Genomic DNA, 56189 nt, shown 5'->3' with positions numbered 1-56189 from the left:
TCGGCCGCATGAAGAAGGCTCTTGGCGCCGTCGGAATCCTGTTCGGGCTCTATCTGATCGTTCGTGCCGTCGCCGAGCCGTTCGTGATCGACATGACCGATCCGGCCAGCTACCGGCAGGACTGGGGCGGGCCGAGCCTGGCCGGGGTACTCCTGGTCCACTGTGGTCCCGGCCTCGTCTCCGCGGTGCTGATCGGGCTGGCCGCGCGTTCGTGGTGGCGACGCCGGTCACCAGTCGGGCGGAGCCGGGACGGCGAATGAGCGCCGATCTCCATCGCGCCGCCTCTCCTCGGCACTTCCGGCGAGTTTGTTTGGTGACCGGGCAACCTCTTGCGCGCCTCGCCGCTCCAGGGGCAGAGTTCAGTCATGTCGACTCAACTGGAGCCGGAGATATGGCTTAGGGACTACGCGATCCTGGCCTTACGCGTCAACAAATCGTTGACTAAGTCGACCGGTGGGACCGTGCTCATCTATCGGGGCGCCGCCGAGTGGAGCGCCCAGGTCGAGGACGAGGCGCCGAGGCCACCCGCCGAGCTGATCGAGGACTGCGCACACCTGCTGCGCGAGATGCCCTTCGTCGGGACCCGGGCGGCCCACCTGTCCGGTCAGCTCCGCGCGATGCGGGCGATGGTCGGCGGCGCGGACGGCGCGCGTCCGCCGTTGGAGGAGTACGCCAGGCAGTGTCTCGGCGTGGCGGCCACCTGGCAGCCGGAGACGGTTTTCGCGGTGGCGCACGACCAGCTCGACGGCGCCCTGCCCGCCGGAGGGTCACTGGCAGCCCGCCTGCACCGCTGGCAGCAGACGTACACCCTGCCGCCGGACCGCTCGGACCGGCTGCCGGAGCTGGTGCACCGCGCCATCGCCGAAACCCGTGCCCGCACCGAGGCGATCGTGCCGCTGCCCGCGGACACCGCCGTCGAGTGCGTCCTGGACCCCGGCCCGCACCGGGGTCACTACCAGGGCGGGCGGCGAGCGACGCTCTACATCTGCGACAGCGTCCCGGTCAACCTCGCCGACCTGCTGTACGTCGTCGCGCACGAGGGGTTCCCGGGGCACATCGCCGAGTCCATGCTGAAGGAGATCCACCTGGTCGAGGGAGCGGGCCTCCCGGAGCATCAGGTCCGATTCATGATCTCGCCGTCCTTCGTGCTGAGCGAAGGGCTCGGGCTGCACGCGCAGGAGATCGTCTTTCCCGGCGACGAGGCGCAGCGGTGGCTGACCGACAACATCCTGAGCCCACTCGGAATCTGCCCGGACGGCAGCGACTTCGCCGCGATCCACGACGCCCGGAACGTGCTCTGGGGCGCCTGGGGCAACGCCGCGTTCCTCGCGGCCGAGGGACGGCCGGACGCGGAGATCGTCGACTACCTGACGCGTTGGGCCCTGGTCACCGACGCGGAGGCGAGGTGGGCCGTGGACTTCGTCCGCACCCCCGGGATGAACGTCTACGTCCTCGGCTACTACCACGGCTGGCGACTGCTGCGGCCCTGGCTCGACCACCCCGAGAGAGCCGCCCGGGTACGCCGCCTGCTCACCGAGCCGGTACTCCTGACCGAGCTGGACGACGACCCGGACCGGCAGTGACGCGCCTCGGGGACGCCGCCCCGACCGGTTCGCGTGGCCGGGACGGTCCGCCCGTTACCGGGTGGTGGTGATCCCGCCGCCGCAGGGCGCCCCGGGCTCGATCGCGGCGGTCTGCCGGTAGGCGGAGATGAACGCGGCGATCGCGTCGTCGTCGGCGTCGTCGACGGTGAGCTGGTAGCCCCAGGCCTGGAGCGAGATCGGTGTCGACTGGCCCGGGTACGGGCTCAGCATCATGTGCGACAGCCCGCGTACCCGGTCGATGAGCTTGCCCACATCGGACGCCGGCAGGCCCGGCCGGTACGTGATCCACACCGCGCCGTGTTCCAGGCTGTGTACGGCGTTGCCGTCCTCGATCGGCGCGGTGTAGACGTCGCCGTTGCAGTTCTGCCACCGTTGGAAGTGCGGTCCGCCGGCCGGTGGGGTCATCGGGTAGCTCACCGGCTCCTGGACGTGGTCCGGTGAGAGCGCCCCGGGGTTCGTCTCCCGATAGTTGATCACCCTGGAGAGGTCCCCGCCGCTTCCGCCGTCTCGCTGCTGGTACCAGAGGAACGCGCCCACCCCGCAGACGAGCAGCAGGAGCAGGGCCACCCCGCCGGCCACGATTCCGATGATCAGCCCGGTACGCGACCCCGACTTCGGGGCCGGCACCGGCTGGCCGTCCTGGTACGGGTACCCCGGCTGTCCGTAGCCGGGCGGCGGAAGCGGCGGTTGGCCGGGCGGCTGGCCGTACCCGGGCTGAGGCTGCCCGTATCCCTGTTGCGGTATGGGCGGGGTGCCGTAGCCCGACTCGGTTCCGGCTGACGGATATCCGGGTTGTGGCGGGTACGGTGCGACGCCGGGGGCGGGCTGCGGCGACACTGACGGGTAGCCGGGTGGCGTCGGGAACTGTCCGGGCACCGGTGGTGGTCCGGCAGGCGGGCCGTATCCCGGCGGCAGCGGGCCCGGCGGGGAGGCCGGCGATTGCTCGGCTGGCGGTTCAGGGTCGCTCATCGTGATTCGCCTCCGACCGGTGCGCGGGCCACGATCCTACCCAGGGCGTACGCGTCGCGTCGTCGAGCCGGATCCGACGCCGGCCGCGCCGCGCTCTCCATCCGCTATGGACGCCCCTGCGCACTGCGGTCGGACCGGGCACCCCACCCGGTGGCGTCGATTGGCCTTCCGGACCGATCTACCCAGCACGCTCGGCTGCGGCGAGCCCCGACCTCTTCGTGTCATACGCAATAGAGGCGAGGATCGACAATACCGAGACGACGATTCCGGTCTATCTATACAACTACGGCAATGCTCCCGCGACCGACGTGACCGTGGCCTTCGACGCCAGCGGGCTGCGCGACGTAACGATCAAGGCGTGGGAGTACGCCGAGGAGTGCAAGCTCGCGGGTGCGGTCGTGACGTGCGAGTAGCCCGACCTCGCACCCGGGCAGACCGAGATGGTCTATCCGTTCACGCCGGCCAGCAAGCCACGATCGGAGCCAGGTCCGGCGGGCACGGTGAAGGCGATCATTCGGGGCGTGGCGCCCGACGGCACCACCTACAGCGGTGGCGGCGATCTCGACGTCACGATCCCGCCATCTCTTCCGAAAGGACCAAAGTGGGACGCGAGAAGGTGTCGGCAGCGGCCCGAGGGGACACGCTGAGCCATCCAGCCCGGCAGCCTGTCCAGCCGGTCCAGGTCCGTGCGGCCACGTTCCGTTCGCGGTGGCGCGGCCTCGACCCGGAGCAGGTGTACGCCTACCTGCGCCGCCTCGCCGACGAACTGGAGGACCTGCGGCGGGCCGAGAGCGCCGCCCGAGCCGAGGCGGAGCTTATCCGGCAGGGGCTGCGACACTGCCAGTCACGGCACGCCCGATGCTGGTTCGTCGACCCGGTTCGGCGTACGCCGAACCGGGGGCCGTGGTGAGCGCAACCGGGCTCGATCTGTTTCGCGCCTGGCGATGTTGTCCAAGATCTATCACGTTGATACAGTCATCGCCTGATGGCTCAGCGTAGCCACGTCAATCGGGGGTTCCATGCATACTCGGCGTGCCCGCCTTTGGCCCACCACCCGCGGTTGGCGGCTTTCGGCGCTGCCGACCATTTCCGCCGTCCTGATCGCCGGCATGGTCCTGGCCCCCGCCGGCCCGGCCGCCGCGTCGCCGACGCAGGATCGGTTCGAGCGGTCGAACCAACCGGTGCCGCGCCTCGCGACCGGCCGTAACGCAAAGCCGAACGCGCTGGCGGACCCCAAGTCGGACGGTAAGCCCTGTGCGACCGGAGCCGCACGGCCGTACGTGCTGACCACCACCCCGTTCCTGACCGGCCGGCAGTCCGATCCGGACACCGGGCAGCAGTCGTTGACCACCTGGTTCCACTGGTGGGCACTTGGCGGCGCCCGGAACGACGTCGACACGGTGTCGCAGGCGTCCGGCAACCCGTCAGCGGTGGCGAAGGCGATTCCCTCCGGCCGCCTGGTGCACGGTGGCACGTACGCGTGGCAGGCCCGCACCTCCGACGGCTCCCGGTACGGTGCCTGGTCCGGCGTCTGCGAGTTCACCGTCGACGTCACCCCGCCACCGATGCCCGGCAACGTGACGTCGACCGACTACCCGGACGACGGCGCCCGGCACGGCGCGGTCGGCTGGCCGGGGGTGTTCGAGATCGCGGCACCCGAGGTGGATCCGCACGAGGTCGAGGCGTACGCCTGGACCTTCGACTCGGGGACGCTGCCGACGACCGCCGACACGATCCCGGCCCGGTCGACCGACCACGGGGCCACGTTGACGGTCGGCCCGCCCCGCGACGGGATCAACATGCTCCGGGTGTGGTCGAAGGACCGCGCCGGCCGGTTCTCGACCCAGGCGCGGATCTACACGTTCTCGGTGCGGGCGCCGTGGGGGCCGGCCGCGCACTGGACCTTCGAGGAGACCGGCGGTGACGCCGTCGACGTGAGCGGACACGGCAACACGGCCGCCCTCGACGCCTCCGCCACCCGGGTGCCGGGACGCTCCGGCGTCGGCACGGCACTGGCGCTGGACGGCAGCGCGGCCGGCACGGTGAGCGGGCCGGTGACGCTGACCCGCCCGGGTGAGAGCACGGCGGCGCCGGTCCGGACGGATGCGGACTTCACGGTGGCCGCCTGGGCCAGGATCACCTCGCCGGCCGGCCCCGCAGACCAGGTCGTACTGGCCGGGAACGGCACGCGCACCTTCGCGTACTCGTTGAGCTACGCGGGCGACGTCGAGCGGTGGCGGTTTTCGATGACCGGCGCCGACACGGACGACCCGGCCGTGTCCTCGGTGACCTCCGACGCTGCCGCCGTGCCGGGGAAGTGGACGCATCTGGCCGGGGTCTACCAGGCGGCGACCCGGGCGCTGACCCTCTATGTCGACGGGGTCGCGCAGAGCACGACCACCGTGTTGACGGGTGGCTTCGGCGCCACCACCGACACCACGATCGGCAAGCGCCGGTGGAACGGTGCCGACCAGGGGTTCTTCACCGGCGCGGTGGACGACGTACGGCTCTACGACTACCCCGAGACCCCGGCGAAGCTCGCCGGGCTGGCCGTACCGCTGCCACCCGCAATCACCTTCCCCGGTGGAGCCGTGGCCGATGCCGGCGGCCAGTTGACCGTCGTCTTCGACGCCCGTGGCGACACCAACGTGACGAGATTCCGGTACAGCGTCGGTGATGCCGGGCTGGGTACCGAGGTGGCGGCGACGGAGCCGGGTGGCACGGCGACGGTGACGTTCGACGTCGGCAGCCTGTACGGCGACCGGTCGGTGTTCGCGGTTGCGGTCGACAGCGGCAACCGCGTCAGCGGCCTGGCGCGCGGGGAGTTCACCGTGATCGGGCAGCCGTACCTCACCGGCACCGTGATCGACGTCGAGACGTTCATGCCGGTCCCGGGCGCGACGGTGCGACTGGAACCGGGCGGCTTCGAGTCGACCACCGGTCCCGACGGGGTCTACTCCTTCACCGGCATCCCTGCCGGCACCTACACCGTGTCGACCAGCCACGAGGGGCGCTGCGCCGGCGTAACGATCGATGTCCCCCCGTCAGGGACGTATTTCGACCTCTACCTGTTGCCGTGCCCCGGGGTTGGAAGGGGCTGAATCGGAACCGTAGCTGAGCGGGTAGCGGCTCAGGGCCCACGACGCGGGACCCTCCGCCGGACCGTCGCGGTAAAGCCAAAGGAGTAGCGCCGGCCGGCCCGGCCTGATGCCACGCCGTCCGAAGGGGAGTGTCAACCAACGGGATCGGGACTAAAATGTTCAACGATTCGGGGCGAGCGGTCCTCACACGTCAGGGTGGCCGTTTCGTTCCGACGGTCACGCCTTCCCCGATGCGCGAGAGGTCATCGAGAGGCAGATGCTTACGCCCGATCCGGGATTTCCGCTTCCACCCCGTCCGGTCGAAGTAGACGATCGCGCCGCCCAGTTCCCGGACCTCCTCCACCAGCAGGTCGTTCCGGCCGAGGCGGCGATGCTGGCTCCAGCGGAACAGCCCTCCGTCGCTCCGGAACGGCAGTGGATCCCTCGGCAGATGCCGGTCCCCGACGTCGAGGCGGTACGCCAAACCGGCCGCGCGGTGGCCGACGGAGCGGCGCAGGCTGCCGCGTCGGTGGCGTCCGGAGCGGCCCGGACGGCGCGTACCGCCGCCTACCGGGGCACCCGGCCGATCGTGAACTTCGCCGCCGGGATCGGTTACTTCTTCCGGGGCTGCGGGCGGTTCCTCGGCAGCCCGGCACTCTGGCCCTACGCCGTGGCCCCGCTCGTGCTGCTGCCGTTGGCCATGTTCGGCATCGCGCACACGGTCGGGTCCGGTGCCTTCGCCGTGATCGATTGGTTCACCGGCGGCTGGCCACAGTGGATCCACGACACCGTCGGTGAGATCCTGCTCTGGGGCGTACGGATCGGCGTACACTTCGCCCTCGGCTATCTCGTACTGCCGCTGAGCATTGTGCTCGGCGCCCCCTGTTACGTACTGCTCGCCCGCCGGCTGGAGCGTCGGCTCGGCCCGGTCGAGCCGACCGCCGCCACCGGTGCTGGTGCTGGTGTCACCGGCCGGACCCCCTCGTTGTGGCGGGCGTCCGGGGTTGCCATCCGGCAGGCCGTCCTGGTCACCATCGTGGTGCAGCTCGGTTGGCTGCTGCTGGTGCCACTGCTGCTCGTGCCGGGGCTGAACGTCTTCGTCGCGGTCGGCGCGGTCGCCACCTTCAACGGGTTCCTGGTCGGACTCCTGATGCTGGCGATCCCGCTGCACCACCACGGCACGGCGACGTTCCGGGGGCAGCTCCGGGCGGTCTGGCGGCACCGGGCCAGCGCGATCGGGTTCGGTGCCACCAGTGCGCTGCTGCTCGGCGTACCGGTCACGCCGCTACGCGCCCTCGTCGCGCCGATGGTCTTCACCGGAGCGGTACTGCTGCACCGGCGGATGCGCCGGGCCGACCTGGTGGCCCTGGGTGCCCCGGTCGCCCCGGCCCACGTCGAGCCACCATCCGGTACGGCCGTCGCGGTGGCCCGACCCGAACTGCCGCCCGGCCCCGCGACCGCCCAGCGATAAAACCGCCGGACCCGATCACGGCCCTTCCTCCGATCGAGCGACGCGGACGGTAGTCGGAGTCGCCGGCAGGTCCGCCCCGGGCGGGCGCGGATCCGGCGGGGGTGGTCAGTCGCCGACCCACTCGCCGGCACGCATCACCTGGACGACGTTCAGGTCGTCGTCCAGCACCACGAGATCGGCTCGCCAACCCGGCATCAGGGCACCGATCCGCTCGCCGAGCCCGATCGCCCTGGCCGGGGTGGTCGCGGCCATCCGGCAGGCGTCCACGATCGGGACACCGGCCGCCACCGCCGCGCGCAGCGCCGCGTCCATGGTCAGCACGCTGCCGGCGATCGCACCCGGCGAGGAGTCCGAGGTGGCCAACCGGACGGTGCCGCCGGCCACCACCACCGGCTGGCCGCCCAGTTCGTACTCACCGTCCGGCATTCCGGCGGCGGCCATCGCGTCGGTGATCAACGCGGCCCGGTCCGGGCCGGCCACCCCGGCGGCGAACGCCAGGGTGCCGTGGTGCAGGTGTACGCCGTCGGCGACCAGCTCGCAGACCACGTTGGGCGAGCCGAGCAGCGCGAAGACCGGCCCCGGCTCCCGGTGGTGCGCGCTGGGCATGCCGTTGAACAGGTGGGTCGCCACGGTCGCCCCGGCGAGCACCCCGGCACCGGTCTGCTCGTACGTGGCGTCGGTGTGCCCGATCGCCGCGACGACCCGCCGGGAGACGAGCAGTTCGATCGCGGCCAGCGCGCCCGGCAACTCGGGGGCGAGGGTGACCATCCGGACCGTACCGTCGCCGAGGGCGAGCAGCTCGGTCAGCTCGTCCAGGGACGGGTCGCGGAGGAACTTCGGATTCTGCGCACCGCACCGTACCCCGGACAGATAGGGCCCCTCGTAGTGGACGCCGGCGAGTACGCCCTCCTTGACCAGCGGGGCGAACGCCTCGGTGGCGTCCCGCATCAGCTCGTACGGCGAACTGACCAGGCTGGCCAGGATGCTGGTGGTGCCGTGCGAGAGGTGGAACGCGGCGGCGGCCCGGGCCTCGTCGGCGTCCCCGGTGGTGAAGGTGTGCCCGCCGCCACCGTGGCTGTGCATGTCCACGAAGCCGGGCACGACCCAGTGCCCGTCCCGGATGGACGGATATTCGGCGACCGCCGAGATCCGTTCGCCGTCCAGCTCCACGCATCCCTGCCGGATCACGCCGGTCGGGGTTACCACCTTGCCACTGACCCGGACGGTCATGTCGTCTCCTCGCTGCGCTCGTCGTCGCCAGGACATATCAGACCGGGCCGACCGACGATCTCGTCAGGCTCGGTCATGTCGTCGTGGTTGCGTCGCGCCGATGGCCGGAACGGCTCGTGACGGGCCGGCCGAGCAGGGCGGCGTGGCCCGCTCACGGCCGGTTGAGGGTGTCGAGGGCGAGCAGCGCGGCGCCGAGGGAGCCGGCCTCGTCGCCGAGGGCCGCCCGCAGCAGCCGGGGTTCGGTCTGGAAGGTCAGCCGTTGCCGCAGCGCCACGCCGAGCGGGTCGAGCAGGTCGGCGCCGGCCTCGGCCAGCCCGCCGCCGAGCACCACGACCTCGGTGTCGTAGAGCGCCTGGGCGATGGCCAGCCCGTCGGCCAGGGCGTCGATCGTCTCCCGCCACACCCGGGCCGCAGTCTCCTCACCGCCGGCCGCCCGGGCGACCACCTCGGCGGCGGTCGCCGGAATGCCGGTCAGCGTCGCGTAGCGCCGGCCGACCGCGGCGGCCGAGGCGACCGCCTCCAGGCAGCCGAGCCGGCCGCAGCCGCAGCGCGGCCCGTCGGGGCGTACCACGACGTGGCCCAGCTCGCCGGCGGCGCCGTGCGCGCCCCCGAAGGCCGACCCGTCGACCACGTGCGCGGCGGCGATCCCGGTGCCGATGGCGAGGAAGAGCACGTGCCGGGTGCCCCGCCCGGCGCCGAGTCGGGCCTCGGCGAGTCCGCCCACCCGCACGTCGTGGCCGAGCGCCGCGGGCAGGCCGAGCCGCGCAATGACCAGCTCCCGCAGGGGTACGTCCCGGAAGCCCAGGTTGGCCGACCAGACCGCCCGGCCGGTGGTCTCGTCGACCACCCCCGGCACGGCGAGCCCGACCGCGACCGGGGTGAGCCCGTCGGCCCGGGCCTTGCCGGCGAGTCCTTCGGCGACGTCGAGGATGCTCTCCACCACGGCCGCTGGGCCGCGCTCGGCCCGGGTGTGGTGCCGTTCGGTGTGCGCGACGCGTCCGTCCGGTCGGACCAGGGCGCACTTCATCCCGGTCCCGCCGACGTCGAGCGCGACGACCACGTCTCCGGGCGGGGCCTGGCCGGTGGCGGCGCTGGTCGCCGGCACGGCGGGTTCGGTCACGCGAGCACCACGGACCGGCTGAGGTGCCGGGGCGCGTCCGGGTCGAGACCGCGCCCCTTGGCCAGGGCGACCGCGAAGCGCTGCGCCAGGATCAGGTCGGCCATCGGATCCAGCGGCGGCCGGCCCGCGGCCCAACCGCCGATCACCGCGTGTACGCCGTTGGTCCGGCTGTGCACGAACGCCGCCCCGGTGGCCGCGATGTCCTCGGCCAGCCCGTCGGGGATCTCGCCGAACGCCCAGACCACCCGACCCGGTCCGGCGATCGAGATCGGGCCGTGCCGGTAGTCCATCGCCGGGTACGCCTCGGCCCAGGCGGTGGCCGTCTCACGGCACTTGAGCGCCGCCTCGTGGGCGATCCCGACCGTCCAGCCCTTGCCGAGGAAGGTGATCTGCTCCACCCGGGCGGGGTCGAACGGCAGCGGGGCGCGTACCGCCACCTCGGCGTCGGCGGCCAGTGCGGTGATCCCGGTGCCGAGGTGGGCCCGGAGCAGGGCCAGAGCGCTGGTGGCGAACCGGGTCTGCACCACCGAGCGCTCGTCGGCGAAGGGCATCGCGACGGCCTGCTCGGCGAGATTTACGGCCGGCGAGCCGGGGTCGCCGACAATCACGGTGTTCGGCCGGCGCCCGCCGAGCGCGGAGAGGACGTCCAGCACCTCGGTGGTGGTGCCGGACCGGGTGATTGCCACGACCCGGTCGTACCGGCGGTCGAGCGGGAATTCGGAGGCCTGGAAGGCGTCGGTCTCGCCGTGCCCGGCGCGCTCGCGCAGCCCGGCGTACGCCATCGCCATGAACCAGGAGGTGCCGCAGCCGACCACGGCGACCCGTTCGCCGGGTCGGGGCAGTGCGGCGGCGGAGTCGGCGGCCAGCGCGGCGGCCTGCCGCCAGCACTCGGGTTGACTGGCGATCTCCGCGTCGACGTGGCCCATCTCAGCTCCTCGCGGGCGGGAGACCGCACCGGCGGGGCGGCGCCATGTGACGGCGGACCGGCCTGCGCAATACGGCTCGGTTTGACGATCTTTCGCGCGTTATTCTGCGCGAAACATAACGGTCGTGGCAACCGTGCGCAGCTTTGCGCAGAACATCGTTTTGCGGCTGCGCGTTTCGCGCACTATTGTGCACGGAATCTCCGCATCGCACGCAGCTGGAGGCCCGGGGTGGATCGCTACGCCAGATGGAACGCGCTGCTCGAACTGCTGACCGACACCGGTCGGGTCAGTGTGGAGGACGCCGCCGCCCGGCTGGACGTCTCGCAGGCGACCATCCGGCGCGACTTCGACCAGCTCGCCCAACAGCAGATGATCACGCGTACCCGGGGCGGCGCGGTCGCCAACGGCGTCTCGTACGACCTTCCGCTGCGCTACAAGACCGCCAAGCACTCGGCCGAGAAGCAGCGGATCGGCGCTGCCGCCGCGGCCCTGGTCGCCCCGGGCATGGTGGTCGGGCTCAACGGCGGCACCACCACCACCGAGGTGGCCCGGGGGCTGGCCGTCCGGCCCGACCTGAACAGCAGCGCCGACGGCGCCCAGTTGACCGTGGTGACCAACGCGCTGAACATCGCCAACGAGCTGCTGGTCCGGTCCCGGATGAAGATCGTGGTGGCCGGCGGCGTGGTCCGGCCGCAGTCCTTCGAGCTGGTCGGCCCGCTCGGCGGCGCACTGCTCCGCGAGGTCACCCTGGACGTGGCGCTGCTCGGGGTGGACGCCATCGACGTGCAGCTCGGTGCGGCGGCACACCACGAGGGTGAGGCGTCGATGAACAACCTGATGGTGGCCCGGGCCAAGCGAGTCGTGATCATCGCCGACTCGTCCAAGCTGGGCGGGCACGCCTTCGCCCGGATCTGCCCGATCGAGCGGGTCGAGACCCTGGTCACCGACTCCGGCGCCGACCCGGTGACGGTGCAGGCGTTCCGGGACGCGGGCGTCAACGTCGTCTGCGCCTGACCCGCGACGCCCAGGACGGGGCGCGGGATTTTGCCGGTCTGCCTGGCCGGACGCCGCCACATTGCCGATCTCTGTGGGCGCTTGACACCAAGAAGCTAAGAACATTAGCTTTACGGCTATGATGAATCCCCGATTCACGGCGACCTCGACGCCTGTCGCCACCCGTACCCGGCTCGGTGCTTTCCTGTTCGCCGCCGCCGGCGCCCTGTTCGTCCTCTATCCGGCCGTTCGGCCCTGGGACGACGAATCCACCCCGGCCGGGGCGATCGCCGCGATGAGCTCCACCGCGTGGGTGGCCTCGCATCTGTTCGCCATGATCGGTTTCATCCTGCTGCCGCTCGGGCTCCTCGCGCTGCGCAGAGCGGTCGACAGCACCCCGGGCGAACGGCCGGCGGTCGCTGCGATGCTGACCGGGTGGATCGGCGCCGGGCTGATCCTGCCGTACTACGGCGCCGAAGACTTCGGCCTGAACGCCCTCGCCCGGGAGGCCGCCGAGGGCCAGCGGTTCGACCTGCTCACCGTGGTCGAGACCGTACGCTTCAGTCCGGTCGCGATCACCACCTTCGGGATCGGACTGCTCGCGCTCGGCATCGGCGCGGTGCTGGCCGCGGTGGCGGTCTGGCGGTCGGGGACGCTGACCCGCTACAGCGGGATCCCGTTCGCGCTGGGGTTCGCCCTGTTCCTGCCGCAGTTCTTCACGCCCGCCGCGGTGCGGATCACGCACGGCGTGCTCGTCGGGATCGGCTCGGCCTGGTTGGCCTGGGAGCTGTGGAGAGCGGAAGCCCGGTAAGCCGAACGGCGGGCCGGAAGGGCGGCTCCGGCCACCAACGGGCGATGTGGACGAACCGGGCATCGCCGTACGGTCGTCTCCGTCCAGTCCGAATCAGTGATGGCGAGGTGTTTCCGATGACCGGACACGACGACCGGAGACGGTTCCTGCGGCGTGCCGCAGGTGCCGGCGCAGTGGCGATCGGTGCGGCGGTGACCGCGATCGGTGCGGCGGTGACCGCGAGCGGGGTGGCGGTGGGTGCGGGCGGGGCCGCCGAGGCGTCCCCACCGAACCGCCGGAGGCCGGACAGCCCGGGGCTCCACATCGCCACCGGTCGCTGGGAGCCCACCGGGCGGCGTACCGTCACGTTCACCCTCTGGCAGGTGCTGCCGGACGACCTGTTGGGGATGCCGCTGCGCTACAACGGCGAGGTCCGGGCCCTGCACCACGCCGAGGTACGCGGCGACACGCTGACCAGCCAGGGCACCTACCGAGGGCTCGACATCGACGGCAACGAGACCGGCCGGGGGCCGGTGAGCGCCCGGGCCACCCGGTTCGACATCAGCACGTTCTGAACGTTCGGCGGAGCGGGCCGGCCGACCCGGCTCAGCGGACCAGGCCGGCGCGGTGCGCCAGGATCGCCGCCTGCACCCGGTTCGTGAGCTGGAGCTTGGCAAGGAGCCGACTGACGTGGCTCTTCACGGTGGCCTCGCTGAGATAGAGCCGCCGGCCGATGTCGCTGTTGGTCAGTCCCTCGCCGAGCGCGCCCAGTACCTCCCGTTCCTTGTCGGTCAGCACGTCGAGCCGGCGGAGGGCGTCGTGGCGGTCCGGGTCGACCGGCTCGGCGAACCGGTGCAGCAACCTGCGGGTGACCTGCGGCGACAGCATGGCGTCACCGGCGGCGGCGCTGCGGACGGCGGCGGCCATCTGGTCGGCCGTGGCGTCCTTGAGCAGGAAGCCGACCGCGCCGTGCCGGAGCGCCGTCGCCACGTACTCGTCGAGGTCGAAGGTGGTCAGCACGACCACCTTCGGCGGCATCGCGATCCGGGCCAGTGCGGCGGTCGCGTCGAGCCCGTCGGCGCGGGGCATCCGGATGTCCATCAGCACCACGTCGGGCCGCAGGTCGCGCGCCTGGCGTACCGCCTCGTCCCCGTCGCCGGCCTCGCCGACCACCTCGATGTCGTCGTACGTGTCCATGATTGTCCGGAGCATGGCCCGGACCATCCACTCGTCGTCCACCACCAGCAGCCGGATCACGTGCCGGCCGCCAGGTCTGGGCCGGCAGCCGGCAGCCGGGCCGACACCTCGAAGCCGCCGCCGGCCAGTCGACGGGTCCGAAGTGTGCCGCCGACCAGCCGGACGCGTTCGGCGATGCCGAGCAGCCCGTGCCCGCCGCCCGGCGCCACGGCCGGTGCGCTGGTGCCGCCGTCGTCCCGGACCACCAACCAGAGCCCGTCGTCGTCCGAGCCGACCGCCACGGTGGTGCGGGCGTCGTACGCATGCTTGTGCACGTTGGTCAGCGCCTCCTGCACCACCCGGTAGACCGCGTGCTGCACCAGGGCCGGGGCGGAGAGTCCGGCCTCGACGGAGAGTTCGACGGTGTACCCGAGTGCCCGGGACGCGGTCACCAGTTCGGCCAGGTCGTCCAGACCGGGCTGTGGTCGCAGCGGCACGGCGGCGTCGTCCCGCAGCACGCCGACCAGGGTACGCAGCTCGGCCAGCGCCTCGCGGCCGATGCCCTGGATGCGGCCGGCGATGGTCACCGCGTCCCGCCCCTGTGCCGACTCCAGCGCGGTGGCGTGCAGCACCATCAGCGCCACCCGATGGGTGACCACGTCGTGCATGTCCCGGGCGATCTGGGCCCGCTCCTCCGCCCGGGCCTGGTCGATCCGGAGCCGCTGCTCGCGCTCGTTGCGCCGGGCACGCTCCTCCAGGTTCGCCAGCACCTCCCGGCGGGACGACAGGTAGAGGCCGACCAGCACCGGCAGGATGCAGAGCCCGACGCTGAGCGGTACGCCCGCGTCGCCGCCGTTGGTGCGCCAGATCGGCCAGGCCACCGCGGTCACCATGACGGCGGTGAGCACGACGCGCAGCCGGGCCGGGCGGAGATGGGCACCGACGGAGTACTGCGCCAGGATCGTCGCCGGGTACGCCCCGACGACGGCCCAGCAGAGCAGCGCGGAGCCGTACAGCAGCAGTGGCCGGTCGCGCCGGACCAGTACGGCGAGCCCGGTGAGCACTCCGAGGGCCGCGTTGACGGCCAGCGGGGCGCGCTGGTTGACGATCGGCGAGCCCTCGAACAACCCGGACTGGAGCCCGTCCCAGACGCCGGCCAGCACGCAGACCGCGGCGAGCAGCAGGTCCACGGCGCGTTGCTGGCGGGGACCCATGCCGGAGAAGTGTATGCAGGTCGGACGCGTGCCGCCTCGGCCGTTGGATTCATCCGTCAGTAGTGCCCGGGCCCGGCACCGAGCGACCATCGGGCGGCGATGCGGGGTATCTCGGCCGATGACGACCGGGTCGGGCGTACCTAGCGTCGAGGCATGTCTCTCGATGTCCGACCGGAGCGGGGCCGCGTGTCCAGGCCCGCTGCCGTCACCCTGCTGCACTGGGTTTTCGTCGGTTTCGCCGTGCTGACCGTCGGGTCGCTGCTGGGCGGCTCCGACGCTGTCGTACTCCGGGTGGCGGCACTGGTCGGCTATCCGGTGGCGGCGCTGCTGTCGGTGGTCGCCGCGCTGCGCGGGCCGGAGCGCGGTCGCCGGATCACCATCGTCCTGCACCTGGTCCTGGCGCTGGCGCAGTTCGTCTTCAGTATCCCGGCCCCGGTCGCGCTGCTCGGCATCCCGCTGTCGCTGACGATCCTCGGGGTCAGCCGGCCGAGGTTTCCCCGGATGTCGCCCCGAACCAGGAAGATCTGGCTGATCCTGCACGTCGGGTTCAGCGTCGGCTGGCTCGGCGTGGCGCTCACCATGACGGTACTGGCGATCGTCGGCAGCGCCGCCGAGTCGCACGCGCTCCGGCACGGCGCGTACGAGGTGCTGCACGTGGTCGATCTGGCGGCGGCGATCCCGTCGATGTTCCTCGCCATCATCACCGGCCTGGTGCTCTCGCTCGGCACCAAGTGGGGTCTGGTCCGGCACTGGTGGGTGCTGGTCAAGTTCGCCATCTCGGTGAGCATCCCGCTGGTCGCCGGGACCGTGGAGAGCACGCTCGCCGACGAGTTGGCGCTGCGTACCGTCGACCCGGACGCCGCACCGGGTGCCACCGGGGTCGCCCTGACGGCCTGTCTGGCCGCGTTCACCGTCGCGCTCTGGGGTGCCACCATCCTGTCGGTGCTGAAGCCGTGGCCGCGTACCCGGTGGGGGCGCTCGGCCGACGCCCGGGAACGATCGGCGCGCCGGGACGCGGTCCGGCCCTCGGCGTCGGCCGGGTCCCGGTCATGACAGCGATGGACGTACGCCGCCCGGACGGGTCATCCGGCGCCGGTATATATCCCGGTCGAGCGTGATACCACCAAGTCATCATGATGACTTGGTGGTATCACGCTCCATGGCCGCACGCCCAAACTCCACCCGCCCGATGACGGGCCCCCGCGGGTAGCCGGACCGCCGGGCCGCACCCGCGGACACGCGACCCGCGGGCACGCGGGCACGCTGTAGAGCTGCCGCCCGTGCACCCGGCCCGGCCACCGCCATCGGCAGCCCTTCACCTGTACGCCAGAGGCGTTACCGAGCCGGTAACGCCTCTCACGTCCAGGTGACCGATCCGCCGGCGTGGGCGGGACGACCAGGCTCGGCCCGAGCACACCTCGGGTCGCACGATCGTTGTCAAGGCCGGCGCGAGCGCCGAAGTCGTCCGGGTTGCCTAGGCCCGGATCGATTGTCGCCACCGAAGTAGCGTGTATAGCGCGGTAGCGCGCAAAGCGATGGTACGGTGTCGGTCGTTACCGGACGTAAGCGATTCCGGACACGACCAGAGAGGCCGAGATGGCTGCCGTACTGGAGATCGAAGGTCTTCGCAAGACCTACCGGAGTAGACGCCGGGGCACCCGGCAGGCGTTGGACGGCTTCGACATGCGGGTCGAGGCGGGCCAGGTGCACGGGTTCCTCGGCCCCAACGGCTCCGGTAAGACCACCACACTGCGTACGCTGCTCGGGCTGATCCGGCCCAACGGGGGCCGGATGGCGATCCTCGGCCAGGAGGTGCCGGCGGCGCTGCCCTCGGTCGCCGGCAGCGTCGGCGCGATCGTGGAGAGCCCGCAGTTCTTCCCGCACTTCTCCGCCCGGGACACCCTCTCGCTGCTCGCCGGGGCCGGCGGCGTGCCGCAGACCCGGGTGATGGAGGTGCTGGAGCTGGTCGGGCTGCGTGAGCGGGCCAAGGACCGGGTCAAGACCTACTCGCTGGGCATGAAGCAGCGGCTCGCGGTCGCCTCCGCCCTGCTCAAGAACCCGAAGCTGCTGATCCTCGACGAGCCGGCCAACGGCCTCGACCCCGGCGGCATCCGGGAGATGCGCAGCCTGATGCGTGACCTCGCCGCCTCCGGCATGACCGTGGTGGTCTCCAGCCACATCCTCGGTGAGGTGCAGCTCATCTGCGACTCGGTCACCATCATCTCGCTGGGCCGTCGGGTCGCCGCCGGTCCGGTCGCCGAGGTGCTGGCCGAGCACTCCGGCGGCGGGCTGCGGGTCCGGCTGGAGGCGGTCACCGACCTGCCGGCCGCCGTCGACCTGCTCACCCGGGCCGGCGCCCGGGTCAGCCCGCACGACGACCACCTGCTGGTGTACGAGGTGGACAAACCAGCCACCATCACCCGTACGCTCGCCGCCGCCAACCTCTACGTCAGCGAGCTGGCGCCGGTCACCGTCGACCTGGAGAGCGTCTTCCTGGAGCTGACCGCCACCGCTCCGGTGCCGGGCCAGCACCGCCAGGTGGACCAGTCCGTCATCGTCGACAGCACCGACTCCAGGGCGAACGGGGGGTGGGGGGTGTGAACCTCTACACCACGGAACTGCGCCGGCTCGCCAAGCGGCGGTTCGTCCGCTACCTGACCCTGGCCGGACTGCTCGTGCTGGTCGCCGTCGCGGTCGGGATGTTCTTCACCAACCAGAAGATCGGGCCGGCCCAGGTCGCTCAGGCGGAACGCGCCGCAGATCAGGAATACCAGCAGAACGTCGCGATGACCGAGCAGCACCGGAAGGAGTGCGAGCGGGCGAAGGCGGCCGGCGACACCTCGACGGACCGCTTCCCGGAGGAGTGCGCGAGCATCCAGCCGCCGCCCCGGGAGGTGTTCCGGGCCGACTGGCACCTGCCGGCCACCTTCGAGTTCCGCGACGAGTTCGCCAGCACCATCACCACGCTCACCGCCGTACTCGCGCTGGTGGCGTTCGTCGGGGGTGCCTCGTTCGTGGGTGCCGAGTGGAGTACCGGCGGGATGATGAACCTGCTGCTCTGGCGACCGCAGCGGATCCGGGTACTCCTCACCAAGCTGGGCGCGCTGCTCTCCGCGCTGTTCGGCGTGACGGTGCTGACCGGCGCGCTCTGGACGGCGGCGTTCTGGGCGACCGGCAGCCTCCGGGGCAGCACCGCGGGCATGACCTCCGGGGCCTGGCAGTCGTTCGGCCTGACCGGGCTGCGCGGGCTCGTCCTGATCCTGGTGGCCGGGGTGCTCGGCTTCGGACTGGCCTCACTCGGCCGGCACACCGCGCTGGCCCTCGGCGGGGTGCTCGGGGTGATGGTGGTCGGGCAGTTCGGCCTGGGCATCGTACTGGCGATGGCCCAGGTCAGGTTCATCGAAAGCTGGCTGCTGCCGACGTACCTGCTGGCCTGGATGGACAAGAAGGTCACGCTAGAGAACTGGGACGCCTGCCAGGCCTCGTTCAGCGGCGAGTGTCACCCGCTGACCAAGGACATCACCTGGCAGAACTCGTCGGTCCTGCTCGCCGTCGGGCTGGTGGTCGTGCTCGGCGGGGCGATCTGGTCGATGCGGCGACGGGACATCACCTGACGGGACATCACCTGACCTGTCGCGGCGGCGGGTGACGGTTGTCGCCGGTGGCGCCCGGTGCGGTCTTGGCCGGGCGTCGGTAGGCTGGTGAGCCGCAGGTCGTGCCGTGTCTACCCCGGAGGAGCGCCATGAGGAACGCCTCTGCTCCGGCCGACGACGAGGCGGACGACACCGCCACCGGGCACGCCGGGACCGTCCACGTTCCGCAGCCGCGGCCCGCGCCCGGTGCGGAGTCGGAGGACGTACCCGAGATCCCCGCCCCGGCGCCGCCGGCCGATCCGGCACTGTCCGAGCGGGAGCGCGAGATCCTGGCCTTCGAGCGGCGCTGGTGGAAGCATGCCGGCGCCAAGGAGCAGGCGATCCGGGACGCGTTCGACCTCTCCGCCACCAGGTACTACCAACTCCTCAACGGACTGCTGGACAATCCGGCCGCGCTGGAGGCCGAACCGATGCTGGTCGCCCGGCTCCGCCGGCTCCGCGCGGCCCGCAGCCGCAACCGCCGCCGCTGACCCGCTCCGGACGGGCCGCGCCGGGCCGCCCGGGACCGGTCGGTCACTTCTCGTACGTCCGCAGCCCGTTGCCGAGTGCGATGAAGGTCGGCGCCCACTCGCCGATGAAGATGCCCCAGCGATCCGCCCGGTCGATCCCGGCGCTCTCCATCTGCTTCGACAGGCACCAGCTCAGGAACGACAGCCCGATGCTGGCCGCGCCCGCCATGTACATGTGCTCGGCCCGCAGGCCCATCCGGTGCAGGTGCTCCAACATCTGCGCTCCCCCCTCGTGTCAAGCCCGCCACTGACGTTACCGTCGGTAATCGTCGCTGGCGGGCAGGTTCCCCGGATGCGTTCCGCCAACCGCGTCGACGTCCGCTCGGGCACGGATCGCCCACCTCGACGACTGGGCGCAGGAACTTGGGACGACTGGGCGCGGGAACTGCTTCCCCGCCCGTCGATTCCGGCCGGGCCGGGCCCGATTCGCGGTAGACAGGGGAGGGAGAACCACCGTCGGAGCGCCGGGGAGCCGCCGATGAGACCGTCAGGCAGCCGGGAGCGGCCGGAGCCGCGCCGATGATGCGGGTGTGGTCGGCCTCGGCGGCCGCGCCGGGACGGCTGGAAAACGAGGACCACGTCTTCCGGTACGGGGAGCTGGTCGGCGTACTCGACGGTGCGACGGTGCCGGACGGCTTCGACACCGGCTGCGTGCACGGTCCGGCCTGGTACGTCCGGCGGCTCGCGGCGCGGCTCGGGCTGGCCGCGGCGGACCGCCCCGCCGCCGCGCTGACCGGCAACCTCGCCGCCGCGATCCTGGCGGTACGCGCGGACCACGGCGGTGCCTGCGACCTCGACCATCCCGGCACCCCGTCGGCGACCGTCTGCCTGCTGCGGCACGGTGGCGACTCCGTCGACTACCTGGTGCTCTGCGACAGCCCGCTGGTGCTCGACCTGGGCGAGCGGATCCAGGTGGTCTCCGACGAGCGGCTGCGGACGGCAATGGCCGATCTGCGGCAGAAGGCGACCACCGTGGCGCGGGTGGGCGGTGAGGTGGACCCGGCGACCCGGTTCCGCCGGGCGGTGGCGTTGCAGCGGGAGCAGATGAACCAGACCCACGGCTACTGGGTGGCCGCCGCCAACCCGGATGCGTCGTACCACGCGGTCGCCGGCAGCCTGCCGCTGCACGGGCCGGGGCGGGTCCGCCGGGCCGCGCTGCTCACCGACGGTGCCTCGGTCGCGGTCGAGCAGTTCGGTCTCTTCGACTGGCGTGGCCTGCTCGACCTGCTCAGCGAGGCCGGACCGGGCGAGCTGATCCGCCGGGTCCGGCTGGTCGAGGCCGGCGACGGCCAGCGGCGCAGCGGCTTCAAGCGGCACGACGACGCCACTGCGGTGCTCTGCGAGTTCGGCGCCTGAACGCCGGCCCGGGCGCGGCACCGGCTCGGCATCGCGGGTGGCGGTTCGAAACCGGGTGGCGGTTCGAAACCGGGTGGTGGGTCGAAACCGGGTGGCGGCGATCGCCGGGTACGGCGACGATCGGCGTCGTGTCGATTCCCCAGCGGCAGGTCCGGGCCGGCTACACCGACGAGACGATCATGGTCTACCAGGCGTACCCGCCGTCGATCGCCGAACCGGCGCTGGCCGCCGGCCGGTTCGTGGCCCCGTTCAAGCGGGAGCGGATGACCTGGATCAAGCCCTCCTTCCGGTGGATGATGTACCGCTGCGGCTGGGCGGAGAAGCCCGGCCAGGAGCGGGTGCTCGCGGTCGAGATCACCCGGGACGGCTTCGAGTGGATGCTCGGCCGGGCCTGCCTGAGCCACTACGATCCGGACCGGTATCCGAGCCGGGCGGACTGGGCCGCGCGGCTGAAGACCAGCCCGGTACGCGTGCAGTGGGATCCGGAGCGCTCGCTGGAACTGGCACCGCTGCCGCACCGGTCTCTCCAGGTCGGGCTGAGCGGCCCGGCCGTCGCCCGGTACGTGGACGAGTGGACCGTCGACATCCGCGACGTCACCGCGACCGCGCGGGCGATCCGGGCACACCTGCGGGCCGGCGAGCGGGAGGCGGCGACCGCACTGCTCCCCGCCGAGCGCCCGTACCCGCTGCCGGAGCCGGTGGAGGCGGTCATCGGCGCGTCCTGAGGCGGGCCGGCGGCGGTCGTACCGTGCCCGCCCGAGGCGTGTCGCGGGTCCGCCGGCCGGCGTCGGGGGAGGCACGACCAGCCAGTCGGTGAGGGGGTCGCCCGGTCGGGTCGGGGTGGCCCGAACGGAGCGGGTCTGGCAAACCGGTGGACGTGGCGGCGAAGCGGCGAGAAGCATCGAGATCGTGACCCGTGAGGTACGGCTGACGCCGGTAGACGAGCAGAATCTCGAACCGCTGCTGTCGGTGGCGGTCGCCGAGACCGAGCCGGACGAGGTGATGCCGCCGGTCGAGGCGCCCGCCGGCTGGTCACAGGCTCGGCGCGACGCGTTCCGCGAGTTCCACCGGGCGAACTTCGGCGGCCTGGACGGGCCGACCGGCAATCTGATGTACGCGATCGTCCAGGACGGCGACGTGGTCGGGATGGCCCGGCTGGGCCGGCACGCCGAGCCGGGCACCCTGGAGACCGGGATGTGGCTCGGCAAGTCCACCCGGGGGCAGGGCATCGGGCTGATCGCACTGCGGCTGCTGCTGGCCGAGGCGGTCGAGGCCGGCGCCCGGCGGGTGGTGGCCGAGACCCGGGCGGACAACATCCCGGCGCTGAACCTGCTGGCCCGCTGCGGCGCGGTGCTGGGCGGCGACGGCACGGCGATCCGGGCGGAGATCCGACTCGGGGTCAACGAGGACGTGTCAGCGCCTGGTGAAGCCCGGGCGGCCGGCGGGACCGGGTAGCCGCTGGCCGCCGCCGTCAGCGGGCCGCGCCCGGCCGCAGGCCGGCAAAGATGATCGCCAGGGTACGTTCCCGCAGCTCCGCGTCCCAGCCCCCGTGCAGGGCGCCCTGGCAGGTACTGGCGAGCAGCGCCATCACCTCGGGCAGGCGTACCTGCCGGTCGACCGTGCCGGCGGCCCTGGCCTGACGGAGCAGGCCGTGCACCGCCTCGCCGAGCACTTCCAGCACCTCGGGAAGCTGGATCTCGACGCCGGTCCGGGCCAGCAGGTCCGCCACGGCCTTCGTGGTGGCGGCCTGCTCGACGGTCTGGGCGAAGAACGTGAACAGCCCCGTGCCGTCGTGGTTGTCGCCGCTCAGCGTGGTGGCCTGCTCGACCAGCCCGGTCAGTACGCCCTTCATGATCGCGGCGAGCAGGTCGTTCTTGGTCGGGAAGTGCCGGAAGACCGTACCGATGGCGACCCCGGCCCGGGCCGCGACCTCCTCGGTCGACGCCGCGACGCCGTGCTCGGCGAACACCTCCTCGGCGGCCGCCAGGATCCGGACGCGGTTGCGCTGCGCGTCCGCGCGCAGCGGTCGGCCGGGATCGGCTCTCCGGGACGTCATGCGGAGCTGCCCTCCTTGCAAAATGAGTCGAGGCTCATTATCTTTCTAAGTTGAGTCGTCACTCACTCTAGTCCCGGAGGAGATCTTACCGATGAGCACGCCCAGCGAAGCCTTCACCCGGATCCGGGACAACTTCCTGGCCAACACGGCCGTCTTCGACGAGGACCAGCTCGCCGAGGACGTGGTGGTGGAGATGCCGTTCGCCGCACCCGGCCGGCCCAACCGGATCGAGGGCAGGCGGGAGTTCCTCGACTTCGCGGCCGCCGGCCGGGCCCAGCTCCCGCTCCGGATCGACGACTGCCGCAACGTGGTGATCCACGAGACCGCCGACCCCGAGGTGATCGTCGTCGAATACGAACTCGCCGCCACCGTGACCACCACCGGCGTCTCCGCCTCCGCCCCGTTCATCGCGGTGCTCCGGGTCCGGGACGGCCGGGTGGCGCACTGGCGGGAATACCAGAACCCGGCCGCGTTGGCCCTGGCGACCGGCCAGGACTGAGTCACCGGGGCGGCCGCGAGCCGGCACCCGGCTCACCGCTGCGCGGCGTATGCGGCCAGCCAGGCGACCTGGCCCGGATTCAGGGACGGCCGGACCCGGGCCCGGGCCGTCGCCACGTGCCCGGCGTGCACGAGGCTCGCCTCCAGGGACTCCCGCATCGCCGCGAGCGCCGCCTCCCGGACCAGCGCCGCGCAGTCCGCCGCGGAGAACCCGTCCAGCTCCTCGGCCAGCGCCGCCAACTCCACCTCGTCGGCCAGCGGCACCGACCGGGCCGCCGCCCTCAGGATCTCGGCCCGGGCGGCGGCGTCCGGCGGCGGCACGTAGACCAGCCGTTCCAGCCGGCCCGGCCGCAACAGCGCCGGATCCACCAGATCCGGCCGGTTCGTCGCACCGACCACCACCACGTTGCGCAGCGGCTCCACCCCGTCCAGTTCGGTGAGCAGCGCCGCGACCACCCGGTCGGTGGTGCCGCCGTCGGTGGCCTGGCCGCGTACCGGGGCCAGCGCGTCGACCTCGTCGAGGAAGACCAGGGTGGGGGCCGCCTCCCGGGCCCGCCGGAACAGCTCCCGGACCGCCCGCTCGCTCTCGCCCACCCACTTCGAGAGCAGTTCCGCGCCCTTCACCGACAGCACGTTCGCCCGACCGGTACCGGCCAGCGCGCTGACCAGGAAGGTCTTGCCGCAGCCCGGCGGGCCGTAGAGCAGTACGCCGCGCGGCGGCTGCACGCCGAGCCGGGCGAAGGTGTCCGGATAGTTCAGCGGCCAGAGCACCGACTCGGTCAGCATCTCCTTGACCTCCGCCATGTCACCGACGTCGTCCAGGGTGATGTCGGCCAACTCCAGCATCGAGGACTCGGCCATCGAGGTCGGCCGGACCACCTCCAGCGCCGCCGAGAAGTCGGCCATCGCCACCGTCGGCGCGGTCGCCTCCTTCTGCCGGAGCGCGGCGCGTACCCCGGCCTCCCGGGTCAGCGCGGCCAGGTCGGCGGCGACGAATCCCGGCGTACGGGCGGCCACCTCGTCCAGCCGGACGTCCTCGGCCAGCGGCATCCCCCGGGTCAGCACCGTCAACTGCTCCCGGCGCAGCGCGGCGTCCGGCAGCGGGATCGCGATCTCCAGCGAGAGCAGGTCGGGGGAGCGCAGCGCCGGATCCACCGACTCGGGTCGGCTGGTCGTGCAGACCACGGCGGCTCCGGCGCGTACCGTCTCGGCGAGCAGTTGCCGGAAGACCGTGCCCACCGGACCGGGCGTGTCGCGCGGGGCCAGCGCCTCGACGTCGGATACCAGCAGCACCGCCGGTGGCGCGTCCCGGACCGACGCGGCGGCCTCGCGCAGCCGCCGGGCGGCGGCGTCGTTGGTCAGCGCGGCGACCTCGGGCGCCCAGACCGCGGCGAACCGGGCGCCCACCGCCCGGGAGACCGCCCGGACCAGCGCGGACTTGCCGGATCCGGCCGGACCGGTCAGCAGTACGCCGAGCGAGACCGTGGTGCCCAGCCGGCCCAGCACCTCGCGGTGGTGGAAGCCGAGGTCGAGCAGTTCGGTCAGCTCCTCGGCCTGGGCCCGCAGCCCGGGCAGCTCGTCCAGCCCGGGCGCCGGATCCGGCACCTGCCCGGTCGCCGCCGGAGGACTCTGCCCGCCGGTGACCGCCCGCAGCTCGGCCGCGGTCGTGCCGTGGGTGGCGTGGCCGTCCTGCCAGCCGACCACACTGTCCATGGTCACCAGCACCGAATCGGTCCCGCCGCCGGTGTCGGGTGGCCCGGCCGGGCCGTTCGCGGACTCCGCCGACGTCACCGTCAACAAGGTACTGGTCCAGGCGTAGCCGACGGTGTTCGCCAGGCTGCGCCGGGCCGCCTCGACCAGGGTCCGCACCGCCGCGTCGGGAAGCACGTCCTGGGGCAGCAGGGAGACGTCGTCACCGGTGGTCACCATCTTGCCGAGCAGCGCGAGGCGGAGCATCTCCGGCGAGACCACGGCGACGATCTCCGGCGGGCCGGTCAACACCACCCGGCGGGCCGCCACCACCGGGGTCGGGGCGACGGTGATCTGGCTGCCGTCCCGTACCCCGAGGTTGCCGAGGACCAGGTCGTCGGCGTAGAGCAGGGCCCGGCTCGCCGACGGCTCCGCCCGGGCCACGATCCCGGCGGTGGTACGGCGTCCGGTGAGCCGTACCGGAGCGCCGGGGTGCAGACCCAGCGCGGTCAGTACCTCCGGATGCAGCCGGACGATGCCCCGGCGGGCGTCCAGCGCGGCCGGCCGCAGGCTGGCAGTGAGCGTGAGATCCCGACCCGTCACCGGCCGAGAGTACCGGCCGGGAACCAGCCGCCGGGACGCGACGAGTGAACCTTTTTCAACCCCCCTTTACTGTCCGGCGGACCGCAAAGGCCGGACCCGGTGCGTGAGCGCCGCGCGGTTGAGAAAGGTTCAGTGCGCCGGTAGCTGTTGACGGCCTCAGCCGTGGTCGTCGGGGCCGAGCAGGGACGGGTCCCGCCGGATCAGGTCGGCGAGCCGGGCGGCGGCGTCCGGGGCCGGCGGATCCTCCGGAGCGGCCCAGCTCGGCACCGTCCGCACCGACATCGGCCAGGAGTGCGGTGGCTGCCCGGCGGTCGGCAACGCCGGCTCGGCGGCGGGGCGTACGGTGACCACCCCGTCCGACCAGGCGACATGCATCGCCGAGATGTTCGGTCCGTTGGCGACCCACATCGTGACCGCCACGTTCGGATACTGCGCGACGACCCGCTGGACCGCGTCGGTCACCTCCTCGACCGGTGACCCGGCCCGGGCCGCCGCCTCCTGGGCCCGTCGTCGTTGCAGCGCCTCCCGGCGCTCCATCCGTGCCAGTGCGTCGTCCAGTTCGCCCCTCATCGTGATCACCCTTCCCGGCCAACCGCCGACCCGTCGCGGCCGGACCGTCGCGGGCTAAGTCTCCCGCTCCCGGATCGCTCGATCCAGGGCCCGATCCAGCACGATCAGTAAGGCGTCGCGTACCGAAAGTCGATCTCTGGCGTCGAACTGGACCAATGGGACATGTTCTCCGATCGCCAATGCCCAACGGATCGCCGTCAGGTCGTGCGCGATCTGGCCGTCGAACGCGTTGACCGCGACGACGAAGGGTAGACGGGCCCGCTCGAAGTAGTCGATGGCGGGATAGCAGTCGTCGAGCCGCGAGGAGTCCACCACCACCAGCGCTCCGAGCGCGCCCCGGGCCAGGTCGTCCCACATGAACCCGAACCGGGACTGCCCCGGCGTGCCGAAGAGGTACAGCTTGAGACTGCGGTCGATGGTGACGCAGCCGAAGTCCATCGCCACCGTCGTGGTGGTCTTCTCGGAGCGGATTCCCGGATCGTCGACGCCGATCCCGGCGGTGGTCATCTCCGCCTCGGTGGTCAGCGGCGCGATCTCCGAGATGGCGCCGACCGTTGTGGTCTTGCCGACCCCGAAACCGCCGGCGATCAGGATCTTCACCGGAATCGGCGGCGCGCTGCCACGCCGCTGCTCGGACCGGTGCGCCCCGGCCGGGTCGGCGCCGGTCTCCCGGGCGTGCCGGGGCGGCACGTGGCGGGTGGGCGGGGCGTACCCGGCGGGCAGCCCCCGGCCGGGAGTCCCGACGCCGTGTCCGGGCGGGCTGCCGTACCGGCCGGGTGCGCTGTTCGCCAGGGGGCCGGCCGGCGGCGAGGCGGGCCAGTCAGGAGATCGCACGAAGTCCATCGATCACTCGCATAATGAGGTCGGGGTCGTGGGCATCCTCGACGGGACAGACGTGCACGTCGAGGTGGCCGGCGGCCCGCAGGTCACCGACCAGGATCTTGGTGACGCCGAGATGCATCCGGAGCCGTGCGGAGATCTCCGCCACGGACATCGGTTCGGCGCACAGCGCGACGATCTCCTGGAGTTCCGAGGAGAGCCGGTTGACCGGTGGGCTGGTCCAGGACGTGGCATCGATCCTCGCGGTCACCTGGGTCTCCAAGCCGATCGCCGGATCGGCCCCGGTGACCCGCCCGGAGGTCAGCACGAACGGGCGCAGCCCGGTCGGCACCGGCTGGACGATCGGCAGCTCTCCGGTGTCGGCCTCCGGCTCCGCCTCCTCCTCCGCCAGCGCGGCCTGGAGATAGGGACGGATCCGGACCGTCGGCAGTACCTCCGGCTCCGGCTCGGCGTCCGGCTCCGGCACCTCGCTCCGCTCGGTCATGCCGGTCCCTCACCCCGCCCGCGGGCGTTCCGGGGTGTACGGCGCGGCGGGCCGCCGCCCACCGCAGCACCCGCGGTCATGACTGGACGGAGTTCTTCAGTTCGACGATCAGGCGAGGGGTGAGCGCGCCTCCGGCCCGACCGGCGAACAGGGTCATCTCGTAGGCGACGGTGCCGAGGTTGGCCGACCGGTCGGCGACCACCCCGAGGACCGAGCCGCTGCTGATAGCGCTGACCAGCAGGTAGCCGTCGGTCATGTCCACCACCACCCGGTTGAGCGCGCCCAGCGTGTACCAGTTCGCGGCGCCGCTGGCCAGGCTGGTCATCCCGGAGACCACCGCGGCCAGGCGCTCCGCGTTGGACCGGTCCTTGATCGACGACATGGCCATCAGCAGACCGTCGGAGGAGACCGCGATCGCCTCCTGTACCCCGGCGGTGCCGGACGTGAACGAGTCCAGCAACCAGTTGAAGGTGCGTGCCTCCTGGCTCAGCTCGCCGGTGCCCGCTGCCTGCTGGTCCTGTTCGGTACGGATGAAGGGAGTGCTCATCGTGGGGTTCCCTCTTCGTGGCGGTGTTCTGTTCGGACTTCGCTCAGCGCGCGGGCGACACCGGACTCGAACTGCATCATCAGCTCGCGTACCTTGTCCGGGTCACCCGGTCCGGCGGCGGCGATGGCCGGTGCCTGGCCGAGCGGGGTGGTCGGCAGCGGAATGCTCAGGTTGGCTCCGGGGACCCTGCGGTTGAGCCGCGGCGGAGCGTCCGTCGCGGCGGGGGTCGCCGCTGCGATGCCGTTGGGTCGGGAGGCCGGCCCTGCCGGCCCGAGGGTACCGCCCTCCGGACGCGGGCCGGTCCGCTCCGGCGGGGTAGCTCCCCGCGGCCGCTGGTCGGTCCCCTCCGGACCGGCGGCCGCCGGCCGTGGGGCGCCCTGGCGGGGCTCTCCGGATCCGGTGCCGACCTGCTCCGGCCGGAGATCCGGGCCGGCCGGTCGGGACTGCTGCTCGCGCTGCGCCCGGCGTACCCCGGCCTCGAACTCCTCGATCAGCGCCCGGACCACGGACGGGTCGGCCGGGGTCGGCTCGGGGCGGGTCCTGCTGGTGGTGTTCGGCAGTTGGGCGCCCGGGACCCGCTGGCGCAGCCCGGTGCCGGGGCCGGACGAGGCGGGTCCCGGGCTGCTGTCGGCGGAAGGCGTCGCCGGCGCACCGGAGGACGCCGGGCCACCTCCCGCATCCGGGCCACCGGGCCGGTCGCCCGGGGCGCCACCGCCCGGTTGCCCCGCCGGGTCCGCGCCGGTCCTGACGGCACCGGGCCGGGCGGTGTCGGGCTGGGCTGGGCCGGTCCCGGTGGCGCTGGGCTGGGCAATGCCGGGCTGGGCAATGCCGGGCTGGGCGGTGCCGGTCTCGGCGGCGCCGGGCTGGGCGGTGGCCACCGGGCGGGTCAGGAAGGCGTTCCAGGGCTGGCCGGACGTCAGCGACCGGGTGGCCCGGCGGATCAGCTCCTCGTCGAAGACCGGTCCGGCCGGTACCGCCACCGGCATCAGCTCGGGCAGCCGGAACACCGGCGCGGTCTCGGCCATCGCCGGCACCGGTTCCGGAAACACCGGCGCTGGCCCGGCGGGGCTGTGTACCGGTGCCGGCTCGGTGGGCCCGGAGGGTGCCGGTTCGGCGGTCGGGGCCGTCGCCCGGCCGACCAGGGCGCCGGCCTCGGTGATCCGGACCGGCCGGACCGGCAGCGGTGCCGAGGCACTGGCCCGGGGCGTCGGCAGTTCGGACTCCGGGCGGCGGGTGACCAGCAGCCGGTCGTCGATCTCCACCCCGACGGTGACCCCGCCGCCGGGCGTGGTCGCCGAGAGGATGACCCGCCAGCCGTGCCGGCGGGCCAGCCGGCCCACCACGAACAGTCCGAGCACCTCGGTCGGGACCAGGTCCAGCCGTTCCCGCCGGGTCAGCCGGGCGTTCTCCTCGGCCAGCCGCTCCGGGGTCATCCCGATGCCGTGGTCGACCAGGTTGAGGCGTACCCCGCCCGGGACGACCTCGGCGAGCACGGTGACCCGGGTGTGCGGCGGGGAGAAGGCGGTGGCGTTCTCCATCAGCTCGGCGAGGGTCAGCACCAGGTCGCCGATGACCCCGGGCGCCACTCCGACGTCGAGCCGGACCTGCACGTCGACCCGGGTGAAGTCCTCGATCTCACCGAGTGCCAGCCGGACCACGTCACCCAGCGGCAGCGGGGCGACGTGCCCGTCGCCACCGGCGCCGCCGGAGAGCACCACCAGGCTGCTCGCGTTGCGGCGCAGCCGGCTGGAGACGTGGTCGAGCCGGTAGAGGTGCTGGAGCCGGCCCGGGTCCGTCTCCTGGTGTTCCAGCCGGTCGATCAGGGCGATCTGCCGGCCGACCAGGTTCTGGGTACGCCGTCCGACGTGCCCGAACATCTGTGCCACGTTCCGCCGGCTGGCGGCCTGCCGCTCCACCAGCCGGGCGGCCGTACCCTGCACCCGCTCGAAGGCCCGGGCCAGGTCGCCGATCTCGTCGCGACCGTCCACGTCGACCGGGTCGAGCCGGATCGGCTGGTACGACTCGGACTCGTCGTCGACGATCCGGGTCAGCTCCTCCTCGGCGACCCGGGCCATCCGGTCGGCGGAGACGGTCAGCCGGGTCAGCGGCCGGGCGACGGTACGTGCCACCGCCAGGCTGAGCAGCATCATCAGCGCGATGATCAGCAGCACCAGCAGCCCGACCGTGTACGCGCCGGCGATGGCCCGCTGGCGCTGGTCGGTCACCTCGGTGACCACGTCGGTGACGATCTTCTTCTCGATGAACTGGCCGAGCGTGATCAGCGAGGTGGCGGCCGGGAACAGGTCCGCCAGGTTCAGGTCGGCGATCGCCTCGGTCGGGTCGGCGGCGCCGGCGCTGAGGAACTCCGGGCCGGTCCGGGCCGCAGTCGCCCGCTCGATGAGCCGGTAGAGATCGTTCTGTGCCGGGGTGGCGAAGCTGCGGAACCGGGCCAGATTGGATTCGAGCCCGGCCATGGTGCCGACGTACGCGATGCCGGCGGCCGGGGTCTTCGTGCCGGCGACCAGCACGATCAGGCTGGCCGCGGCGCTGATCCCCTCGTCGGTGAGGAGCACCGCGTCCAGGGCGATCATCTGGCGGCCCTCGGGCGTGGTCGCGTCGGCGGACCGGACCAAACCCAGCGACGCGATCAGTGCGGTGTGTACCTGCCCGAACGCGGTGATGACCTGGTCCGGCCTGGCCCGCCGGGCCAGTACGCCGGCCCGCAGGTCGGCCAGCCGCCCGACACCCGCGATCGCGCTGTCGATCTCCCCGGTCAACTGCTCGCCGAGGTCGGCCCGCAGGTCGGCGATCCGGTCACCCACCTGCGCGCTCTGCTGGACCAGTTCCGAGCGGTCGACGACGTTCAGCAGGTAGCCGACGGAGAGCAGCCGCTCCCGCTGGAGATCCTGCACGAGGGTGCCGACCTGGCCGGCCCGGCGCACCGTGTCGGCGGTGTCGGCGGCCTTCTGGGCCGAGGAGATCCGGTCGGCCAGCACCGGGACGGCGAGGCCGATGGTGCTGAGCAGTGGAAGGATGACGAGCAGGGCCAGCCGGCCCCGGATCCGGAGCCTACCGAGCATCGGGACGTCCCCACGGCGCCGGGCGTTCCGGCACGGCCGACTGGACGGCCTGGCCGGCGGGTACCGGATCCTGCCAGTCCGCCAGCGGGGACCGCCGGCCCGGCTCGCCCGAGGGGTCCGGCCGGCGCGGCCGGCGTTCGGGCAGCGGCGGCAGCCCGCCGGCCGGCGGCCCGGCCAGGGCCGCGCCGACCGGCCGCGCCGACTCGGCCAGCGGCGGCCCGGTCGGCGGCGGTCCGGACTCGGCGTCGGCGACGGGGCGCACCCCGCCGGTGGTCGGCTCGCCGGCCCCGGCCGGGGTGCCGCCGCCCCGGGCGGATCGGGCGGCCAGCACCGGCAGGGCGGCGAGGGCGAGCACCAGGAGTACGGCCAGCACCAGCGCGCCGGCCGCGATCCGCTGCTCGCCGGTCAGCTCGTCGACCCGGTCCCGGAGCAGGATGTCGAGTTCGGTCAGGATGATCGTGGCCAGCCCGGATCCGGCGAGCTGCGCGGAGGCTCGGGCGGCACCCACCTGGATCGGGTTGGGTGCGGCCGAGTCCCGGGTGAGCGTGGCCAGGTCCTCCACCGCACGCTGGTAGCCGTCGAGCCGGCTGAGCAGGTTGCCGCCGAGCGTCCGGCTGGCGGTGTTCTCCACCGCCGCGCGTAGGTTTTCGACCAGGTCGGCGGCGGGGAGGAGTACGGCGGACCGGGCCAGGGCCAGCTCGCTGGCGGTACGCAGCGGGTTGCCACCCGAGCGGCCGGCCGCGAGTACCGCGCGGTCGGCGAGCCGTCCGGCCGCGACCAGGGCTTCCGGCAGTTCCTCGGCCACCGCGTCCTGGAGGTGGTAGGAGTCCGACTCCGGGTCCCGGATCAGTCCGGAACTCTCCCGCACCTTGGCGTAGAGCGCCAGCAGCAGGTCGGTGGTCTCGGTGTAGACCGTCCAGGCGTCCTGCGGGTTGGCCGGCGGGCGGTCCGGCAGCGCCTCGATCTTGGCGTGCAGCCCGGCCCAGCGCTCGCTGGTACGCAGCTCGGCACCGTACCGGACGTCGACCGCGCTGGTCTCCTCGACCGCGGTACGCAGCGCGGCGGCGGCCGCCGCGCGGCCCGCCACGGCACCGGACTGGGCGTCGACCAGGGCGAGCGTCACCTGTCCCAGGGAATGCAGGTATTCGACCCCGTGCCGTTCGCGTTCGGCGATCGTGAGCCGGTCGTCGTTGTTGCGCCAGGCCGAGCTGAACAGCACGCCGGCCGGAAGCAGCAGGGCGACCGCGAGCAGTACTCGCAGCGCCGTACCGGTCCGGTTCGGCTCGCGCCGGGACCGTTGCGCGGGAACTGTCATCGTCCATCTCCATCGGCGCGAGGGGGTCGATCTGCGTGGCGGGCGTGGGGAGACCGCCCGGTCCCGTCCACCGGACCGGAAAACTAGTAGACGTCGGACCCGCTCGATCCGGGTCGAGCAGTCAGTTATGCGTCACTTGGGTACAGGTAACACCCGGTGAGCAAAAATGTGACTCCTTGTGCATAGTTGCCTAGGCGCATGTATTGATTTAGTGGGCGCTGCACCGAAAGATCGGAATTCACAGGATCCGAAGTCGCCGCACCGGATACCCGGTGGTGCGACGCGGACGACGACTCACGAGGACCGAACGGACCAGCCGGACGGACGTACGGCGGATCTCAGCCAACGCTCAGCTCCGTAGCCGTACGGTGTGACCCATGCCTTCCCGACTGCTGGCGCGGCTGCGCCGTGCCCGGCCGACCCGGCGCCGGTTGATTGCCGGATCGACCGTGCTGGTGTTGCTGGCCGCGCTGGTCGGCTGGGCGGTGTGGCCGGAGAACCCGCCCTACTCCACAACGGACTCCATGATCTCCGTCCGGTCCGGACCGGGCGGCGACCAGCCGGTCGACCTGGACACCAGGTTCTACCTGCCGGACGGGGCGAGCGCCGACCGGCAGGTACCGGCGGTGCTGCTGGCGCACGGCTTCGGCGGCACGAAGCGGTCCGTCGAGTCCGACGCCGAGGACCTGGCCGGGCTGGGTTACGCCGTGTTGACGTACACCGCCCGGGGGTTCGGGCGCAGCGGCGGGCAGATCCACCTGGACCACCCCGACTACGAGGTACGGGACGCGGCCCGGCTGCTCGACTGGCTCGCCGCGCGGCCGGAGATCCGCAAGGACACGGCCGGCGACCCCCGGGTGGGAGTGGTCGGCGGCTCGTACGGCGGCGGCCTGGCCCTGCTGCTGGCCGCCCAGGACCAGCGGGTGGACGCCATCGTCCCGATGATCACCTGGAACGACCTGGCCCGCTCCTTCCTGCCCGAGTCCACCGGCCGGGAGCCGGTCGACGGGGTGTTCAAGAAGGGCTGGGCCGGGATCTTCTTCGGCAGCGGCGGCGCTACCGGCCTGGGCGGACTCACCGCCCCCGGCGCCGCACCGGGCGGCGACTCCGGTGGGGGCGACTCCGGAGCGGACGACGAGGACAGTCCGGCCGGCGGCCAGGATCCGGTGCTCGGCACGGTGCCGGGTGCCGCGCCGGGTGGTACCCCGGACGACCCGGCCTGCGGGCGCTTCGCCGCCGACGTCTGCGCCGCGTACCTGCGGATCGCCACCACGGGCCGGGCCGACCCGGCGGCGGTCGAGCTGCTCCGCCGGTCCAGCCCGGCCGGCGTGCTCGACCGGATCAAGGCGCCCACCCTGCTGGTCCAGGGCGCGGCCGACACCCTCTTCCCGCTCGCCGAGGCGGACGCCAACGCCCGGGGCATCGCGGCCGGCGGCACGCCGGTCCGGGTCGCCTGGTTCACCGGCGGACACGACGGCGGCGAGGGCCCGCAGACGGACCGGGACCGGCTGCGCTTCCTGATGGCACAGTGGCTGGAGCACTACGTCAAGGGCTCCGGCGACGCGCCGTCGACCAGCTTCACCTGGTCGCGGATCGCCGGCTTCGACGCACTGGACCGCGGCCTGGTCGCCACCGGCTTCTCCGTCACCGACTATCCGGGCGTCGGCGGCACCACCGACGAGTCGATCGCGGTGGCCGGGCCGGCACAGCGGATCGCCAACCCGCCGGCCGGCAACCCGGCGGCGATCTCCGCGCTGCCGTTCGGCGGCGGCTTCTCGTCCCTGCTCGACGGGGTCGCCGGTGACCTGCCCGGCCAGCACGCCCGGTTCGAGTCGGCACCGCTTCCCCGGGCCGTCGACGTGGTCGGCTCACCGACGGTCACCATCCGGGCCGCGTCGCCGACCGGCGAGGCGGTGCTCTTCGTCAAGCTCTACGACGTCGATCCGAACGGCCCGGCCGCGCTCTCGAACGGTCTCGTCGCGCCGGTCCGGCTGACCGGGCTGCCGGCCGACATCTCCGCCGCGACGCCGGTCCGGGTCACCCTGCCGGCGATCGTGCGCCGGATCGAGGCCGGGCACCGGCTCCGGATCGTGGTCGCCACCTCCGACCAGGGCTACGCCACCCCGGTCGAGCCGGTCACCTACACCGTCGCGCTGGCCGGGCCGGCCTCCGGGGCCGTACCCGGGATGCCGGCCGGCGCCGCCCTGACCGGCGCCGAGGTGTCGCTGCCGACCGTGGTCGGCGAGCCGATCGCCACCCCGGCGGTGGCCTGGCGCTGGGCGCTCGCCGGCCTGGTCGCCGCGATCGTGCTCGGGCTCGTCGTGGTGGTGGCCGTGCTCCGCCGCCGGCACCGCCGGCACGACACCTCGGTGCATCCGGAGTACGCCGACACCCCGCTGGTCGTCCGCGACCTGCGCAAGGAGTACGCCGACGGCTTCGTCGCGGTCTCCCGGATCGACTTCGAGGTGCACCGGGGCCAGGTGGTCGGGCTGCTCGGGCCGAACGGCGCCGGCAAGACCACCACGCTGCGGGTGCTGATGGGGCTGACCCAGCCGACCACCGGCGAGATCCACGTCTTCGGACACCGGCTGGTGCCCGGCTCGCCGGTGCTGTCCAGGATCGGCGCGCTGGTGGAGGGGCCGGGCTTCCTGCCACACCTGAGCGGTCTGGAGAACCTGCGGGCGTACTGGCGGGCGACCGGCCGGCCGGAGGCGGACGCGCACTTCGAGGAGGCGTTGGAGATCGCCGGGCTCGGCGACTCGATCCACCGCAGGACCCGCAAGTACAGCCATGGCATGCGGCAGCGGCTGGCCATCGCACAGGCCATGCTCGGCCTGCCGGAGCTGCTGGTGCTGGACGAGCCGACGGACGGGCTGGACCCGCCGCAGATCGCCGAGATGCGCCGGGTGCTGCGCCGGTACGCCACCGACGGCCGGGCGGTGCTGGTCTCCAGCCACCTGCTGGCCGAGGTGGAACAGACCTGCACGCACGCGGTCGTCGTGCACAAGGGGCAGATCGTGGCGGCCGGCAGGGTGGAGGAGATCGTCGGCGAGTCGCCGAGTACCCAGTTCGACGTCTCCGACGTCGACGCCGCCCGGGCGGTACTGGACCGGCTGGCCGGGGTACGGGTGTTGCCGGAGACCAACGGCGGGCTGGTGGTCGACACCAACGGCACCGCCCGGAGCGAGGTGGTGGCCGAACTGGTCCGGGCCGGTGTCGGGGTGGACCGGGTGGTGCCGCGCCGCCGCCTGGAGGACGCCTTCCTCGCCCTGGTCGGCGAGAACTCTCGGGGAAGCGGGGACCGCTGATGACCGCCACGGAGACCAGGGCACCGGACGCGGCCGGCGGTGCCGCCGGGTACCGGCCCCGGGCCACGCTCTCGATCGCCGCCGAGTGGCGCCGGCAGGCGTCCCGCCGGCGTACCCAGTTCGCGCTCGGCTTCATGGTGCTGCTGCCGCTGATCATCCTGATCGCGTTCCAGTTCGAGGGCTCCGGCGACGACGACAACGGCGGCGGCGAGTTCGGCAGCCTGATCGAGCTGGCCACCAGCGGCGGGCTCAACTTCACCCTTTTCGCGCTGCTCGTCTCGTCGTCGTTCCTACTGGTCGTGGTGGTGGCGCTGTTCTGCGGCGACACGGTGGCCAGCGAGGCGAGCTGGGGCAGCCTGCGCTACCTGCTGGCCGTACCGGTGCCCCGGGCCCGACTGCTGGCGGTCAAGCTGCTGGTCGCACTCGGGTACTCGCTGCTGGCCCTGCTGCTGCTGGCCGGCACCGCGCTGCTCGTCGGCACCCTCCGGTACGGCTGGTCCCCGCTCTCCAGCACCGTCGCCGCGCAGATCCCGGCCGGGGAGGGACTGCTGCGCCTGCTCGGCATCCTCGGCTATCTGGCGGTCGTACTGCTGGTCGTGGCCGGCCTGGCGTTCCTGCTGTCGGTGACCACGGACGCGGCGCTCGGCGCCGTCGGTGGCGCGGTGCTGCTCTGGATCCTCTCCAGCATCCTCGACCAGATCACCGCGCTGGGGGTGGTGCGGGACTTCCTGCCGACGCACTACAGCAGCGCCTGGCTCGGCCTGCTCTCCACTCCGGTGCAGACCGACGACATCGTCAAGGGCGCCATCTCGGCGATCTGCTACGCCACCGTCTTCTGGTCGCTCGCCTTCTGGCGCTTCACCCGCAAGGACGTGGTGTCGTAGTACTCCGGAAGGAGACCTGCGTAGAGATCCCGAGTTTTGAGGCAGGGGATCGTGACCTCGATCAGTGAGGGCGAGTTCGAGCGGCTGTTGGTCGGCTTCGAGCGTGAAGCCATCCATCTTGAGACGCGTGACGCCTATGGCACGGCAGTGGAGCTGCCGCACATGGCGAAGTGGGCGAACGGCGAGCCGGATGACCTGGCGTGGTTGGAAGGCTGGTGCGAGAGCCTGCGGCGGCACGTCGAGGCGGGTCGGTCGGTGCGGCGGGCGCGGATCGTGTCCGAACCGCTCAGCGACTACCAGCGCTGGTCGTGGAGCATCGCGCAGCCCATGGTGGAGGCTGGCGAGGACATCCGTTGGATACCCCGGCGACGCGTGTCGTCGGTAGCCGTGCCTGGCAACGACTACTACCTCTTCGATGACCGCCTGGCGGTCTTTCTCATCTACGCCGGCAACGGCTTGGCCGTAGATCGGGTGGCCTCTTCCCAACTTGCTGACCTGCGATTGTGTCGGTCGGCGTTCGAGGCCGTGTGGCAGTTGTCCATCCCACACCGTGACTACCAGCCCATCTAGTGCCGCAGGCCGGAGCCAGGAGGCCCAGTGAGGCAACGGCTGCCAGCGGTGCGCGGCTTCGCGAAATCCTGGACAGCGGTCGGGAGGTACCTGCCGGCGGTCGCGTGCCCCTGATCGGCATGATGGTGGGCATGCGGCTGCTGGTGCTCGGTGGGACGTGGTACGTCGGTCACGCCATCGTGAGCGCCGCCATCGAGGCGGGTTGGGAAGTGACCACGTTCAATCGAGGGACATCTGATCCGTTCCTCGAACAGGTACGAGCGGTTCGAGGAGACCGGAACCAGGTCGATGATGTGCGTGCCCTGGTCGCCGCTGGCACCTGGGACGCCGTCGTGGATACGTCCGGTTACGTGCCGCGCAACACGCTCGACGTAGCGCATGCCCTCGCGCCCGTTGCCGGCCGATACGTCTTCATGTCGACCGTGAGCGTCTATCGGGATTGGCCGATCGAGCCACTCACCGATGAGTCGGCACTCCTGGACTGTCCGCCCGATGCCGGCCAAGACTACGGCGAGGATACCGAGGATGGCCCGACGAGGTACGGCTACCAGAAGGTGGGTTGCGAGTCCGCGGCGCTCCTGGCCTTCGGTCCGGATCGGACCACGATTCTCCGTCCCGGTGTTGTGCTTGGCCCGCGCGAGTACGTCGGCCGCCTGCCGTGGTGGCTCCGCCGGGTCGCTGCCGGGGGTCGGGTACTGGCTCCCGGCTCGCCGGAGCGTGCGATTCAGCCTGTGGACGTGCGCGACCTTGCGGCGTTCGTGCTCCGGACCATCACCGACGGGGCATCTGGGACATACAACGTGACGGCGCCGATCGGCGGGACGACCTTCGGGGATCTACTCGCCGCATGCGCCGAGGTGACTGGGTCCGACGCATCGTTTTTGTGGGCCCCTGATTCCGTGTTGCTGAGCCATGGCGTCCGCCAGTGGTCGGAAATGCCGTTGTGGCGGACGTCTCCGGGTGTCTGGAACGTCGACGCTGCTAGGGCGCGAGGTGTTGGTCTTCGATGTCGGTCAATCCGTGACACGGTGTCCGACACGTGGGCATGGCTTGTGGCAGCCAGTTCAACCAGCAATCACGAGCGGGCCACAGAAATCGGCATCGGTGGCGAGAAGGAGTCCGAGATCATTTCCAGGCTTGCATAGCCAACTCCAACGGTCGAGCTGAGGCGCAGGCAAGCCACTCCGATACTCGCTCCGCCAACTGATGTGCTTCCGAATCTGCATTCCACGGTGGAACCGAAAGCAGATTGCGCACCTTCGTTAGTCGGCCGATCAGCGAGATGTTGCGCTTGTGGATTGGCAGGTCCAAGACTTCACACAGTGCGGCATGCGCCCCATTGAGGTCGCCCATGTGTAGGTGTCCGGCGGCAATGTCGATCTGGGTGCCGTTGATTTGCGAGTACGGTCGCCGAGGCACGGGTATTGCCACGTAGGACGCCAGCGCCGCGCATGCGTTTTTCGCAGCTTCAGCACCATTCCCGAGGTCGAGCCATGCCGCCGCCGCGCATGCTGCTGCCCTGGCTTCACCGAACGCGAATTCGCCGCCGACCGACTTGCTCAGATCATCGGGACTGGCCCCTATGCCGTCCTGGTCTCGCTGAGCAGCCTGTAGGACTTCCGAAACTGAAACGCCATCGCCGAGTAGGGCATACGAGCGGGAGGCTATATGGCGTAGGCGGAATCTAGGTTCGCCGGCCGGAGCCACACGCATGCCCCGCGCGTAGTAGGTCAGCGCAATATCGGGTTCGTTACGCCAGTTCGCCAAAGTCATCTGTAGGCCATAGGTCCATGCTTTCAGTGAGGCATGGCCGGCCAGGTCTGCGTACCGCGTTGAGGCCCGTGCGAGTGCTGCTGCCTCGTCCCAGCGTCCCAGATCGAAAGCCGTAGAGGCCATCAGAGAAGTTCCCTGTCCGATCACGGAGTACAGATTAGTGAGGATGCCGGGCCGCCGCGTGTGCTCCGCGAGCGATCGGGTTTCGTCTCGCAAGCGGCTGACCGCCCTGAATACGTCAAATGCGGCCATGCCGCCGGCCCGGGCGAGAAGTGTCATCTCCTCCTGTAGCGATTCGACTGATTCTCTGGGGGTGATTCCCTCGGACAAGAGAGGGTCGTTGGAGATGTTATCGGTGGCGCGGGTGACAACATCCACAGCCGCATGATCGTTCGTGGAGGTTGCCGAAGTTTTAGCGGGTTGTGAGATAGCTGCCGCGAATCTGGTTCGGGCCGCATCGGAGAGTCGTCCGAGAGCGGCCGCGAGTACATCCTGATTTGCCTGACCGGGAACAGTCTCGGGACGGCTGTGCCAGTAAGCGACAGTACGGACCGCTATTCCAAGCCATGCTGCGAAGCGTTCGTTGGTCATGTTCATCGACGCCTGGAGTGTGCTGGCCAGGCCGCCAGTCCAGCGTTCGACTTCGACCATGGCCACCTCCTCTGCCGGCCCGGGCTGCACTGGCATTGCATGTGGTTGCACTGCGCTTGCATAGGCTACTGGCCCTTGCTCGGCTTCACTGGATGCATCCACGGAACTACCTCGGGTGTCCAGAACGGGCACCACCACTTCTATCACGCCGCAGGGAGGTTGTGGTGGTTCATCCGCATCGGCTCGTCTGGCTCGTACTGAGGGAGCTGTAGGTGATGGCCGCAGTAGGCGGGGCAGCCCGTCGGCGGCGAGAAGTCGTGCATCCGCCGTGGTGCGTACCTCAGCGCTGTGAGTTCCTGGTTCCGCCTCAGTTCCAATATGGACTCCGCCTGCACAAGGGGCCGGTGCGGCTGCTTGGAGATCGGCGTGGTGGCGGCAGCGTAGCCGTGTACATGGTCGCCGCGCAGGCAGGCCCGCCCATGCTGGGGCTGCACGCGGCCGGACGATGGCGGGGATCCGGAGGTGCGCTTCTTCGGCTCGTTGACGGATGGCAGCTTGCCCGGCACCTGGACCACGTGCTGGGCGAAGCGGGATTCACGTCGCCGGGGGGAGGCGGCGATGCCCGAGTATGAGCGGAAGGGCGGAGCGGCGAGATCGGCGCTCGGCATCGCTCCCGATACCTGCCCGCTGTGGTGTCAGGGCTGCTTGTCGAGCAGCCCGAGGCACCGTAGTCGGCTGGCGACCGTCGGCAGGGAGGGTAGCGGTTGGCTGAGTGTCCAGCTTGTCGCCGATCGAGGGGCCGGTCAGGCGCCACTGTTGCAGATCGACGTCACGCGGCACGGATCCACCGAGACGGTGCTGCTCACGTTCGCACAGACGGCGCGGATGATCGGAGAGATCATCCACCTTCCGCATCCGATCGGAGCCTGGCAGCTTCGAGACGATGCGGCACCGGGGGACGAGTCAGGAAACTGACGGGTATCCCGTTCCCCGGGCAGGCTCGGGGAAGCCCTGGGCGGCGAAATCTGCCCTATAGTCGGCAGGTCGGGGCTGGGTGGCCGTCCGGTGATTCTGTGACAGGGGTGGGTTCTGTGTCGGAGCTTGCCACCCGGGTCGGGCGACCGCCCCGGCGGATGAGCCGGTTCCTCGCCGAGGCGCGACTGGGCTGGGTGGACGCCCGGCTGATGGTCACCATGCCCGGCCGGGAGCGGGCGCTGCGCTTCATCGCCGTGGTGCTGTTCTGCCAGCGGGCCAGCTACATCGTGCCGGCGCTGCTCGGCATGTCCAGCGGCGACACCCGCTACCACAGCCCCGCGCTGAACACGACGCTGCTGGTCGGCGTGGTCGGCTGGAACGTCCTGCTCGGTGCGTTCGTGTGGCGGCGGGGTTGGTTCAGCTACGGGCACGTCGTGCTGGACGTGGCGGTCATCTGCGGGCTGCTGGTCGTGGTCAACGCCAACATCCGGTCCGGCTACGAGCTGTCGGCGGCGAACTGGGCCGGCAAGTTCGCCCTCGGCTCGGCGGCGCTGGTCGGGGCGGTGCTGAGCCTGCGGGCGCTGCTCGTCGGGCTCGGGCTGCTGGTGCTGACCGCGGTGGCCGCCGCCTCGGTGCAGATCGGCGGACTGCCGCCCTGGGAGTCGGGTTTCGTCAACCACGTCAACTCCAGCCTGTGGTTCGCGCTGGTGCTGCACTTCACCCGCCGGTTCCTCTGTGCCCAGGCCAACGCCGTCGACGAGGCGACCCAGCGCCGGCTCGCGGCCGAGACGGCGACCGCAGCCGGGGCGGCCCGGTACGCCGAACGGCTGCACCACTACCGCCGGCTGCACGACACCGCGCTGGCTACGCTGACCGCGATCGCCCGGGGCGGGCTGGACCATCGCGCCGAGGACGTCCGGCGGCGCTGCGGCCGGGAGGCCGACTACATCCGGAGCCTGGTCACCGAGGACCGGGCCGAGGCGGAGAGCACCCTCGGCGCCAGCCTGGCCGAGGTGGTGGCCGACGCGACCGGGCTGGGCCTGCGGGTGCACCTGCGCTCGGGCAACGTGCCGTCCCAGCCGCCCCGGCACGTCGTACGGGCGGTCTGCGACGCGGCCCGGGAGGCGCTGAACAACGTGGCCCGGCACGCCGGTACCGGCGAGGCGTGGGTCACCGTCGACTGGTACGACGGCGTGCTCGGCGTACGGGTCGTCGACCGGGGGGTCGGGTTCGACACCGACTGCGTCAGCGGAGGTTTCGGGTTACACCGCTCGATCGCCGAGCGGATGACCGAGGTCGGCGGTGAACTGCGGCTCTTCTCCGAGCCCGGTCACGGCACGAGTGTCGAGCTGCTCTGGCCGGCGTCGTCGCCGGAGGCGGACGAGTAGCGGTGCAGCCCGTCCTCGCGGACCCGGTCGGCGAGGTCGAGTTTGGTGTACGTCGGCCGGCCCGCGTCGCCGTACTTCGCCTTGACCCGGTCCAGGTACTGCCGGGCGGTCGTCGGCTGGATGCCGACCTTGCGGGCCACCGCGGTCAGCGTCATGCCTGAGGCGTAGGCGACCAGTACCGCCCGTTCCTTGGGCGCCAGCTTGGGCCGGTCGGGCCGTTCGTCGCAGGACCAGGCGAAGGCCAGCTCGGGGGAGTGCGCCACCTCGCCCCGGGCGACCGTCCGGATCGCCTCGGCCAGGCTCGGCAGGTCGTGGTCCTTGGTGAGGTAGCCCGACGCGCCGGCCCGGATCACGTCCACGCCGTGCACCACGTGCGGCACCACACTGACCACCAGCACCGGCCGCCCGGTGGCGACGAGCCGGCGGACGTTGTCCACCGGCGAGGACCCGTCCGCCAGCAGCAGGTCGAGTACGACGACGTCGGCCCGGCCCGGTTCGGTGTCGAGGAGCTGGTCGACGGTGGCCGCCGTGCAGAGCAGCCGGAGGTCGGGAACCGAGCCGAGCCAGGCGGCCATGCCGTCCAGCAGCATCCGGTCGTCGTCGACCACGGAGACCGAGAGCGCGGACACGATAGACGGCACCTCGCCTTCCGCCGGGGAGGGTGACTCCGGAGCCTGAGACGGTGGGGTGGCAGGGGATCCGGACACTAGAGCCCCGCCGATCCGCTGTCAAGACGCAATTTTTGCTTTCTGGTACGGCCCGGTGACAGTCGGTGATCCTTTGCTGGACTCGAGTCCCGTCGGTGAGACCCGCCGCACGGACCTCGGGATACCGGGGAACCGCCCGACGGCGGCTCCCCCCGGCTGGACGGGGGAGTGCTCATGCGACTGTCGGCGGTCTGGAGTTCCCTGGTCGTCCCGGACGACCTCGGCTACTTCCGCTGCCGGGGCCGGTATCTGGTGGAGAATCCGGACCTGGCCGCCTGGGCGGTGCTCACCGAGGAGGAACTCGGGCTGCTGCGGGCGCTCGCCGACGGCGCCGCCCCACCGTCCGGATCCGGCGGGCCGGGTGAGTTGCACCGTCTCGAACGCCAACTCGCCACCCTGGTGCTGAACTGGCTGGTCTACCTGCCAGGCCGGGTACCCCGGGTCCGGCCGGCCGAGCCGAGGCTGAGGGCGGTCCGCTACGCCATCACCGACGGCTGCCACCCGCCCTGCCGGGAGCGCTCCGGCTCCTGCGCCCACCGGCTCCCCGGTGAGCTGGAGCCGGCGGAGTCCCTCGACCTGGTGGACCAGATCGCCGAGCTGGGCGCGGAACTGCTGATCCTGACCGGCGGCGAACCGATGCTGCGGCACGATCTCTTCGACGTGGCCGACCTTGCCCGCAGTCGGGGGCTGCGGGTCAACCTGGTCACCACCGGCAGCCGGATCCGGGACGCCGGCACCGCCCGGCGGATCGCCGACACCTTCGCCAGCATCACCGTCAGCCTGGACGGCGGCGGCCACGAGCTGCCCGGTACGACCCGGGGCGAGGGCGCGCTCGCCCAGACCGTACGCGGGCTGGCCCTGCTGAACGCGGCCGGTGTCAAGCCGGCGATCGACCACGTGGTGTCGCCGGAGAACATCGCCGCGCTGGACGACCTGATGGCGTTCCTGGACGGCATCGAGTTCAGCCGGGTCCGGATGATGAGCCACACCGCCGTCGACCGGGGCGGCTCGGACGGTCCCCACCTGGGCTGGGAACACCTCGGCGGGGAGTACCAGCTCGCGGCGCGGCGGTCCGGCTGGACGAGTCCGGTGGCCCGGAAGGTCCTCAGCCAGGGCCCGACGGCACACTCCTCGTGCCCCGTCCAGGCCGACTGCGGGCTCCGCGGCATCGACCTCCACGTCGACCCGCGCGGCGACGTCTATCCCCGCGAGTCGGTCCCCGGCCCGCCGCACCCGGCCGGCAACCTGCGGAGCAGGCCGTTGCACGAGATGTTCGCCCCACCCGTCCTCGCCGACCCGTCGGACGATCCGTCGCCGGACGACGTCGCCGAGGGCGGGGAGCCGGCCGACTGCCGGCGCTGCCACCTGCACCGGCTCCCGCCGCGCGGGGGGACGGGATTGCGCGACGAACCCCGGGCCGGTCCGGGACGGCTCGGCGCGCCCGGCGTACGACGACCGGCACGCCCGGACTCCGCCGTCCGGCGGATGCCGGTCGCCTCCACTGCTGACCACCGGACCGGGAGGTGTCGCGTGACGGTCGGAATCAACTCCGGGATCGTCTGGGTCGACGACGACGAGGAGGTCCGGCTCTACAACCCGGACGACGGGGATTTCCAGACGTTCAACGCGAGCGGCGCGCGGATCTGGCGTCGGCTCGCCGCCGGCAGCGCCGTGGAGACCGTCGTGCGTGACCTGGCCGACGCGTTCGGCGGCGACGGCGGCCGGGAACGCGAGGCCGTCGCCCGGGACGTCCGCGAGTTCGTCGCGCTGCTGTACGCCCGGGACCTGCTCCGGACGGCCGAGCCGTCCGGACCGGCCGGTGTGGAGGGCGACCGGTGAGCGGCAGCGGCTTCGCCGACCTGGTACGCGCGACCCTCGCCGCCGGGGGACTGGCCCGGGTACCGGTCACCGACTCCGGCATGCTGCCGGTGCTCTCCGGCGGCCCCGTCGTGGTCGAGCCGGTCGAGTTCGACCAGATCCGCCCCGGCGAGGTGGTCGCGTACCAGCACGGCGACGGGATCGTGGTGCACCGGGTGGTGGCCCGGCTGCCGGAGCACCTGCTGACGGCCGGCGACAACCTGCCGCTGTACGACCCGCCGGTGCCCCGGGCGGCACTGCTCGGCCGGGTGCCGCAGGTCGCCGCCCGGATCCCGGGTGCCCCGGCCGTCGGCTGGCCGCCGCTCCCGCTGCCGGACGGCGTCACGCTCTGGCTGGTCGGCGCGGCGGCCCGGGCCGTACCGGAGACCGACCACCAGCTTCCGGTGCCGGGGAGCCGCCGTCCGGAGGCCCTGGTCCGGGTACGCCACCTCGCCGCCGGCTCCGCCCTGCCGGACCGGGTACGCCGAGCGCTGGACGCCCTCGACGTGCTGGGCGGGGTGACCGTGGGCATCTCCCCGGCCGCGGTACGCCCGGTCGACGACCTGCGTGCCGGACTGGCCGGCCCGAGCCGCCCGGCGCAGCGGCTCGACATCGTGCTCGGCTGCCGGTTCGGCTCGCCGGCCCTGTCCGGCACCGGCGGTGGGGGCGCCATCGCGCCGGTGGCCGGGCCCGGCGACGCCCAGCCGGTCATCGCCCCGGACGACGTCGACCACCACCTGCGGACCGGCCCGCCACTGCGGGAGACCGGTCCGGAGAGCGAGATCCGGATCATCCTCGCCACGCTGGGCGTACCCCCGTTGCCGGGATCCCCGGAGCCGGCGCTCCCCGGTGCACCGTGACCCCGGCGATCGCCGCGACCGACCTGGTCAAGGTGTATCCCGGCGCCACCCCGGCGGTCGACGGGCTGACCTTCGACGTCCCGCCCGGCCAGGCGGTCGGGCTGCTCGGCCCGGCCGGCGCCGGCAAGACCACCCTGCTCAAACTGGTCTGCGGCGCCTGCCCGGCCAGCTCAGGTCGGATCCTGGTGCACGGCCGCCAGCCCGACGCCGGCACGCGCCGGGACGTGGCGGTGGTGCACCAGTCCGGGCCGTTCGACCTGATGTTGACGGTCCGGGACAACCTGCGGATCGCCGCCGCGTTCCGGGGTCTGCCCTGGCGCCGCGCCCTTTCCCGGGCCGGCGACCTGCTCGGCGCCTTCGAGCTGACCGGCAGCGAGGACCAGCTCGTGCACACCCTCTCCGCCGGGCAGCGGCGCCGGCTCCAGCTCGTGCGGGCGCTGCTCCGGGTGCCGAGAGTCCTGCTGCTGGACGAGCCGTCGGCGGGTCTGGACGTCGAGGGCCGGCGTCGGGTCTGGGCCGCCCTGAACGAGCTGCGCCGGCAGCACGAGCTGACCATCGTGCTGACCAGCCACAACCTCGACGAGGTGGAGCGCAACACCGAACGGGTGCTGGTGCTGTGCCGGGGCCGGATGATCCGGGACGGCGCCCCGGCGGACCTGCGGGACGAACGCGGCGAGGCGCGGGCGGTGCTGCGGAGCGGATCGGTGGACGGCTGGCCGGCGATCGCCGCCGGGGCGCTCCGGCTGGGCCTGGCGGCGGCGCGCAGCGGCAACGAGATCGTGCTGACCGGGCCGGACCTGCGGCGGCGGCTGCCCCGGCTGCTCGCCGGACTGGCCGACCAGAAGATCCCGGTCGACAGTGTGGAGCTGGCCACGGCCTCGCTGGAGGAAGCCTTCGTGGCCCTGACCCGATCGGAGCTGACCACCCGGTGAACCTGTCCGACCTGGCCGACGACGACACCGCCGCGCCGCCCTGGCACGGCTCCGGATTCACCGCGACGCTGCGGCGGGAGTGGCTGCTGCTCACCCGCAACCGCAGCAACCTGCTGCTCGCGGTGGTGCCGACCGCCGGCTACATCGCACTCGTCGCCACCTCGCTCGCCGACCTGATCGGTACGGTGACCTACCGGGGCGAGCCGGTCGGCTACCCCGACTTCGTGGTACCCGCGCTGATGTTCGCCGCGCTGCTGGCCGCCGCCACCACCTCGGGTACCGCGCTCGTCCAGGAGCGGGCGCACGGGATGGCGCTGGAACTGTGGTCGTACCCGCTCACCCGCTGGCAGTACGTCGCCGGCAAGCTGCTCGCCGGCTCCGCCCTGGTGTTCGTCCAGACGGTCGCGGCGCTGGCGGCCTCGGCGGCGCTGTTCCGGGGTCGCTGGCCGGCGGACCGCTGGGCCGCGCTGCTCTGCGGAGCGCTGCTCGCCGCGCTGGCGTTCAACGCGCTCTGTCTGCTGCTCGCCACCGTGGTGCGGGACTCCCAGCGGTTCACCGTGCTGGTGAACGTGCTGGCCCCGCTGCTGCTCTTCGCCAGCCCGTCGTTCTACCCGATCGAGAACCTCGGTACGGTGCAGCGGATCCTCGCGGACGTCAACCCGGTCAGCTACGGCGTCACCGCGCTCCGGGAGGCGCTGCTGCGCGGGTTCCCCGGCGCCTGGCCGTATTTCCTGCTGCTCGGGGTGGTCGGCGTCGTCGCCGTGGCGGGGGTCGGTCGGGCCCTGGCGCGGCAGTCCCGGGCGCTCTGAACCGACCCGGCCAGGCTCGCGGTCAGACCTTCTGGTCGCGGCTGGCCAGCCCGGCCGGTGCGGCCGCCAGGGCCGCCTGGATCGCCTCGACCAGGGCGAGCGCGGACTCCTCGGTCAGCTCGACCGCGACCCGGGCGCCCGGACCGGCGGCCGGGTTCAGAAAGTCGATGTTGAGGGTGTGTGCGTACGGGGCGTGCGTCGGATGGTCCACGTAGACGCAGGTGTGGCTGACCGGGAACCAGCCGTCGGCACCCTTGCCGCTGCCGTCGACCTCGCGTTTCACCGTGACGTACGTGCACATGCCGGCCTCCTCTGGCTCGGGGCGGAACGGGGTCAGGCGCCGAGGTGGCGGTCGAAGAAGTCCCGGACCCGCTGCCAGCCCTCGGTGGCGGCCAGCGGCCGGTAGCCGGGCCGGTCGACGGCGAAGAAGCCGTGCCCGGCGTCGGCGAAGGTGTGGAACTCGTGCGGCTTGCCGAGCCGGGTCAGCTCCCTGGACAGCTCGTCCGTCTGGGCCGGCGACGGGTACTGGTCCTCGGCGCCGAAGAGACCGAGCAGCGGGCAGGAGAGCTTGCCGGCCTGGTCGAGCAGCGGCTTCACCGCCAGCGGGAAGCTCTCCGGCGGGTCGCCGACCACGAACGCGCCGTAGCAGTCGACGGCGGCGTCCAGCGGCAGCCGGGTGGCGGCCAGGAACGCCTGCCGGCCACCGGAGCAGTACCCGATCACCCCGACCCTGCCGTTCGAGCCCGGCAACCCGCGCAGGTGCTCGGCCGCGCCGCCGACGTCGCCGACCAGCCGGTCGTCGGGTACGCCGCCGGCGGCCCGTGCGGTGGCCGCCGCGTCGTCCGGGCTCGCCCCCGGCGCCTCCCGGGAGTAGAGGTTGGGGCAGATCGCCGCGTACCCGTAGCTGGCCAGCCGGCGGGTGATCTCCTTGGTCGCCTCGTCGTAGCCGGGCATGTGGTGGATCACCACCACCCCGCCGCGCGGGGCGGATCCGAGGGGCTGGGCCAGGTACGCCTCGATCTCGTCACCGCCCGCCCCGATGATCCGGACCGTTCCGGCCTGCATCGCGTCCTGCAACGTCGCGCTCCCGTCCTGCTCGGCCGGTCTGTGACCGCCGGTCGTACCGAAGTTCCATTAGCCTGGAACAACTATTTCAGCCGGCGGTCGGTGCCGGCCCGGCGCCCCGCTGCGGGATCTTGCTCACACCGGGAAGAGACCCAGGACAGTGGCTTCCGGTGCCCGTAGACTGACGGCACAACTTCATACCTCATCCAGAGGGGCTGAGGGATACGGCCCGATGACGCCCCGGCAACCACTCCACGGCGGAGCAGGTGCCAAATCCGTCCCCGCCGCGCGGTGCGGCGCCAGGGAAAGATGAGAGGACGGCAATCGCCATGACGTCGATCATCGACGCGACCCCCAGCCAGACCAGCCAGGTGGCCCCCAACCCGGCCCGCGTCCTCGTCTGTCGCGGCTGTGGCACCGAATACCCGCTGGTCGCCCAGCACGCCTGCTACGAGTGTTTCGGCCCGCTGGAGGTCGGCTACGACGCCGCGACCCTGGCCCGGGTCACCCGGGCCGACATCGAGGCCGGCCCGAAGAACCTCTGGCGGTACGCCGCCCTGCTGCCGACCGGTCAGGACCCGACTACCCGGGTCACCCTCGACCCGGGGCTGACCCCGCTGGTCCCGGCCGCCGGCCTCGCCGCCGAGCTGGGCATCCGGGCGCCGCTCTGGGTCAAGGACGACAGCGCCAACCCCACCCACTCGTTCAAGGACCGGGTGGTGTCGGTGGCGCTGACCGCCGCCCGTGGCCTCGGCTTCACCCGGTTCGGCTGCGCCTCGACCGGCAACCTGGCGAACTCGGTCGCCGCGCACGCGGCCCGGGCCGGGGTGCCGTCGATCGTCTTCATCCCCGGCGACCTGGAGCAGGGCAAGGTGGTGACCACCGCCGTCTACGGCGGCGACGTGGTCGCCATCGACGGCTCGTACGACGACGTCAACCGGCTCTGCGGCGAGCTGGTCGAGACCGACGAGTTCGAGGACACCGCGTTCGTCAACGTGAACGTCCGGCCGTACTACGCCGAGGGGTCCAAGACGCTGGGCTACGAGGTCGCCGAGCAGCTCGGGTGGCGGATCCCCGAACAGGTGGTCATCCCGATGGCCAGCGGCGAGCTGCTGACCAAGATCGACAAGGCGTTCAGCGAGCTGGTCGAGATCGGACTCGTCGAGGCGCCGGCCAACGGCTGGAAGGTCTTCGGCGCCCAGTCGGCCGGCTGCAACCCGATCGCCGTCGCACTGCACGCCGACACCGACGTGATCACCCCGGTTCGGCCGACCGGGATCGCGAAGTCGCTCAACATCGGTGATCCGGCCGCCGGGCTCTACGCCCTGGAGGCGGTCCGCCGCACCGGCGGCTGGATGGACTACGCCGACGACGACGAGATCCGTGCCGCCATCCGGCAGTTGGCCCGTACCACCGGAGTCTTCGCGGAGACCGCCGGCGGGGTGACGGTGGCGGTGCTCGGCAAGCTGGTGGCGAGCGGCCGGCTGGACCCGGACGCCGAGACGGTCGTCTACAACACCGGCGAGGGCCTCAAGACACTGGACGCGGTGGCGGCGCAGGTCGGTCCGACGTACCGGGTCAAGCCGTCGCTGCGGGCGGCCCGTGACGCCGGCCTGCTCGGCTGAATTTCCGGAAGAATTTTTTCGCCATCTGCCGGGCCTGCCCGGGCAGATGCACGTGCAACTTGCAGGTGAGATCGTTCAGGTCCGCCGGACGAGTGGTGGACCCGGTGGTATGAATGCGGTGCGTAGCTGCTGTTTTGCCGCCCGTGACGAAAACACGCGGAAGAGGGCTTGACGCCTGCATCTGCACGTCGCAAGATGCTCCGTGCGGGAGGACGCACCGCCGTAGACTTTCAAAGCTCTTACGACCCGACGCCGGAGGCGTTGTGCGGGCGTCCTCCCGACCAAACTCTCTCTCCCGACCAAACTCTCTCTCCCGGCCGGGCTGCCGCAATCGCCCGCCCATTGGCTCAACGCGGATCCATCGACCCGGGTGACGGTTCGCCGATATTCGGTCGCGCCCCGTTCGTGCAACCGGCACCCTCCAGGGCATGGACATCGTCGTCACTGCACTGGAGGTCGCCGACGTCGCCGCCACCGAGCGGGCGTACGAGATCGAGTCCGCCGCCCGGTCGGCCGACCAGCCCGACATGCCGAGGCTGCCCCGGCAGCGCTTCTTCGCCGGGCTCCGACGCCCCTGGCCGGGTGACGACAACCGGCACGCGCTGGGCTATCTCGACGGGGTGGCCGTGGGCTACCTGACGGTCTCGCTGCCGCAGCGGGAAAACCTGGAAAACGCCGGGCTGGTGCTCGCCGTCCATCCGGAGTACCGCCGCCGGGGCGTCGGCCGGGCCCTCTACGAGTACGCGGTGCGGGTGGCCCGGGACGAGGGCCGCAAGCGGATCATCGGCGAGGTGGCGAACATGAGCCCGGAGGCCGCCCCGACGATGCCGGGCGACGCCTTCGCCGCCGCGATGGGTGCCAAGCCGGCGCTGGCCGACGTACGCCGCCGGCTCGACCTGACCACCCTCGACGAGCCGGCACTCGACCGACTGCTGACCGAGGGCCTGGCCCGGGCCGAGGGCTACTCGATCGTGCGCTGGCAGGGCGCCACCCCCGACGAGTACGCCGAGGACGTCGCCTACCTGGACAGCCGCCTGGTCGGCGACGCGCCGATCGGCGACCTCACCTGGGAGGCGGCCAGGCCGGAGGTGGCCCGGCTACGCGAGATGGAGCAGACGCACCACGAGCGTGGCCAGTACTGGTACAACAGCGGCGCCCGGCACGACGCGACCGGCCGGTTGGTGGCCTGGACCGGGATCGGCATGAGCGCCGGCTGCGACTGGCACGCGTTCCAGCAGATCACCCTGGTCGAGCCGGCGCACCGGGGGCACCGCCTCGGCACGGTGATCAAGGTCGACAACCTGCGGCACATCCGGGCGTACGAGCCGGCGCTGCGGTTCATCGACACCTTCAACGCCGCGTCGAACGACTACATGATCTCGATCAACGAGGCGCTGGGATTCCGCGCGGTCGCCGGGCTCAACACCTGGCAGGCGCCCCTCTGACCAGCGGCGTCCACCCCCGCGGCGGAGGCTGGGACGGGCCGGCCCGGTGCGGCATGATGGCGGGATGACGGAGACCCCGCACCCCTTCTTCGCCCGGCACACCGACACCCTGGAACGGGCACTCACCGCGATCGCCGAACGCTCCTACTGGTCCGCCTACCCCGAGTCACCCAGCCCCCGCGTCTACGGCGAGACCGCCGCCGCCGAGGGCGAGGCGGCGTTCCGGGCGTACCTGGGCGGCAAGTTCCCGCTCGACCAGCCCGGCACCGGTGACTGGGTGGCCACCGAGGCCAGCCCGTTCGGCATCGACCTCGGGGTGAGCTACCCGCACGCCGACCCGGAGGTGCTGCTGGCCGCCGCCGCGACCGCACTGCCGGCCTGGCGGGACGCGGGCCCGCAGACCCGGGTCGGGGTCTGCCTGGAGATCCTCGCCCGGCTGCACGCCCACATCTTCGAGCTGGCCAACGCGGTGCACGCCACCAGCGGGCAGGCGTTCGTGATGGCGTTCCAGGCCGGTGGCGCGCACGCGCTGGACCGGGCACTCGAAGCGCTCGCCTACGCGTACCGGGAGATGACCCGGCACCCGGCGACGGCGGCCTGGGAGAAGCCGGCCGGCAAGGGCGACCCGCTGCGGATGACCAAGAACTTCCACGTGGTGCCGCGTGGCGTGGCGCTGGCGATCGGCTGCAACACCTTCCCGACCTGGAACACCTACCCCGGACTCTTCGCCTCGCTGGTCACCGGCAACCCGGTGGTGGTCAAGCCGCACCCCCGGGCCGTGCTGCCGCTCGCCGTCACCGTCCGGTACGCCCGTGAGGTGCTGGCCGAGGCCGGCTTCGACCCGAACCTGATGCTGCTCGCCGCCGAGGCGCCCGGCGAGAAGCTCGCCTCCACCCTGGCGCTCCGCCCCGAGGTGAGGATCGTCGACTTCACCGGCTCCACCGAGTACGGCGACTGGCTGGAGGCGAACGCCCGGCAGGCCGCCGTCTACACCGAGAAGGCCGGGGTCAACGCCATCGTGGTCGACTCGACCGACGACTTCGCCGGGATGTGCCGCAACATCGGCTTCTCGCTGACCCTCTACAGCGGGCAGATGTGCACCACCCCGCAGAACATCCTGGTGCCGGGTGACGGGATCGAAACCGACCAGGGGCACAAGAGCGTCGACGAGGTCGCCGCCGGCATCGCCGGGGCGGTCGGCAGACTCACCGGCGACCCGGCCCGCGCGGTCGAGCTGATCGGCGCGATCGTCAACGACGGCGTGCTGGCCCGGCTCGACGAGGTCGCCGGGATCGGCGAGCCGGTACTCCCGTCCCGCCCGGTCGAGCACCCGAACTACCCGGGCGCGGTGGTCCGTACCCCGCTGATCGCGAAGCTCGGCGCCGACGAGTCCGGCACGTACGGGCGGGAGTGGTTCGGGCCGATCTCGTTCGTGATCGCCACCGACTCGACCCCGCACAGCCTGGCGATCCTGCGACAGACCGTCGGTGAGCGCGGCGCGCTGACCGCCGCGGTCTACTCGACGGACCCCGCCGTGCTGGACGCGGCCGAGAACGCGGCGATCGAGACCGGGGTGCATCTCTCCTGCAACCTCACCGGCGGGGTCTTCGTCAACCAGTCGGCGGCGTTCTCGGACTTCCACGGCAGCGGCGCCAACCCGGCGGCGAACGCCGCGCTGACCGACGGCGCATACGTCGCCAACCGGTTCCGGGTGGTCCAGGCCCGCCGGCACAGCTGACCCGGCCGCCGAAGGGGCTCCTCCGCGCTGGTCGGGGCCCCTTCCGCCGTCATGCCGAAGACGCGCATCGGACGGCTCCCCCGGCGGGCGGGGTGACGCTCTGGGCGGAGCTGGACGGTTCGGCTCGTCGACCGGCGTCGAGACGCCGGCCGGGCGAAGAACGCCGGAGATCAGGCGGTCCGGCGCATCTGTAGTTCGCGGAGCGTCGGGACGGTCGGGTGTGCCACCCGCACCCCGGTGTCGACGAAGCCCAACCGCTCGTACGCCCGTAGCGCCCGGTCGTTGCCGACCACCACTTCCAGCAGCAGCTCCGGCCGGGCGACCGCCCTGGACCAGTCGGCCACCGCCTCGACCAGGGTGGCCAGCAGACCACTGCCCCGCCAGGCCGGGGTGAGGTAGACGGCGAAGACGACGGTGACGCCCGGCTGACCGGGTGCCGCCTGGCCACCGGCGTGCCCGACGACCCGGCCGCCGACCTCGGCGACGAACGCCGCCGTCCGGGGCCCGGTCGACATCCCGGCGATCCGGGCCGCGAACTCGGCGTGCGGTCGGGCCGCCGCGTCGGCGAGGGTCTCCAGGAAGGCCAGCGGGGAGTCCGCGAGCATCTCCAGGCGGATCGCCCGGACCCGGGCGGCGTCGGCGGGCCGTACCCGGCGGACCGTCGGTAGCTCGGCGCTCGGCCGAAGACCGGAATCGGCCGTACCGGCGGCCCGGTCCGGCGTGACTGACCCGGGTCGGTCGGAGGAGTGCGCGGACTCCGGCTCGGCGGCGGTCTGCGGGATGGAAGCCGGCACGTCCGCCATGGTCGCACGCCGTACGGCGCCCAGTTTCGGCGGGTAACGGAGCCGCCGACGGTTTCGGTGCGGGCCGGTTGAGCTGGGCAGCGACGGTCGCCAATGGGTGAGAGGCGGGAAAGGGTCGCCCGGTTGTCTGCTCGGTGACCGTTTTGGCCTAGTGCGCCGCCGCCCGACCTTGGTGTACGGTGCGGGTTCGGCCGCTCGATTCGTTGGCTCCCCAATTACATGATCCATTTTGGGGAAAGGCGACTCGGCGGTCCCGGCAGGCATACGGCGTCGCCGGAGCTCGGGCAGCTCCGACGCGACCGAAGTAAGGAAGTGCACCGTGGCGCAGGGCACCGTGAAGTGGTTCAACAGCGAAAAGGGCTACGGCTTCATCGCGGTCGATGGCGGGCAGGACGTCTTCGTCCACTTCTCCGCGATCCAGATGGACGGCTACAAGGCGCTTGACGACGGTCAGCGCGTCGAGTTCGAGATCGCCCAGGGGCAGAAGGGCCCGCAGGCGGAAAAGGTCCGGGTCATCGCCTGAGCTGCCGGGCCGTCGGCCCGCCGCTCTCGGGCTCGTTTCCCGTACCGCTGCCACCCGGCCGCCGGTAAGCCGCCGGTCGGGACCGTTGCCGGCCCAGTCCGGACTTCCGCCGTTTCGACACTCCGCAACGACGGCGGTCTGCGGTTGGCCGGGTCGCCGTGCCATGTCGTTGGCGTGTCCGGCGGATCGGTGTGACGGTGATTCCCGTGCTCGTGCCGGTCCTCCGGTGGGTCTCGACGCGTCTTCCGTCCGACGGGTCTCTCGGACTGTCCGCACGGATCCGGGCCGTTGCGGTATGGCCTCGGTAACGCGCCCGCTGTCCTGATCAGGTGGCGCTGACCGGCCCTTGGTCGGGCTTTCCCGAATTGCGACAACCGCGCATTCCGGCCCCCTTTGCAGGCGCCGGGGCCGCGTACTCGGCGGGCGTGGCGATGCGGATCTGCCGGCGCTTCTCGACTCCCGGCCCGGATCTGACACCGCTGGTTCGGCCGCCGTTGCGCTCCCGTTCGGGTGCTGGTCGCCCCAGCCCGCTCCGGCCGCCGCCGGCCGGTCCCGATGCCCGGTTGGACCGGCCCACTCGCTTGCACTCGGCAGGGGAGAGTGCTAAACAAGTGTTTGGCACTCGCATACCGTGAGTGCCAAGGTCGGGGCGGTAGGGCCACGGTCGCGGGTGCGCGGCACATGGCCGGTCGTCGCGGGCTGTCCGGCCCGGCCGGCGGACGTCACTGTCGCACAGCGCGACGGAGCAGAGCAGGCACCCACGGGTGTCGGCGGCCCCGTCCGCCAGTGCCGTAGTGACGTCCGAAGGTGCGTAATCAGGCGGCAGGTCGGGGTCGACAGGCTCCGGCGGCCGTGAGTGTCCAGGAGGACAACGCCGTATGGCCAAGATGATCGCGTTCGACGAGGAGGCGCGCCGCGGCCTTGAGCGGGGCATGAACACCCTCGCCGACGCCGTAAAGGTGACGCTGGGCCCGAAGGGCCGCAACGTCGTGCTCGAGAAGAAGTGGGGCGCTCCCACCATCACCAACGATGGTGTGAGCATCGCCAAGGAGATCGAGCTCGAGGACCCGTACGAGAAGATCGGTGCGGAGCTGGTCAAGGAGGTCGCCAAGAAGACCGACGACGTCGCCGGTGACGGCACGACGACGGCGACCGTCCTCGCCCAGGCGCTGGTCCGTGAGGGCCTGCGCAACGTCGCGGCCGGTGCCAACCCGATGGCCCTGAAGCGGGGCATCGAGGCCGCCGTCGCGAACGTCTCGGAGGAGCTGAGCAAGCTCGCCAAGGACGTCGAGACCAAGGAGCAGATCGCCTCCACCGCCTCCATCTCCGCCGGTGACGCCAGCGTCGGCGAGATCATCGCCGAGGCGATGGACAAGGTCGGCAAGGAAGGCGTCATCACCGTCGAGGAGAGCAACACCTTCGGGCTCGAGCTGGAGCTGACCGAGGGCATGCGCTTCGACAAGGGCTACATCTCGGGGTACTTCATGACCGACCCCGACCGGATGGAGGCCGTGCTCGACGACCCGTACATCCTGATCGTCAACAGCAAGATCTCGACGGTCAAGGACCTGCTGCCGATCCTCGAGAAGGTCATGCAGTCGGGCAAGCCGCTGGCCATCATCGCCGAGGACGTCGAGGGCGAGGCCCTCGCGACCCTGGTGGTCAACAAGGTCCGGGGCACCTTCAAGTCCGTCGCCGTCAAGGCGCCGGGCTTCGGTGACCGCCGCAAGGCCATGCTGGGCGACATCGCCATCCTGACCGGCGGGCAGCCGATCAGCGAGGAGGTCGGCCTCAAGCTGGACGCCGTCGGCCTCGACATGCTGGGCCGGGCCCGCAAGGTCGTGGTGACCAAGGACGAGACCACCATCGTCGACGGTGCCGGCGACGCCGACCAGATCAACGGCCGGGTCAACCAGATCCGCGCCGAGATCGAGAAGAGCGACTCCGACTACGACCGTGAGAAGCTGCAGGAGCGCCTGGCCAAGCTGGCCGGCGGTGTTGCGGTGATCAAGGTCGGCGCGGCCACCGAGGTCGAGCTGAAGGAGCGCAAGCACCGCATCGAGGACGCGGTGCGCAACGCGAAGGCCGCCGTCGAGGAGGGCATCGTCCCCGGTGGTGGTGTCGCGCTGGTCCAGGCCGGCAAGACCGCCTTCGACAAGCTGGACCTGGCCGGCGACGAGGCGACCGGCGCGCAGATCGTCAAGATCGCGCTGGACGCCCCGCTGCGGCAGATCGCCGTCAACGCCGGCCTCGAGGGCGGCGTCGTGGTCGAGAAGGTCCGCAACCTGGAGGCCGGGCACGGCCTCAACGCGGCCAACGGTGAGTACGTCGACCTGCTCCAGGCCGGCATCATCGACCCGGCCAAGGTGACCCGTTCGGCGCTGCAGAACGCGTCGTCGATCGCGGCCCTGTTCCTGACCACCGAGGCTGTGGTGGCGGACAAGCCGGAGAAGACCCCGGCTGCCCCGGCTGCGCCGGGCGGCGGGGACATGGACTTCTGAGTCCAGGCTCCACGTCGTGGGGGCGGGGCCCGGCAGCCGCCCCCCCCCTCCGCAAGTCGGCA

The 56189-nt window shown here is 72.2% G+C and carries 52 protein-coding genes and 1 riboswitch; of the genes, 32 read left to right on the top strand and 20 right to left on the bottom strand.

The genetic code is table 11. The features are described from left to right. The first annotated feature begins 8 nt into the window (after positions 1-8). Positions 9-260, top strand: coding sequence for a hypothetical protein (locus tag R6Y94_RS16505; RefSeq protein WP_318396745.1), 252 nt, complete (start codon positions 9-11; stop codon positions 258-260). A 105-nt stretch (positions 261-365) separates the two neighbouring features. After that, entirely contained in the window at positions 366-1583 is a 1218-nt protein-coding gene (locus R6Y94_RS16500) for a hypothetical protein (RefSeq protein ID WP_318396744.1), read from the top strand. Positions 1584-1637: 54 nt separating this feature from the next. On the opposite strand, the gene R6Y94_RS16495 is transcribed toward R6Y94_RS16500, so the two are convergent. Next, entirely contained in the window at positions 1638-2231 is a 594-nt protein-coding gene (locus tag R6Y94_RS16495; protein ID WP_318396743.1) for a DUF3105 domain-containing protein, read from the bottom strand. A gap of 560 nt (positions 2232-2791) precedes the next feature. Between R6Y94_RS16495 and R6Y94_RS16490 the strand changes: the two genes are divergently transcribed. The 4 genes from R6Y94_RS16490 to R6Y94_RS16475 all read left to right on the top strand — a co-directional run bounded on the left by R6Y94_RS16490 (position 2792) and on the right by R6Y94_RS16475 (position 7124). Next, on the top strand, positions 2792-2986 hold the full coding sequence (locus R6Y94_RS16490; RefSeq protein ID WP_318396742.1) for a hypothetical protein: 195 nt from the start codon (positions 2792-2794) through the stop codon (positions 2984-2986). Positions 2987-3216: 230 nt separating this feature from the next. Then, positions 3217-3483, top strand: coding sequence for a DivIVA domain-containing protein (locus tag R6Y94_RS16485; RefSeq protein ID WP_412102789.1), 267 nt, complete (start codon positions 3217-3219; stop codon positions 3481-3483). Between the two features lie 199 nt (positions 3484-3682). Beyond that, complete coding sequence (locus R6Y94_RS16480; protein WP_318396740.1) at positions 3683-5674, top strand: LamG-like jellyroll fold domain-containing protein; 1992 nt, start codon at positions 3683-3685, stop codon at positions 5672-5674. A 430-nt stretch (positions 5675-6104) separates the two neighbouring features. After that, positions 6105-7124: an EI24 domain-containing protein gene (locus R6Y94_RS16475; RefSeq protein WP_318396739.1), complete on the top strand. Its 1020-nt coding sequence runs from the start codon at positions 6105-6107 to the stop codon at positions 7122-7124. A 105-nt stretch (positions 7125-7229) separates the two neighbouring features. Here the strand turns inward: R6Y94_RS16475 and nagA are convergent, their stop codons facing one another. The 3 genes from nagA to R6Y94_RS16460 all read right to left on the bottom strand — a co-directional run bounded on the left by nagA (position 7230) and on the right by R6Y94_RS16460 (position 10400). After that, a complete protein-coding gene (gene nagA / locus R6Y94_RS16470) occupies positions 7230-8354 on the bottom strand; it encodes an N-acetylglucosamine-6-phosphate deacetylase (protein ID WP_318396738.1) in 1125 nt (374 codons plus the stop codon). 151 nt (positions 8355-8505) lie between these two features. Beyond that, positions 8506-9474 carry an ROK family protein gene (locus tag R6Y94_RS16465; RefSeq protein ID WP_318396737.1) on the bottom strand — a complete coding sequence of 323 codons (969 nt, stop codon included), beginning with the start codon at positions 9472-9474 and terminating at the stop codon, positions 8506-8508. Continuing rightward, positions 9471-10400, bottom strand: coding sequence for a sugar isomerase (locus R6Y94_RS16460; RefSeq protein WP_318396736.1), 930 nt, complete (start codon positions 10398-10400; stop codon positions 9471-9473). The genes R6Y94_RS16465 and R6Y94_RS16460 overlap by 4 nt, the downstream gene beginning before the upstream one ends. Before the next feature lie 228 nt (positions 10401-10628). On the opposite strand from R6Y94_RS16460, the gene R6Y94_RS16455 reads away from it, so the two are divergent. From R6Y94_RS16455 to R6Y94_RS16445, 3 genes are all read left to right on the top strand, one after another. Continuing rightward, positions 10629-11414 (top strand): DeoR/GlpR family DNA-binding transcription regulator, encoded by a 786-nt coding sequence (locus R6Y94_RS16455; protein WP_318396735.1) that lies wholly within the window; start codon positions 10629-10631, stop codon positions 11412-11414. 118 nt (positions 11415-11532) lie between these two features. After that, a complete protein-coding gene (locus R6Y94_RS16450; RefSeq protein WP_318396734.1) occupies positions 11533-12204 on the top strand; it encodes a hypothetical protein in 672 nt (223 codons plus the stop codon). A gap of 116 nt (positions 12205-12320) precedes the next feature. Beyond that, the gene (locus R6Y94_RS16445) at positions 12321-12758 is read left to right on the top strand and encodes a hypothetical protein (RefSeq protein ID WP_318396733.1); all 438 of its coding nucleotides are present in this window, start codon (positions 12321-12323) and stop codon (positions 12756-12758) included. A 31-nt stretch (positions 12759-12789) separates the two neighbouring features. Here R6Y94_RS16445 and R6Y94_RS16440 read toward each other — a convergent pair whose 3' ends face one another. Then, entirely contained in the window at positions 12790-13440 is a 651-nt protein-coding gene (locus R6Y94_RS16440; protein WP_318396732.1) for a response regulator transcription factor, read from the bottom strand. Next, complete coding sequence (locus tag R6Y94_RS16435) at positions 13437-14573, bottom strand: sensor histidine kinase (RefSeq protein WP_318396731.1); 1137 nt, start codon at positions 14571-14573, stop codon at positions 13437-13439. The genes R6Y94_RS16440 and R6Y94_RS16435 overlap by 4 nt, the downstream gene beginning before the upstream one ends. 153 nt (positions 14574-14726) lie before the next feature. Between R6Y94_RS16435 and R6Y94_RS16430 the strand changes: the two genes are divergently transcribed. The 4 genes from R6Y94_RS16430 (at position 14727) to R6Y94_RS16415 (ending at position 18696) form a co-directional block, all read left to right on the top strand. Further along, positions 14727-15626 (top strand): hypothetical protein, encoded by a 900-nt coding sequence (locus R6Y94_RS16430; RefSeq protein WP_318396730.1) that lies wholly within the window; start codon positions 14727-14729, stop codon positions 15624-15626. Positions 15627-16169: 543 nt separating this feature from the next. Then, positions 16170-17174, top strand: a complete 1005-nt coding sequence (locus tag R6Y94_RS16425) for an ATP-binding cassette domain-containing protein (RefSeq protein ID WP_318396729.1) — start codon at positions 16170-16172, stop codon at positions 17172-17174. Next, positions 17171-18187 (top strand): ABC transporter permease subunit, encoded by a 1017-nt coding sequence (locus R6Y94_RS16420; protein ID WP_318396728.1) that lies wholly within the window; start codon positions 17171-17173, stop codon positions 18185-18187. The genes R6Y94_RS16425 and R6Y94_RS16420 overlap by 4 nt, the downstream gene beginning before the upstream one ends. Positions 18188-18315: 128 nt before the next feature. Further along, on the top strand, positions 18316-18696 hold the full coding sequence (locus tag R6Y94_RS16415; protein ID WP_318396727.1) for a DUF3263 domain-containing protein: 381 nt from the start codon (positions 18316-18318) through the stop codon (positions 18694-18696). A 43-nt stretch (positions 18697-18739) separates the two neighbouring features. Here the strand turns inward: R6Y94_RS16415 and R6Y94_RS16410 are convergent, their stop codons facing one another. Beyond that, positions 18740-18952: a hypothetical protein gene (locus R6Y94_RS16410; RefSeq protein ID WP_107257510.1), complete on the bottom strand. Its 213-nt coding sequence runs from the start codon at positions 18950-18952 to the stop codon at positions 18740-18742. A 302-nt stretch (positions 18953-19254) separates the two neighbouring features. Between R6Y94_RS16410 and R6Y94_RS16405 the strand changes: the two genes are divergently transcribed. The 3 genes from R6Y94_RS16405 (at position 19255) to R6Y94_RS16395 (ending at position 21546) form a co-directional block, all read left to right on the top strand. Next, entirely contained in the window at positions 19255-20091 is an 837-nt protein-coding gene (locus R6Y94_RS16405) for a hypothetical protein (protein WP_318396726.1), read from the top strand. A gap of 128 nt (positions 20092-20219) precedes the next feature. Beyond that, a complete protein-coding gene (locus tag R6Y94_RS16400; RefSeq protein ID WP_318396725.1) occupies positions 20220-20816 on the top strand; it encodes a DUF4291 domain-containing protein in 597 nt (198 codons plus the stop codon). A 184-nt stretch (positions 20817-21000) separates the two neighbouring features. Next, the gene (locus R6Y94_RS16395; RefSeq protein ID WP_318396724.1) at positions 21001-21546 is read left to right on the top strand and encodes a GNAT family protein; all 546 of its coding nucleotides are present in this window, start codon (positions 21001-21003) and stop codon (positions 21544-21546) included. A gap of 16 nt (positions 21547-21562) precedes the next feature. Here R6Y94_RS16395 and R6Y94_RS16390 read toward each other — a convergent pair whose 3' ends face one another. Next, positions 21563-22147 (bottom strand): helix-turn-helix domain-containing protein, encoded by a 585-nt coding sequence (locus tag R6Y94_RS16390; RefSeq protein WP_318396723.1) that lies wholly within the window; start codon positions 22145-22147, stop codon positions 21563-21565. A 91-nt stretch (positions 22148-22238) separates the two neighbouring features. Here R6Y94_RS16390 and R6Y94_RS16385 point away from each other — a divergent pair, with 91 nt between their 5' ends. After that, the gene (locus R6Y94_RS16385) at positions 22239-22646 is read left to right on the top strand and encodes a nuclear transport factor 2 family protein (protein ID WP_318396722.1); all 408 of its coding nucleotides are present in this window, start codon (positions 22239-22241) and stop codon (positions 22644-22646) included. 32 nt (positions 22647-22678) lie between these two features. Here the strand turns inward: R6Y94_RS16385 and R6Y94_RS16380 are convergent, their stop codons facing one another. The 7 genes from R6Y94_RS16380 to R6Y94_RS16350 all read right to left on the bottom strand — a co-directional run bounded on the left by R6Y94_RS16380 (position 22679) and on the right by R6Y94_RS16350 (position 31773). After that, a complete protein-coding gene (locus R6Y94_RS16380; RefSeq protein WP_318396721.1) occupies positions 22679-24937 on the bottom strand; it encodes an AAA family ATPase in 2259 nt (752 codons plus the stop codon). A gap of 156 nt (positions 24938-25093) precedes the next feature. Next, entirely contained in the window at positions 25094-25507 is a 414-nt protein-coding gene (locus R6Y94_RS16375) for a hypothetical protein (protein ID WP_318396720.1), read from the bottom strand. A 54-nt stretch (positions 25508-25561) separates the two neighbouring features. Continuing rightward, a complete protein-coding gene (locus tag R6Y94_RS16370) occupies positions 25562-26350 on the bottom strand; it encodes an ATP/GTP-binding protein (protein ID WP_412102773.1) in 789 nt (262 codons plus the stop codon). Continuing rightward, positions 26328-26831 carry a DUF742 domain-containing protein gene (locus R6Y94_RS16365; RefSeq protein WP_318396719.1) on the bottom strand — a complete coding sequence of 168 codons (504 nt, stop codon included), beginning with the start codon at positions 26829-26831 and terminating at the stop codon, positions 26328-26330. The genes R6Y94_RS16370 and R6Y94_RS16365 overlap by 23 nt, the downstream gene beginning before the upstream one ends. Positions 26832-26907: 76 nt before the next feature. Beyond that, positions 26908-27378, bottom strand: coding sequence for a roadblock/LC7 domain-containing protein (locus tag R6Y94_RS16360; RefSeq protein ID WP_101369297.1), 471 nt, complete (start codon positions 27376-27378; stop codon positions 26908-26910). Further along, positions 27375-30458: a nitrate- and nitrite sensing domain-containing protein gene (locus R6Y94_RS16355; RefSeq protein WP_318396718.1), complete on the bottom strand. Its 3084-nt coding sequence runs from the start codon at positions 30456-30458 to the stop codon at positions 27375-27377. The genes R6Y94_RS16360 and R6Y94_RS16355 overlap by 4 nt, the downstream gene beginning before the upstream one ends. Then, positions 30448-31773 carry a hypothetical protein gene (locus R6Y94_RS16350; RefSeq protein ID WP_318396717.1) on the bottom strand — a complete coding sequence of 442 codons (1326 nt, stop codon included), beginning with the start codon at positions 31771-31773 and terminating at the stop codon, positions 30448-30450. The genes R6Y94_RS16355 and R6Y94_RS16350 overlap by 11 nt, the downstream gene beginning before the upstream one ends. A 377-nt stretch (positions 31774-32150) precedes the next feature. Between R6Y94_RS16350 and R6Y94_RS16345 the strand changes: the two genes are divergently transcribed. From R6Y94_RS16345 to R6Y94_RS16330, 4 genes are all read left to right on the top strand, one after another. Next, positions 32151-35081, top strand: coding sequence for an alpha/beta fold hydrolase (locus tag R6Y94_RS16345; protein ID WP_318396716.1), 2931 nt, complete (start codon positions 32151-32153; stop codon positions 35079-35081). Then, positions 35081-35965, top strand: a complete 885-nt coding sequence (locus tag R6Y94_RS16340) for an ABC transporter permease subunit (RefSeq protein ID WP_318396715.1) — start codon at positions 35081-35083, stop codon at positions 35963-35965. Before R6Y94_RS16345 ends, R6Y94_RS16340 begins: the two co-directional genes overlap by 1 nt. 51 nt (positions 35966-36016) lie before the next feature. Further along, positions 36017-36535: a DUF6879 family protein gene (locus R6Y94_RS16335; RefSeq protein WP_318396714.1), complete on the top strand. Its 519-nt coding sequence runs from the start codon at positions 36017-36019 to the stop codon at positions 36533-36535. A 131-nt stretch (positions 36536-36666) separates the two neighbouring features. Then, positions 36667-37680 carry an NAD-dependent epimerase/dehydratase family protein gene (locus tag R6Y94_RS16330; RefSeq protein WP_318396713.1) on the top strand — a complete coding sequence of 338 codons (1014 nt, stop codon included), beginning with the start codon at positions 36667-36669 and terminating at the stop codon, positions 37678-37680. Here R6Y94_RS16330 and R6Y94_RS16325 read toward each other — a convergent pair. Next, positions 37661-38959, bottom strand: coding sequence for a hypothetical protein (locus R6Y94_RS16325; RefSeq protein WP_318396712.1), 1299 nt, complete (start codon positions 38957-38959; stop codon positions 37661-37663). The two genes, R6Y94_RS16330 and R6Y94_RS16325, sit on opposite strands and share 20 nt — an antisense overlap. 462 nt (positions 38960-39421) lie before the next feature. Between R6Y94_RS16325 and R6Y94_RS16320 the strand changes: the two genes are divergently transcribed. Both R6Y94_RS16320 and R6Y94_RS16315 read left to right on the top strand, forming a co-directional pair. Then, on the top strand, positions 39422-39874 hold the full coding sequence (locus R6Y94_RS16320) for a hypothetical protein (RefSeq protein ID WP_318396711.1): 453 nt from the start codon (positions 39422-39424) through the stop codon (positions 39872-39874). A 116-nt stretch (positions 39875-39990) separates the two neighbouring features. After that, positions 39991-41262, top strand: coding sequence for a sensor histidine kinase (locus tag R6Y94_RS16315; RefSeq protein ID WP_318396710.1), 1272 nt, complete (start codon positions 39991-39993; stop codon positions 41260-41262). On the opposite strand, the gene R6Y94_RS16310 is transcribed toward R6Y94_RS16315, so the two are convergent. Continuing rightward, positions 41205-41891 (bottom strand): response regulator, encoded by a 687-nt coding sequence (locus R6Y94_RS16310; protein ID WP_318396709.1) that lies wholly within the window; start codon positions 41889-41891, stop codon positions 41205-41207. The two genes, R6Y94_RS16315 and R6Y94_RS16310, sit on opposite strands and share 58 nt — an antisense overlap. 252 nt (positions 41892-42143) lie before the next feature. Between R6Y94_RS16310 and R6Y94_RS16305 the strand changes: the two genes are divergently transcribed. Genes R6Y94_RS16305 through R6Y94_RS16290 form a run of 4 tightly spaced genes read left to right on the top strand, consistent with a single transcriptional unit; the run spans position 42144 to position 46427 of the window. After that, a complete protein-coding gene (locus R6Y94_RS16305) occupies positions 42144-43808 on the top strand; it encodes a PqqD family peptide modification chaperone (protein ID WP_318396708.1) in 1665 nt (554 codons plus the stop codon). After that, positions 43805-44686: a S24/S26 family peptidase gene (locus tag R6Y94_RS16300; protein ID WP_318396707.1), complete on the top strand. Its 882-nt coding sequence runs from the start codon at positions 43805-43807 to the stop codon at positions 44684-44686. The genes R6Y94_RS16305 and R6Y94_RS16300 overlap by 4 nt, the downstream gene beginning before the upstream one ends. Next, positions 44683-45618 carry an ABC transporter ATP-binding protein gene (locus R6Y94_RS16295; protein ID WP_318396706.1) on the top strand — a complete coding sequence of 312 codons (936 nt, stop codon included), beginning with the start codon at positions 44683-44685 and terminating at the stop codon, positions 45616-45618. Before R6Y94_RS16300 ends, R6Y94_RS16295 begins: the two co-directional genes overlap by 4 nt. After that, positions 45615-46427, top strand: coding sequence for an ABC transporter permease (locus tag R6Y94_RS16290; protein WP_318396705.1), 813 nt, complete (start codon positions 45615-45617; stop codon positions 46425-46427). The genes R6Y94_RS16295 and R6Y94_RS16290 overlap by 4 nt, the downstream gene beginning before the upstream one ends. Before the next feature lie 22 nt (positions 46428-46449). On the opposite strand, the gene R6Y94_RS16285 is transcribed toward R6Y94_RS16290, so the two are convergent. Then, positions 46450-46728, bottom strand: coding sequence for a DUF6295 family protein (locus tag R6Y94_RS16285; RefSeq protein WP_318396704.1), 279 nt, complete (start codon positions 46726-46728; stop codon positions 46450-46452). Positions 46729-46760: 32 nt separating this feature from the next. Next, complete coding sequence (locus R6Y94_RS16280; protein WP_318396703.1) at positions 46761-47504, bottom strand: dienelactone hydrolase family protein; 744 nt, start codon at positions 47502-47504, stop codon at positions 46761-46763. Positions 47505-47691: 187 nt separating this feature from the next. Further along, a riboswitch (SAM riboswitch) is annotated at positions 47692-47808 on the top strand. A 13-nt stretch (positions 47809-47821) separates the two neighbouring features. Between R6Y94_RS16280 and thrC the strand changes: the two genes are divergently transcribed. The 3 genes from thrC to paaN all read left to right on the top strand — a co-directional run bounded on the left by thrC (position 47822) and on the right by paaN (position 52300). After that, complete coding sequence (thrC, locus tag R6Y94_RS16275) at positions 47822-49117, top strand: threonine synthase (RefSeq protein ID WP_318396702.1); 1296 nt, start codon at positions 47822-47824, stop codon at positions 49115-49117. A gap of 428 nt (positions 49118-49545) precedes the next feature. After that, positions 49546-50562 carry a GNAT family N-acetyltransferase gene (locus tag R6Y94_RS16270; RefSeq protein ID WP_318396701.1) on the top strand — a complete coding sequence of 339 codons (1017 nt, stop codon included), beginning with the start codon at positions 49546-49548 and terminating at the stop codon, positions 50560-50562. A gap of 64 nt (positions 50563-50626) precedes the next feature. Beyond that, on the top strand, positions 50627-52300 hold the full coding sequence (paaN, locus tag R6Y94_RS16265) for a phenylacetic acid degradation protein PaaN (RefSeq protein ID WP_318396700.1): 1674 nt from the start codon (positions 50627-50629) through the stop codon (positions 52298-52300). 170 nt (positions 52301-52470) lie between these two features. On the opposite strand, the gene R6Y94_RS16260 is transcribed toward paaN, so the two are convergent. After that, the gene (locus tag R6Y94_RS16260) at positions 52471-53094 is read right to left on the bottom strand and encodes an N-acetyltransferase family protein (protein WP_412102772.1); all 624 of its coding nucleotides are present in this window, start codon (positions 53092-53094) and stop codon (positions 52471-52473) included. Between the two features lie 328 nt (positions 53095-53422). Here R6Y94_RS16260 and R6Y94_RS16255 point away from each other — a divergent pair, with 328 nt between their 5' ends. After that, positions 53423-53626 (top strand): cold-shock protein, encoded by a 204-nt coding sequence (locus R6Y94_RS16255; protein WP_123563110.1) that lies wholly within the window; start codon positions 53423-53425, stop codon positions 53624-53626. An 878-nt stretch (positions 53627-54504) separates the two neighbouring features. After that, entirely contained in the window at positions 54505-56127 is a 1623-nt protein-coding gene (gene groL / locus R6Y94_RS16250; RefSeq protein WP_318396699.1) for a chaperonin GroEL, read from the top strand. Positions 56128-56189: the final 62 nt, after the last annotated feature.

The organism is Plantactinospora sp. KLBMP9567 (assembly GCF_033446045.1).
Taxonomy (GTDB): domain Bacteria; phylum Actinomycetota; class Actinomycetes; order Mycobacteriales; family Micromonosporaceae; genus Plantactinospora.
This window is presented reverse-complemented; position numbering and strand designations above follow the sequence as displayed.

What these genes read in the sequence shown, in the direction of transcription:
- R6Y94_RS16330 (WP_318396713.1), top strand. Translation starts at nt 36,667, where the DNA reads ATGCGGCTGCTGGTGCTCGGTGGGACGTGGTACGTCGGTCACGCCATC.
- R6Y94_RS16360 (WP_101369297.1), bottom strand. Translation starts at nt 27,378, where the DNA reads ATGAGCACTCCCTTCATCCGTACCGAACAGGACCAGCAGGCAGCGGGC.
- R6Y94_RS16270 (WP_318396701.1), top strand. Translation starts at nt 49,546, where the DNA reads ATGGACATCGTCGTCACTGCACTGGAGGTCGCCGACGTCGCCGCCACC.
- nagA (WP_318396738.1), bottom strand. Translation starts at nt 8,354, where the DNA reads ATGACCGTCCGGGTCAGTGGCAAGGTGGTAACCCCGACCGGCGTGATC.
- R6Y94_RS16450 (WP_318396734.1), top strand. Translation starts at nt 11,533, where the DNA reads ATGATGAATCCCCGATTCACGGCGACCTCGACGCCTGTCGCCACCCGT.
- R6Y94_RS16410 (WP_107257510.1), bottom strand. Translation starts at nt 18,952, where the DNA reads ATGTTGGAGCACCTGCACCGGATGGGCCTGCGGGCCGAGCACATGTAC.
- R6Y94_RS16370 (WP_412102773.1), bottom strand. Translation starts at nt 26,350, where the DNA reads ATGGACTTCGTGCGATCTCCTGACTGGCCCGCCTCGCCGCCGGCCGGC.
- R6Y94_RS16390 (WP_318396723.1), bottom strand. Translation starts at nt 22,147, where the DNA reads ATGACGTCCCGGAGAGCCGATCCCGGCCGACCGCTGCGCGCGGACGCG.
- R6Y94_RS16500 (WP_318396744.1), top strand. Translation starts at nt 366, where the DNA reads ATGTCGACTCAACTGGAGCCGGAGATATGGCTTAGGGACTACGCGATC.
- R6Y94_RS16305 (WP_318396708.1), top strand. Translation starts at nt 42,144, where the DNA reads ATGCGACTGTCGGCGGTCTGGAGTTCCCTGGTCGTCCCGGACGACCTC.
- R6Y94_RS16345 (WP_318396716.1), top strand. Translation starts at nt 32,151, where the DNA reads ATGCCTTCCCGACTGCTGGCGCGGCTGCGCCGTGCCCGGCCGACCCGG.
- R6Y94_RS16340 (WP_318396715.1), top strand. Translation starts at nt 35,081, where the DNA reads ATGACCGCCACGGAGACCAGGGCACCGGACGCGGCCGGCGGTGCCGCC.
- R6Y94_RS16385 (WP_318396722.1), top strand. Translation starts at nt 22,239, where the DNA reads ATGAGCACGCCCAGCGAAGCCTTCACCCGGATCCGGGACAACTTCCTG.
- R6Y94_RS16425 (WP_318396729.1), top strand. Translation starts at nt 16,170, where the DNA reads ATGGCTGCCGTACTGGAGATCGAAGGTCTTCGCAAGACCTACCGGAGT.
- R6Y94_RS16325 (WP_318396712.1), bottom strand. Translation starts at nt 38,959, where the DNA reads ATGGTCGAAGTCGAACGCTGGACTGGCGGCCTGGCCAGCACACTCCAG.
- R6Y94_RS16505 (WP_318396745.1), top strand. Translation starts at nt 9, where the DNA reads ATGAAGAAGGCTCTTGGCGCCGTCGGAATCCTGTTCGGGCTCTATCTG.
- groL (WP_318396699.1), top strand. Translation starts at nt 54,505, where the DNA reads ATGGCCAAGATGATCGCGTTCGACGAGGAGGCGCGCCGCGGCCTTGAG.
- R6Y94_RS16415 (WP_318396727.1), top strand. Translation starts at nt 18,316, where the DNA reads ATGAGGAACGCCTCTGCTCCGGCCGACGACGAGGCGGACGACACCGCC.
- R6Y94_RS16285 (WP_318396704.1), bottom strand. Translation starts at nt 46,728, where the DNA reads ATGTGCACGTACGTCACGGTGAAACGCGAGGTCGACGGCAGCGGCAAG.
- R6Y94_RS16475 (WP_318396739.1), top strand. Translation starts at nt 6,105, where the DNA reads ATGCCGGTCCCCGACGTCGAGGCGGTACGCCAAACCGGCCGCGCGGTG.
- paaN (WP_318396700.1), top strand. Translation starts at nt 50,627, where the DNA reads ATGACGGAGACCCCGCACCCCTTCTTCGCCCGGCACACCGACACCCTG.
- R6Y94_RS16350 (WP_318396717.1), bottom strand. Translation starts at nt 31,773, where the DNA reads ATGACAGTTCCCGCGCAACGGTCCCGGCGCGAGCCGAACCGGACCGGT.
- R6Y94_RS16365 (WP_318396719.1), bottom strand. Translation starts at nt 26,831, where the DNA reads ATGACCGAGCGGAGCGAGGTGCCGGAGCCGGACGCCGAGCCGGAGCCG.
- R6Y94_RS16430 (WP_318396730.1), top strand. Translation starts at nt 14,727, where the DNA reads ATGTCTCTCGATGTCCGACCGGAGCGGGGCCGCGTGTCCAGGCCCGCT.
- R6Y94_RS16435 (WP_318396731.1), bottom strand. Translation starts at nt 14,573, where the DNA reads ATGGGTCCCCGCCAGCAACGCGCCGTGGACCTGCTGCTCGCCGCGGTC.
- R6Y94_RS16405 (WP_318396726.1), top strand. Translation starts at nt 19,255, where the DNA reads ATGATGCGGGTGTGGTCGGCCTCGGCGGCCGCGCCGGGACGGCTGGAA.
- R6Y94_RS16480 (WP_318396740.1), top strand. Translation starts at nt 3,683, where the DNA reads ATGGTCCTGGCCCCCGCCGGCCCGGCCGCCGCGTCGCCGACGCAGGAT.
- R6Y94_RS16375 (WP_318396720.1), bottom strand. Translation starts at nt 25,507, where the DNA reads ATGAGGGGCGAACTGGACGACGCACTGGCACGGATGGAGCGCCGGGAG.
- R6Y94_RS16445 (WP_318396733.1), top strand. Translation starts at nt 12,321, where the DNA reads ATGACCGGACACGACGACCGGAGACGGTTCCTGCGGCGTGCCGCAGGT.
- thrC (WP_318396702.1), top strand. Translation starts at nt 47,822, where the DNA reads ATGACGTCGATCATCGACGCGACCCCCAGCCAGACCAGCCAGGTGGCC.
- R6Y94_RS16355 (WP_318396718.1), bottom strand. Translation starts at nt 30,458, where the DNA reads ATGCTCGGTAGGCTCCGGATCCGGGGCCGGCTGGCCCTGCTCGTCATC.
- R6Y94_RS16460 (WP_318396736.1), bottom strand. Translation starts at nt 10,400, where the DNA reads ATGGGCCACGTCGACGCGGAGATCGCCAGTCAACCCGAGTGCTGGCGG.